The following is a 46,918-nucleotide window of genomic DNA, read 5'->3' as shown; positions in this document are numbered from 1 at the left end:
ATCGCTTTCACAGAGTGCGATGGGAGTATTACGGATGGTAGTCATCGGATAAATAGAAAGGATGATACAAAATAATAAGCAAAGTATTGGTGTAAAATAATAGGCGAAGAATAGGAGAGTGAAATTATGAATAAAAAAGGAATTAAAATATCTATAATAGGAGCAGGATTTGTTGGTGCAACTACCGCCTATGCCATAATGATGGAGGGTCTAGCCTCAGAGATTGTAATAGTAGATATAGATAAAGAAAAAGCTAAAGGGGAAGCTATGGATTTAGCTCATGGAGTTTCTTTTTTAAAGCCCGTAGATGTTATATCAGGTGACTATAAGGACACAAAAGGATCAGATATAGTAATAATTACAGCTGGAATGGGTCCTAAACCAGGAGAAACTAGATTAGATTTAATAAATAAAAACTATAAAGTATTTAAGTCAATAGTTCCTCCAGTGGTAGAATATAGTCCTAATTGCATAATAACGGTAGTATCCAATCCAGTAGATGTATTGACCTATGTAACATATAAATTATCAGGGTTTCCTCCTGAAAGAGTTATAGGATCAGGAACGGTTTTAGACACCTCCAGGTTTAAATATTTATTAAGTGATCATTTTAATGTTGATGCTAGAAATATACATTCATACATATTAGGAGAACATGGTGATTCTGAAATAGCAGCTTGGAGTCTTACTAACATAGCAGGTATAGATGTGGATGAGTATTGCAAGAAATTTTGCGGTAAATGTGAGGGAGACTTTAAGAAGAATATATATGAAGATGTTAAGAATGCTGCCTATGAGGTTTTAAATAGAAAAGGAAATACTTCTTATGCCATAGCCTTAGCTGTAAGAAGAATTGTTGAAGCTATTATAAGAGACGAAGATTCTATTCTTACTGTTTCAACTCTATTAAAAGGGGAATTTGGAATTAATAATATATACATGGGAGTACCTTGTGTAGTTGGAGAAGGTGGAGTGAAAAGAGTATTAGAAGTTAAGTTAAATAAGGAAGAATTAGATGAACTGAAAAGATCAGCAGAGGTTCTTAATGAGAGTTTAAAGGAAATTAATTATTAATATGAAATTAGGGGGAGATAGCATGAGTAAGGTTGTAGAAAGATTTTTAAAATATGTAAGGTACAATACAAAATCAGATGAAAATTCAAATACTTATCCTAGCACATCAGAACAATTGATATTAGCTAGGGAATTAGAAAAAGAGTTAAAGGAAATAGGACTTAGCAATGTAAGGATAGATGAATATGGTTATGTTTTAGGGGAATTGCCCTCTAATGTAGATAAGAAGGTACCAGCAGTAGGATTTATAGCTCACATGGACACAAGTCCAGATTTAAGTGGAGAAAATGTAAATCCTAAAATAGTAGAAAATTATGATGGTAAAGATATAGTATTGAACGTGGAAGAAAATATAGTACTTTCTCCTAAAGATTCACCTGAACTAAAAAATTATATTGGGAAGACATTAATAACCACAGATGGAACTACTCTTCTAGGAGGGGATGATAAAGCTGGTATCGCTGAGATAATGACTGCTCTTGAGTATCTTTGTAATAACTCACATATACCACACGGTAAAATATGTATAGCATTCACTCCAGACGAAGAAGTAGGAAATGGAACAAAATATTTTGATGTAGAGAAATTTGGGGCGGATTTTGCCTACACAATAGATGGGGGAGAATTAGGAGAGCTTGAATATGAAAACTTTAATGCTGCAGGAGCTAATATAGTTATCAAAGGAAGAAATGTTCATCCAGGTTCCGCTAAGAATAAAATGATTAATTCTATGAAAATTGCTTGTGAATTAATGAATGCTCTACCTAAAGATGAAGTACCAGAAAACACAGAAGGATATGAAGGTTTTTATCATTTAACATCCATACAAGGAGAGGTGGAAGAGACTAAATTAAGTTATATAATCAGAGACTTTTTTAAAGAAGGTTTTGAAAATAAGAAAAGTAATTTAGAAAAAATAGTGGGAGAGTTAAATAAGAAATATGGGGAAGACACAGCAATACTAGAATTAGAAGATCAGTATTATAATATGAAAGAAAAAATTGAAGAAGTAAAATATATAGTGGATATTGCTCATGAAGCCATGAGAGAAGTAGGGGTAGAACCTAATGTAGCTCCAATAAGAGGAGGTACAGATGGGGCGAGACTATCCTTTATGGGGTTACCAACTCCAAATATATTCACAGGAGGTCATAATTTTCATGGAAGGTTTGAATATATCCCCACCTTTGCCATGGAAAAGACCGTAGAAGTCATCTTAAAAATTGTAGAACTAACAAACAAATTATAGTAATATTTTCCTTAAGACTGCATATATTATAGTATATGCAGTCTTTTTATGTAGAATCAATGTTGAATTTTGTTGAGATGGTAAGCACATAATGTTAAAATATAGTATATATAGGTATTTATATGAAAATTTTCGGCAATAATTATAATGGTTTCATAAATTCAACAAAAAATTAATATTGTAAGGGGGAAAATATTAATGACTTATATCATTATGGTGATGTTGCTAGTTCTGGTATATTATGAACGGAGAAGAATAAAAGAACTAGAAGAAAGGGACAAATTAAAAACTGAATTTTTTGTAAATGTTGCCCATGATTTACGGACGCCTTTAAATATAATAATAAATAGTATAAAGTTAATTCAATTTAATATTGATAATGGAGATATAATCGATAATAGCTCTAACTTAAATAATAGAATGGTAGTAGTAAAACAAAATTCCTATGGACTATTAAAATTAATTAATAATTTAATTGAAATTACAAAAATTCATGGGAATTACTCTAATCTTTCATTAGATAACTATAATATAGTAAGCGTAGTTGAAGAAGTGGTTCAAACAGTTTCAACATTTATAAAAGATAAGGGTATAGATATAACTTTTGATACTGAAATAGAAGAGAGGATAATGGCTTGTGATAAAGAAAAAATAGAAAGAATAATATTAAATTTATTGTCTAATGCAGCTAAATTTACACCAAAAGGTGGGAAAATAGATATTAGTATGTGCGAAATCAATGATAAAATGATAATTTCTATTAAGGATACTGGCATAGGTATTAAAAAAGAGATGCAGAAATGTATTTTTGAAAGATATAAAAAAGTTGATGATAATATTCGTTCTGATTATCATGGAAGTGGAATAGGGCTTCCTTTAGTGAAATCTTTAGTAGAAATGCATGGAGGAGATATAAATTTATATAGCGAATATGAGAAGGGAAGTGAATTTATAATATCCTTACCTTGCAGAATTATTCACAATGAAGAAAAAAGTAATATTAAGCAAATAAATGCGGAAATAGTTGGTGTAGAATTTTCAGACTTCATGAATCAATGAAAATTAACAGAAATTTAATATAGTTAAAGGTTTTCAAAATGCAAGTGTCTTTAAAAACGCTTGCATTTTTTTAAAAAGGTGATATACTAATCTAGTGAAAAGAATAAAGAATAAATAATAAGGAGGTAAGCATATGATCGATGAAAGAATGTTTGTATTAACAGAAGAAGTTATTGAAGAATGCTTAGAAGAAAGCATAGAAAAACCAGAAACAGAAGAATAAAATTTGCGAATGATAGGAGATGAACAAAAAAAGTTGGAATCAAATTCATTCCCCCAGAGTATATAAAATCCCTAGCTATGATAAAATTATCAGCTAGGGATTTTATTATTTTATATTAATAAATATCAGAGAGATTATAGTAAACCCAAGAGAAAGCTTTTCTTTTGGCATTAATTTTTCTTTAAATATTATATAACTCAATATATTTATAAATACAATACTTCCAGCACTAAAGACGGGGTAAACAACAGAAGTAGTTAGGCTATCTAATGAAAGGATTAAGAAAAAGGATGAGAAAAAATTAGGTACACCTACTGCAATTCCTGTGAGTATATCTCTTTTAATAATTTTCTTTTCATCTCTAATAGTGAAAATTGCACTAATTATAAAAGCTGTAAAGAAAATAAAAAATAAAAAAACATTTTTATAATTCAATAAGGCATATTTTTGAAAAAATTTATTAGAAAAGTCAGCCATTCCACCTAAAAAAAATAATAGCAATAATGAGGGATTTATTTTAGTAACGCTTTTCTTATCAAAAGATATATTAACTATGGTTATAGAAAGTAAAGATAGTAGTATACCAAACCACTGCAGAACTGTAGGGGTTTCCTTCCATAAAATTATAGAAAAAGTCATAGGAATTAATATACCCATTTTTGAAAAAGCGCCAGATAGCCCTGCACCATTATCTTTAACGCTTTTTTGGTAATATATAAAAGAGGAGAAGAAAAATAATCCAAATAAAATGCCGCACATAATCGCCCAAACTAAACTAGCTGATGGGGAGAATAAACCCTGGTTATGTATAATGACTTTAGAAAATTGGCTATTAAATGCTTGGATAGAAGGCTTTTTAATGAAAGGGACTCTCTCTGTGAGTATAAGAATTAAGCTAATAGAAGATGCAGCAAAATAATTGCTTGATGTTAAAGTGTATCTATTTATATTTTTAGATTCACTATACTTAAATATCAAAGCAATAGATGAACTACACAATATAGCTAGTAATAAATAAAACATATATAACATACTCCTTTATAAAAATATAAGTTAATTTATAACTTCAAAAAGAGGAAACCCTTGATTAGGCTTCCCCTAAATAAATCTAGCATCTGCAGCAACGATTACAACTAAATAAGCAGAATAAAATTCTAAATAAGAATATTAAAAATATTAGCCAGAAAATAAAGAAGAATATAAACCCACAAAACATATAAAACACCTCCTGGTGAATAAAGGCTAATACTAGTTTAATATATTATATGTTAAGTCATACAACTTGTTACATGTATTACTTGGTGTTATAAGAGAATTCAATGTTAAGTCTTTCGGTAATATCTTTGTTTAAATTTTTATCACATAGTGTATAATCTTTAGAATTTTCTGTTTTTAATGCAGGTAATTCTATCATCATTACCGTTCCTTTTCCATATACACTTTTAGCTTTAATAGTACCTTTATGTAATTCAACAAGAGATTTAACTAGAGATAATCCTATGCCGGAACCATCAATACTTTTAGGCGAAGGTTCGGCCACTTGAGTAAATCTATTAAATATATTTTTCAAATCATCCTTTTGTATGCCACAGCCTGTATCTTTTACTATAATTAGTACAGAATCTTTTCTATCCTTTATAATCACTTTGATGACTCCACCAGGTTTAGTAAATTTAATTGAGTTAGAAATTAAGTTTAGCATAATTCGTTCTATTTTTTCCGGATCACAGGCAATTATTTTTTCTTCCACATTTGTGTCAAAAATTAAACAAATTGATTGATCTTCAATATAATTAGCTACGGAAGAAACTACATCTTCCACAATGCTTATAATGTTATAATTATGGCAATTTAAATTATAGCAACCATTTTCAATTTTTGATAAATCTAATATATCATTTATCATTTTAATCAATCTAAATGAATTTTGTTTAATACTATCACAATAATCTTTCTTTTTTAATTTAGATAAATTAATTTCATCGTTTATATCCATATTTAACAATTGAATAGCAGCTAATATTATATTAACAGGTGTTCTTAGTTCATGTACAATATTTGTAAAAAATTCTGATTTAATATTCTCAAATCTATCTAAGTTATCGTTAATTATATTATTTATAAATACAGTGCTACTATAGGAATTGTACAAAACATCTTCATTCGATTCAATTTTATCAACTATATACATACTACAACCCCCCAAAGATTGAAACATAATTACAATATTCTATGCAAAGAATAAAAATCCTTTAAATAAATGTAAAAAGTTAGAAAATATTCTTATATAATTGCATTTATTTTTTTAAAGTGATATATTTTTAATAGTTTATAAAATATATAAAACATTAGGAGTAGTGCAATAATGAATATATATTTAGTGAGACATGGAGAAACGGATAATAATTATAATAAGACTTATTATGGGAAAATAGATTGTAGTTTAAATGAAAATGGAAGGCATCAATCATCCATAATAAAGAGTAGGATTGAAAAAATAAATTTTGATAAGATTTTTACTAGTGAGATGAAAAGAGCCAAAGAAACAGCTCATATTATATTAGAGAATAGTAAATATGAGTTGATAGAGGATGGAAGGCTTAATGAAATGGATATGGGAATATTTGAAGGAAAGGATCATAAGGAGTTAGAAGAAAATTATTCAGTGGAGTGGAAGAATTGGTGTAATAATTGGAAAGAATATAAAATACCCAATGGGGAAAGTTATATAGAATTTTATGATAGAGTTAAAGACTTCTTTGAGGAAATACTAAGAGGAGAAGAGAAAGATATTCTAGTGGTTGCTCATGGAGGAGTTATGAAAAGCATTTATTCATACATACTTGGAGAGAACTTGGATATATTTTGGAAAATTAGCAGTAGAAATGGAGATATGACCTTAATAAAATATGAATATGGCAATATTTATATAGATTCTATAATACCAGTGGAAATTTAATATTTAATAGGAGAGTGGATAGCATGGGTAAAATTATTTTAGTTACTGGAGGAGCAAGGAGTGGTAAAAGTACCTTCGCAGAGGATTTATTAAAGGGTAATGATGATGTTCTTTACATCGCTACTTCCATAATCACGGATGAGGAAATGGAGGATAGAGTAAAGAAACATATAGAAAGAAGAAATCATAATTGGGAGACATATGAAGGGTATTTAGATTTACATAAAGCCTTAGAGAAAAGTAAAAAAAATTATGCATTACTTGACTGTGTAACCATAATGACCACTAATATAATGTTTAGTGAAGATAAAGATTTAGAAGAAATAAGCATGGAAGAAGTGGATGAAATTACAGCTAAAATTAAAGATGAATTTTACAAGCTCATAACTAAAGCAAAAGAAATGGATAAAACTTTAGTTATGGTTACTAATGAAGTAGGTTTGGGAGTAGTACCTCCTACAAAGTTAGGAAGAATTTTTAGAGATGTATCAGGTTTTGTAAACCAGTATATTGGGAGTTTAAGTGACGAAATTTACTTAGTATGCTGTGGCCAGCCATTAAAAATCAAATAGGAGTGACATAAATGAAAGAGTACTTTTTAGATTTATTACTTATGATACAATTTTTAACTAGATTGCCGGTAAAAAAAAGCCTTCCCTGTAATAGTAAAAATTTTAGAGATGGAAGTGCTATGTTACCTTTAGTAGGATTAATTATTGGATGTATACAATGGTTGGTTTATTATTTGTGTATAAAAGTATTTCCAGCTAATATTACGGCCATATTTGTACTAGCCGTAGGTATAATACTTATGGGATGCCTTCATCAAGATGGTTTTGGAGATATATTCGATGGTTTTTTTTCCTTTAAAGGAGATAAAGAAAAAATAATTGAAGTAATGAAAGATAGCAGAATTGGCACCTACGCCGCAGTAGCTCTAATGTTTAACATATTAACAAAATATGCTTCTTTGTCTTTTATTATTTCAAAAGGAATGGGTAATGTTATAATAGTTGCCCCTATAATTAGCAGATTTACACTAGTATTATTATTTTTAATAGGAAAGAATGCAAAACCAAAAGGAACGGGAAATTTATTTATAGGAAACACTTCAGTAGGGCACTTTATTGTAAGTCTTAACATTGCTGCAATTTCCTCCTTTTTATTAGTGGGAGTAAGATATGGTATTTATTCAATCTTGGTATCCTTAGCGGTTACATTGTTATTCTTAAGGCTATGTAATAGAAAAATTGGTGGAATAACAGGAGATTGTCTTGGAGCAAATAATGAATTTGTTGAATTGGCTATTTTCGTATTATTTACAGCTCTTTTAAATAAATAATATTAAAAATATTTTTTCGAAATTTATAAAAATATTTTTATAAAAATCCTTTAGAGTTAACTATAAATTAATTTTAAGGGATTTTTAATATAGAAAATTAATTTACTAAATATTTCGAAAAATAAATTGACAAAATATTTCGAAAGAGTTAAAATTATACTAAGTTCAATTAGTATACTAATTGAACTAAATGTAACAAATTAATAAGTAATGTTTTTCTATATAGTTTATAAAATTTGAAGCAATATATTTTATTTGGCCATGAAAAATCTAAAAAATATAGTAAGAGGTGAATAAAAATGCAAAAACAATATGACGTAATAATTATTGGATCAGGAGTAGTTGGTAGTGCAATTGCAAGGGAACTCTCAAGGTATGAACTGAAAATAGGGGTGCTAGAGAAAGAACAAGATGTAATATGTGAGACAAGCGGACGAAATAGTGGAGTGCTTCATGCTGGATTTAACAACAGACCAGGAACTCTTATGGCTAAATTTTGTGTAGAAGGCTGCTTAGGTTTTGACAAGGTTGCAGAAGAGCTTAATATACCTTTTAAAAGAACAGGTAAGCTCGTAACAGGTTTTGATGAAGATGATATAAAAGTATTGAATGAGTTAAAGGAACAAGGAGATAGAAATGGTGTTCCAGGTTTAGAAATTGTACCTTCAGAAAAAATTAAAGAATTGGCACCCTATGTGGAAGGAAAAGCAGCATTATATTCTCCAATGACAGGAATATTAGATCCCTTTATATACACAATTGCGTTAGCTGAAAATGCATGTGAAAATGGTGTGGATTTCTATTTAGGAAGAGAAGTAACTGGCATTGAAAGAAAAGAAGCATGTTATGAAATCACCACAAATAAAGAAACTTATCATAGTAAGTGGGTAATTAATAGTGCTGGATTAAATTCTGACAAAATAGCAAGAATGGTTGGTATTAAAGATTACACAATTTATCCATGTAGAGGAGAGTATTTCATTCTTGATCAAAAAGCAGGTGAATTCTTAGATATTCCAGCATATCCAGTTCCTAATAAGAAAGAGGGAGGCTTAGGAATACATTTAACTCCTTCAATTCATGGCAATGTATTTATTGGACCGAGCGCTCAATACATTGATGAAAATGATGATTACTCAGCAACTCAAGAGATTATGGACATGCTTGTAAGAGAAGGGGGAAAGATATTACCGCAAATAAAAAGAGAACATTTCATTAGAAATTTCTCAGGGATTAGACCAAAGTTAGTAGATAAGAAAAAAGGTGGATATGCGGACTTTGTAATAGAAGAAAGAAAAGAAGTACCAAATATGATTAATTTAATTGGAATTGAGTCTCCAGGATTAACTTCTGCAGTTCCAATTGCGAAATATGTAGTAGAAAAAATTAAAAACAAGGAAAACTTAAAAGAAAATAAAAATTTCAACCCTAGAAGAGAAGGAATATTGAAATTCTCAGAGCAATCTGAGGAAAAACAAGCCGAACTTATAAAACAAAACCCTGACTATGGAGAAATCATCTGTAGATGTGAGACGGTTACAAAAGGAGAAATTCTACAAGCAATAAACAATACATTAGGGGTAGATACAGTAACTGGTATTAAATATAGAACGAGAGCCATGATGGGAAGATGTCAAGGTGGATATTGCCAAACTAGAATTGCAGAACTTATTATGAAAGAAAAAAATAAAAAAATAGATGAAGTAGCTTACTCAAGAGAACAGGGAAAAATGTTTTTAGGGGGCGTAAGATAATGGAAGCGATATTAAAAGATGCAGTTATCATTGGAGGAGGTCCAGCAGGACTTGCGGCAGCCTTAAAGCTAAAAGAAAAAGGCATAGAAGACATTTTGATATTAGAAAGAGAAAAAAAGCCTGGGGGAATATTAAGACAATGTATTCATGATGGTTTTGGCCTAGTAAGATTTAAAGAAGCTCTTAGTGGACCTGAATATGCAAATCGATTTATAGAAGAGGTAGAAAAAGCTAATATTCAAATACAAACAGAAGCAACTGTAACAAATCTTACAAATAACAAGGAAGTTACAGCGGTTACAAGAGATGGGCTTAAAAAATATAAGGCTAAAGTAGTTGTGCTAACAATGGGTTGTAGAGAAAGAACAAGAGGAGCTATTAGTATACCTGGAACAAGACCAGCGGGAGTATTTACAGCAGGTGTAGCACAAAGCTATATTAATTTGAAAAATATCATGGTAGGAAAAAGAGTGGTGATATTAGGTTCAGGAGATATCGGACTTATAATGGCAAGAAGGCTTACTTTGGAGGGAGCAAAGGTACTTGCAGTAGTAGAAAAACTACCTTATCCTAGTGGATTGCCTAGAAACATACAACAGTGCCTAAATGACTATGATATTCCACTATATTTAAGTCATACCGTAACAAATATCAAAGGGAAAGAAAGGTTAAAGGCAGTAACTGTAAACGAAGTGGATGCAAACGGACAACCTATTAAAGGGACAGAAAAGGAATATGAATGTGACACATTGATACTATCCGTTGGACTTATTCCGGAAAATGAATTATCCCTTAAAGCAGGGGTAGAACTTGATGAAAGAACAAAAGGTCCAATTGTAGATGAAAATCTACAAACAAGTGTTGAAGGAATTTACGCAGCTGGAAACGTTCTTCATGTGCATGACTTGGTGGATTTTGTATCTGATGAGGGAGAAAGATTAGCAGAAGCAGCAGCGAAATATATAAAAGATGAAAAACAAGATGAAAATAAAATTACAATAACAACAGATAAGACTGTTAACAATGTAGTTCCACAAAAAATAAGCGGAGAACAAGAGGTAGAGCTATCTTTAAGGGTAAGCAGACCTTCAAGGAATGGAGCAATAGAAATTAAACAGGGTGAAAAAGTAATTAAAGTAAAGAAACTTAATAAATTAAATCCAGCAGAGATGATACACATAATATTAAAAAAAGAAGACATTATTAGTAAAGAAAATATTAAGGTGGTGGTAGCTCAATGAGTAAGGAGATAACATGTATAATTTGCCCTAACGGATGTGAATTATCTGTAGATTTAGAAGGAAAGAATATAAAAAATGTAGGTGGAGCTTTGTGCAAAAGAGGAGAAGAATATGTAACACAAGAAATACAAGATCCTAAAAGAACAATCTCATCACTAATAAAAATAAATAATGGTGAGATGCCTCTTGTTAGCGTAAGAACAACAAAAGCTATTGCTAAAGGCAAAATATTTGATATTATAGAAGAGATAAAAAAAATAGAAGTTGATGCACCTATAAAAGTTAATGAAGTAATTATTGAAAACATTCTTGGTCTAGGTTCAGACATTATTGCTACAAGTTCTGTGGACAAGAAGTAAATTTGGGAGATGAAATTATGAATGTTGAAGAGTTAAATCCCCTTAAAAACGTACAAAAGACAATTAAAGAAACTTGCAAAAGCTTAAATTTAAGTGAAAGTGTTTATAAACTAATTAAAGAACCTGGTAGAGTTATGGAGATTAGCATTCCAGTTAAAATGGATGATGGATCTATAGAAGTATTTAAAGGATATAGGAGTCAACATAATAACACCATGGGTCCTACAAAAGGTGGTATTAGATTTCATCAAGGAGTAAATTTGGATGAAGTAAAAGCATTATCAATATGGATGACCTTTAAATGTGCTATAGCTAATATTCCTTTTGGTGGAGGTAAAGGTGGGATTATAGTAGATCCTAAAATCCTATCTAAAGGTGAATTAGAAAGATTGAGCAGAGGATATGTGGAAAAACTTTATGAAGTTTTAGGTGAAGATTTAGACATTCCAGCTCCAGATGTAAACACAAATGCTGAGATAATTGCCTGGATGGCAGATGAGTATAATAAACTTTCAAGAGAAAATGCCTGGGGAACTTTTACTGGTAAGCCGGTAGTATTAAATGGTTCTAAGGGTAGAAGTGAAGCCACAGGCTTAGGTATAGCTATAGTTCTTAAAGAAGCTTTAAAGAGGCTAAATAAAGGCCTAAATAATTCTTCTATAGCAGTTCAAGGCTTTGGAAATGTAGGAAGCAATGCTGCCCTTTGTATAGAAAGTTTAGGTGGAAAAGTAGTTAGTATAGCAGAATGGGATAGAGAAAAAGGATTTTATGCTATACATGATGAAAAAGGATTAAATATTAAAAAATTAGTAAGTTATTTTAACGAAAAAGGAACTTTGATTGGATTTCCTGGAAGTTCTGAAATAAAAGAAGAGGAATTCTGGAGCCTATCTGTGGATGTACTAGTGCCTGCAGCTTTAGAAAATTCTATAAATCTTAATAATGCTAACTTAATAAAGGCAAAATTAATTTGTGAAGGAGCAAATGGTCCAATTACTCCTGCAGCAGATGAAATATTAGAGAAAAAAGGAATTGAAGTTACACCAGATATATTAACTAATGCAGGTGGAGTTATAGTATCTTATTTTGAATGGGTACAAAACTTAGATAACTACTACTGGAATGAAGAACAGGTTAAGGAAAAAGAAGAAGAATTTTTGGTAGATGCCTTTAACAATGTTTGGGCAATGAAAGAGAAGTTTAATTGTACCATGAGAAATGCTGCTTATATGTATGCTATAAACAAATTGGCGGAAACAATGAAGTATAGAGGTTGGTATTAAAATTAAAGATAAGCGGAGGCATAAGGATTTTCGAATATATTCAATTTAAAGGGGGATTTTTTATGGAACTTTTGACTGCTTTTGGCAGTATATTTAGTATTGTTATAATGATATCTATTGGATATTTTTTAACACAAAAAGAGTGGATTGATAACGGAGGAGCTAAATTATTTTCGAAAATCGTTATAAATGTATCTCTACCAGCTATGATGATTAATAATCTCATGAACGATTTTGATAGAGAAAAACTTTTAAGCTTGGGGAGAGGGCTTATAGTTCCATTTCTATCCATAGCTCTTACTTATTTATTAGGTAAGATATTTATAAAAGTTTTTAATATTACTCCCAATAGACGTGGATCTTTTTTATCTATGTTTTTCGTATCTAATACTATATTTATTGGATTACCAGTTAACCTAGCCTTATTTGGTTCAGAAAGTATTCCTTATGTTTTGCTATATTATATAGCTAATACTACCTTCTTCTGGACTATAGGTGTTTTTGAAATAAGTAAAGATGGAAAAGGCGAATCCCAAGGGCTTTTATCAATGAATACTATAAAAAGAATATTTTCCCCTCCATTAATGGGATTTATAGTAGCTATAATATTAATACTTTTAGCTATTCCTGTACCTAAGTTTGCAATGGATACTTGCAAATATTTAGGTAATTTAACTACTCCTTTATCTATGATGTTTATAGGTAATACAATATATCATATAGATTTAAAAGGAATGCATTTTAATAAAGATGTTTGGGGTATTTTATTGGGAAGATTTATAATATCACCTCTAATGGTAGTATTGCTATGTAAAGTTTTCCCTTTACCTGATGCGCTTATGACAAAAGTATTTATTATTCAAGCTGCTATGCCAGTAATGACTAATACTGCTATAGTATCTAAATCTTATGATGCAGATTATGAATATGCTGCTATTATGATCACTATAACTACTATATTAAGTTTATTTATAATCCCTGTATATAAAATACTTCTTCAATAAAATATATAGATATAAATAATAAAAAACCTTCTTTTCAACTCTTGGTGGAAAGAAGGTTTTTTATTGGAAATTTACTATTTTCCGAAGGTATTATAAAAAACACTTGGAAGCTGTCTAGTGACCCCGTAGGCATGTTCTAGATGGTCTCTCATGGCTTCTCTTGCCAATTTTTCGTCCCTGCTTATGAGTGCCTCATATATGCGTTTGTGCTTTTGTATGGTGTTTTTTCTATCGTCATTTGTTAAAGCTCTATGTATTTGTTCCAATTGATCGTAAATTAATGTATTAAGAGTATACATTAATTTAAAACATAAGTCATTTTTAGCACAGCTTAAGACACTCATATGAAAGGATTGGTCTAAGCGGGTAAAGTTTTCTATATCTCCTCTAGGAAAATCAACCATTTCATCAAAAAGACATTTTATCTTAGCAAAGTCTTCTTCTGTTCCTCTAGATGTTGCAAGGCCTACCATTTCTAATTCTATAGCCATTCTAAGTTCAAAAAGATCTGTATTACTTGTTTTTTCAAAAGCTAGAATATATGTAAGTGGTAAATAATAGCTATTATTTTTCGGATCGCTGATGACAATTCCTTTTCTAGGTGATACTACGACGATTCCTAAAAATTCCATAACCCTCAAGGCTTCTCGCAAAGTTGGTCGACTGACATTTAAAATTTCCATTAATTCTGCTTCATTATATAATCGTTCTCCGTATTCAAGCTGATTATCAATAATTAAATGAATAAATGTCTCAATTATTTGAAAATACGCTTTTTTACTCTTAACAGGTTTGATATTTATTTTATTCATGGTGCTCACCTCATCAATGTATTTGTATAGCTCTGCACATAATTCTATGGCTTTATGTGTCTATAGTATTATACTAACACTATATTATACTAACACCAATAGTAGGAACAATAGGATTTCTTATATTTTATATAAAAAAACATATATATTAGTTGAAATAAGGCTTTGAATAGTATACAGTTAGAAAATTGAAACATATTGACAAATTATAGAACGTGTAGTACACTAATTATGATAAATGAATACGTAATTTCAGGTGCCTAGTATTAGGTGAAAAGGGAATGTGGTTGAATTCCACAGCAGCCCCCGCTACTGTAATTGATGACGAACCTTTAATGTCCACTCGCAAGGGGAAGGAGAAGGAGAGGAAGAATCATGAGCCAGGAGACCTGCCTGAATTTTAGAGAATGAGCTTTCGGCGGGAAAGGATCTTAATAAATGATTCCGGCTTTTGTCGGTCTTTTTTTATGGTTTCCATCAGCAGGCGAGTAGTTCGTCTGCTATTTTTATATATTATATATTGAATGCTGTGTTCTTAGATTAATCTAGACCTCCTAGAACAAAATTCTCCTATCAAACTCTAGAACACAGCCTATTTTTACTAAAGAGGTGTTTAAATTGACAAAGATAATGATTCAGGGGACAGGTTCCTCAGTAGGAAAAAGTATTTTAGTTACTGCGTTATGCAGAATATTTAAGCAGGATGGATATTCTGTTTGTCCATATAAATCGCAAAACATGTCATTAAATTCATATATAACTAATGATGGCTTAGAAATGGGTAGAGCCCAAGTTCTTCAAGCTTATGCAGCGGGATTAGAACCAGAAGCTTATATGAATCCTATATTGTTAAAGCCCACTAGCGATAAGAAATGTCAAATAATATTCAATGGAAAAGTCTATGGAAATAGTACAGCCATGGAATATCATAATATGAAATTGGACTTTGCTCAAAAATTGAAAACTCAATTTGAAGATATAGAAAAACAGTTTGACATAATAGTTATTGAAGGAGCAGGAAGCCCAGCAGAAATAAACTTAAGAGATAGAGATATAGTAAACATGGGATTTGCTGAAATGGTAGATGCTCCAGTGCTTTTAGCTGGAGACATTGATAAAGGTGGAGTTTTCGCTTCCCTTGCAGGCACTATGTTACTGCTTACTGAAGAAGAAAGAAAAAGAGTAAAAGGTACTATAATAAATAAGTTTAGAGGGGATATAGAAATATTAAAACCAGGGGTAGAAATGTTAGAAGACATAATTAAGATACCTTGCGTAGGAGTAGTTCCTCACTTTACTTTAGATTTAGAGGATGAGGATGGAGCAGTAGATTTTAATAAGAATAAAAAAGCAGACTTAGATATTGCAGTTATAAAACTACCTCATATTTCAAATTTTACAGATTTTGATGCCTTAAAGGTTGAGGAAGATGTATCTATAAGATACATAACAGCAAAGGAAAACTTCGGTGATCCGGATTTATTGATAATTCCTGGAACTAAGAATACCATAGATGATCTATTAGTTTTAAGAGAGTGTGGATTAGAAGACTCAATTAAAAAATACTCAAAAGAGGGACTTATCATCGGAGTATGCGGCGGTTATCAAATGCTTGGTAATGTTTTAAAAGACCCACATGGAGTAGAAACAGATAATAAAGAAGTCGATGGAATGGGACTTTTGGATATTGAAACAACCTTTGAAAAGGAAAAGGTTACCACTAGGGTAAAAGCCAAAGGAAATTATGGAGAGGTATATGGTTATGAAATACATATGGGTATTTCAAACTATGGAAACACTGCAGCTCCAATGTTTACTATTTATAATGAAAATGGAAAAGATGCAAATAGAATAGATGGGGCAATAAATGATAGAGAAAATATAATGGGTACTTATATCCATGGTCTATTTGATGGAATTGAATTTAGAGAAAGAATATTAAATAAAGTGAGAGTAGCTAAGGGACTAAAAGAAAGAGAGTCTCTTCACTACGAAAATCTTAGAGAAAAAAATCTAGATGAACTAGCAGACTTAGTTAGAAAAAATATAGATATTGAAAATTTATATAGAATCATGGGAATAAATAGGTAGAGGTGATTACCATAGTTTCGTTTTTATTAAATAATTTTATTGATTTAACTTTAGCAGTAATAATAGATTGGATTATAGGAGATCCTTATTGGTTTCCGCATCCTGTTATTTACATAGGAAAGTTAATAAGTTATTTAGAGAAAAAAGGAAGAAAGTATATTGAAAATGGTAAAGGGTTAAAAGTTTTTGGCGGATTTATCGTTATGATAGTTGCCACAATATCTTTTTTAATTCCCTACAGCCTATTATATCTAACTAAGGGTAATCAATGGATATATCATGTATTAAACATAGTTATTCTATGGACAACTCTTTCAGCTAAGTGTTTAAAAAATGAAGCTATTAAGGTGTACCATGCTTTGAAAAATGAAGATATAGAAGATGCTAGATTAAAATTATCCTACATTGTAGGTAGGGATACAAAGTCTCTAATGGAGGATGAAATAATACGAGCTGATATTGAAACTGTGGCAGAAAACACAGCAGACGGAGTAATTGCTCCACTTTTATATGGATTAGTAGGAGGGGCTCCACTGGCTATGATGTATAAAGGCATAAATACCATGGATTCAATGCTTGGATATATGGATGAAAGATTTATTAATATAGGTTTTTTTCCAGCGAAGGTAGATGATGTTTTTAATTATATTCCTGCTAGATTTTCGGGGGTTTTAATAGGCTTATCTTCCCCTGTGGTTGGTGGAAATATTATAGAATCTTTTAAAGTGATGATTAGGGACAGGAAGAATCATAAAAGTCCCAATTGTGCTTATCCAGAAGGAGCAGCAGCAGGAGCCATGGGTATACAAGTAGGTGGTACTAATACTTACTTTGGAAAAGTGGTATATAAGCCAACTATAGGAGATAAAAAAGTAGATTTAAACTATAACCATATATTTGGAAGCATAAAATTAATGTTTGCATCAGAAATACTATTTTTAATAGCATTTGGTATAGTGATTTTAACTTTAAACATAAAGGGAGTGTAACAAGTGCAACATGGTGGAGATGTTTATACAGAAGGAATATTAAAGGGGAAAGAATTAATAGATTTTAGTTCTAATATAAATCCATTAGGTGTACCCAAGGGGTTTATAGATAATTTAAATGAAGGAATTTTAAATATAACAAGATATCCAGATCTTCAATATAGACAACTAAGAGCAAATCTAAAAGAGTATATAAATAATGTAGAGATATTATTTGGCCATGGAGATAGAAGTTTAGAATTAGTTCATGAAGAAGATTTTATACTGGGCAATGGAGCAGCAGAAATAATTGATTTAACTATATCCAGTTTCAAAAGCATTATGATAATTATCCCATCCTTTGGAGAGTATTATGAGAGTGCTGAGAAATGGGGAGTGGATATAGTATGTGTTTCATTAAATGAAGATATGGAATATGACTACGAAGCTATAGCTAAAAATTTAGACAGTGTAGAAGCTATAATCATAGGGAATCCCAACAATCCTAATGGTGGGATAATAGACAAAGAAAAGTTCTTGCCAATAATAGAGCGTTGTGAAAAAGAAGGCAAGAAGATAATAATAGATGAGGCTTTTGTAGAGTTTACAGGAAGGTATAAGGAAAGTTTTATTTATCAATTAAAAGATTATAAATCTCTATTTATAATAAGAGCTATAACAAAATTCTATGCCATGCCTGGAATAAGATTTGGATATGGGATTTGTGCAGATGGGGATTTCATAGATAAATTAAAAGAAAAGCAAAATCCGTGGAACATAAATGCTTTTGCAGAGCTAGCAGTTAAATATGTACTTAAAGATAGAAATTATATTGATGAATCAATAGAGTGGATTAAAGTAGAGAGAGAGTATCTAAAAGGAGAACTAAAGAAATTAGATATTATAGAAAAGGTATTTGATACCCATGGAAACTATATTTTATGTAAACTAAAAAATATTGATTGCGATAGATTATACGAGTATTCACTAGAAAGAGGAATAGTCATAAGAAAATGCAATAATTATATTGGACTTAATAAAAGCTATGTAAGATTTGCAATCAAAGATAGATTGAACAACGATAAATTATTACAGGTACTAAAAAAAATAATATATAATCTATAGGAGGGTTATAAATGAGTAAAAAGTTTACACTATTTATGATGATGGCTATGGTGTTTACAATGACGTCAAGTGCATCAGCCATGCACATAGCAGAAGGATTTTTGCCACCGATGTGGTCGGGAATTTATTTTGTAATTGCTCTGCCATTTGTAATAATGGGAATAAAGGGGATTAAAGAAAGCACTAGTAAAAATAAAGATATTAAAATGCTTCTAGGTCTTGTAGCTGCATATGCATTTATACTTTCAGCTATGAAAATACCTTCAGTTACAGGAAGCTGTTCTCATCCAACAGGAACAGGGCTTTCAGCTATAATTTTTGGACCTTTTATATCTTCAGTAGTAGGATTGATAGTTCTTGTATTCCAAGCTATATTTTTAGCCCATGGAGGAATAACAACTCTTGGCGCTAACGTGGTTTCAATGGCCGTAGTTGGACCAATAGTTTCTTACTTAATATACACTGCATTAAAAAATAAAAATAAAAAACTAGGGGTGTTTTTAGCAGCAGCAATAGGTGATTTAGCAACATATTTTGTTACTTCAGTGCAGTTAGCTTTAGCTTTCCCAGCACAGCAAGGTGGAATAATAGCTTCTTTTGGAAAATTCTTTTCAATATTTTCTATAACTCAAATTCCTTTAGCTATAGTAGAAGGATTGCTTACAGTAATAATTTTTGAATTTATTGAAAAATATTCTTCTAAAGAAATAGAAGTACTTAGCGGGGTGAAATAATTGAAAAAGAGAACAATATCATTATTAATTGCATGTTTTATAGTTATAATAGGTTCTTTAGCTATAGGTAGCATGAGAGGCGGAGAGTTCGAAGGGGCAGACGGAATGATAGAAGATGTAATAGCTGAAACAAGAGGGGATTATGAACCATGGTTTTCAGCATTATGGGAACCACCTTCAGGGGAAATAGAGAGTTTATTGTTTGCAGCTCAAGCTGCTATAGGAGCAGGATTCATGGGGTATTATATAGGAAAGAAGAAAAATGCTAAAGTTAGTAATTGCGCTGTCGAAGAGAAATAAATTAACCTATATTCATCCATTAGAAAAAATATTTATGACTATAGTTCCAATAATTATCATGGGGTTTATATATAATCCTATGGTAATTTTTGGTAATATAATGATATTTTTTTTAATGCATATTATCATAAAAAATAATATGAAAATTGTAGCTAGTTTTGCTTTTAAAATAGCAGCCTTTGCTGCTTTTTCGTCGTTAACTTTCGTTTTTGATTATGGACTTAAGTATGTATATGTCATTATATTGAAATGTTTATTTTCTGGATTAAGTCTTTCTTTTTTTACTTTAACTACTCCTATAGAACACATATTATATTATTTTTCTAAAAATAAGTGGTTAACGGATATATGCGATATTGCAAAATCTATGGAAAGATTTTTAATGATATTAGATGATGAATATAATATTATGCACAACGCAATGAAATCAAGAGGAGGATTTGATGGATTTTCCTCAAAAATAAAAAGTACGGGTAAAATAGCGGCATTACTTTTTGTGAATACTATGGAGAGATGGAAAAATATAAAGGATGGGTTAGATAGCAGATGTTATAGAGGATATACTCCTTACATTGCCATAGACTTTAATTTTTCTTATAAGAGATTTATATTTATATGTATATATAATTTTATATTAATTTTTCTTGCGATATATTTAAAATAATTGAACTTTATGGAGTGAAAGAGAATGATAGGAGTTATTGGTATCAGAAATAATATAAAGCTAGATATAAGGGAAAAGTTAAGTATAATACCAAAACGTTATGAAGATTATCTTTTGAAGCTTAATGAAATTTGTGACGAGGTATTAATACTTAGTACTTGTAATAGAACAGAAGTATACTTTTCCACCCCAAAAGACTATGGTGAAATAATTGATGAGATTTTTGAAAGATTAAACTGGAGTAAAGAATATATAAAATATACATTTTTCCATAAAGATGATGAAGCTGTAGATTATATAATGAACGTGGTATGCGGATTCTATTCTTCAATTTTAGGTGAAGATCAAATCTTAGGTCAAGTTAAAGATGCCTATGAAATAGCATTAACAAATAAAACTATAAAAAGAGAGATTCAAAAACTATTTCAAATGGCAATAACCTGTGGAAAGGAATTTAGATTTAAATCTAAGTTATACACTATACCTGTTTCCTCTGCGTCTATAGCAGTAAATGAAGGTAGACGCTTAGGTGCAAAGAATTTTATGGTTCTTGGCTATGGAGAAATTGGTAGTTTAGCCTGTAAATATATAATGTCTGGCAGTTTTAATAAATTATATATATCCCTTAGAAACCCTTCGCTTGTTGAAATAGAAGATAGCAGGGTAAAGGCAATACCTTTTAATGAAAGGCAGAATTTTTATAAAGATGTAGATTGCATAATATGTTCAACCTCTGCACCACACCCAGTGGTACATAAGAATGATCTGCCAGAAAAAGAATTGGTGATTTTCGATTTAGCAGTACCTAGAGATGTAGAAGAGGGAATAGAAAAGATTAATAACATTCAGGTATACGATATAGATAAAATTAGTTTATTAAACGATGAGAATTGTCAGAAAAGAAAATTACAGATGGAAGAAAATAAATATATTTTAGATAAGTACATCAATGATTTTAAGGATTGGCAAAAGATAAGAGAAATATCTCCTCAAATAGAGAAACTAAAAGAATTTGGAGAAGTTGTATATAGAAAGAGGTATAAGACCTTTAAGAATAAATCAAAAACTAAGGATAAAGAGATGTTGGCTGAAATGCTATTAAAAAGCACCTCTGATGCCTATGTAAATAGAGCAATAGAAGTATTAAAAGAAGAACAATTGAAAGGCAGGTATGAGGAATGCCTGAATATAATTCAAAGAATATTTTACAATACCAAATAGACTACACTAATATTTCATTAATATCCAATAAGATAAGGGTATTGATTATAGGTGGAGGAAGGGCAGGCTTTATAAAAGCTAAGACTTTTATGAAGAATGGATGTATGGTGACCATGCTTTCTAAAGAATTCACCAATAGCTTTGATGAGTTAAAGGGTAGTCATAATATTGAATTCATAAGAGATGATTATAAAGAAGATTATATATTAAATTATCATTTAGTAATAATAGCTATAGATGATAATAATACAAGGGAATTAATAAAAAAACATTGTGAAAAGTATTGTAAGCTCTACTCCGATTCTAGTGAGTTTAGAAGAGGAATGTTCTTAGTACCTTGTCAAAGAAAAACTAAATATATAAATCTTTCACTAAATACTAAGGAAGGTAGTCCTAAGACTTCTGTTTACTTGACTAATAAGTTGACAGATGTAGCTAAGGAATATGACGATTTTGTGGATTACTGTTGTAAATTAAGAAATAGTTTAAAGGATAATCCTTTGAAAAATGAAATAACAAACTTTGTAAACACAGATGACTTTTATTTCTTTTTTGAAAAAAATGTTCATAATAAAGTGTTAAAAATGTTTTATGGAGGTAATGAAATTGAAATTAATTTTAGCTACGAGAAAAAGTATCCTAGCACAGACTCAAACGGATTTAATAATAGATATGATTAAAGAAAAGAATAATGTAGAATGTGAAAAGTTACTAATTGAAACCTTAGGAGATAAAATATTAGATAAAACCTTAGATAAAATTGGAGGTAAAGGGCTATTTATTAAAGAGATAGAAATGGCTCTATTAGAGGATAAAGCTCATATTGCAGTACACAGTATGAAAGACATGCCTTATGAAATACTAGAAGAATTTCAAATAGCCGCAATACCGAAAAGAGAAGATGTAAGAGATGTATTTATATCTGCAGATGGTACTCCTTTTATGGATTTGCCAGAGGGAGCTAAGGTTGGAACTAGCAGCAGAAGAAGAGCTTCACAGTTAAAACTTTTAAGACCAGATGTAGAGATAGTACCAATAAGAGGAAATGTACAGACTAGAATAAGAAAAATAAAAGAATTAAATTTACATGGAACTGTACTCGCTTCCGCCGGATTAAATAGACTTGGAATGGAAGATGTAATAACAAATTATTTTGAGGTTACGGAGATGGTGCCAGCCATAGGACAAGGAGCGCTAGGTGTGGAAACAAAGGTAGGGTCAGAAGCTTACGAATATGTTAAGCATATAGACCATGAAGAAAGTAGAATTTGTGTGGAAGCTGAAAGAAGCTTTATGAAAGAGTTAAAAGGAGATTGTCATTCCACCATAGGAGCTAATGCAATAATTAAAGGTGATATGTTATATATGGTAGGAATCTTTGAAGTCAATGGAAAAATAGTAAAAAAAGATATAGAAGGCAAAAAAGAAGATTTTATAAACTTAGGAAAAAATTTAGCCAAGAAAATTGAAATGGCTTAGGAGGTAGACTATGAGTAAAGTATATTTAATTGGAGCAGGACCAGGAGATGAGGAGCTAATCACACTAAAGGCTATAAATAAATTAAAAAAATGTACTGCAGTTATGTATGACAGACTAGCATCTCCAGGGATATTAAAATATTTAGATGAAAAATGTGAAATATATTACTGTGGAAAAGAACCTGGATGTCACTATAAAACCCAGGATGAAATAAATGAAATGTTAGTTAATCTTGCTAAAAAAGGACATATAGTAGGAAGAATAAAAGGAGGGGACCCTTTCGTATTCGGTCGCGGAGGGGAAGAAATACTATCATTATTAGAAGAAAATATTGAATTTGAAGTAATACCGGGTATAACTTCAGCTATATCTGTTCCAAACTATGCGGGAATTCCAGTTACTCACAGAGCTATAGCTCAAGGTTTTCATGTATTTACAGGAATGACTGCAGATAAACTTAACTTAGATTGGAATGCAGTAGCAAAAGTTGGAGGAACCTTAATATTTTTAATGGGATTCAATAACTTGGATATAATAACCTCAAGGCTTTTAGAAAATGGCATGGATGAATCTACCCCTTGTGCCATAATAATGAGAGGAACTACTTCTCTTCAAAGAAAAGTAGTTGGAACTATAAAAGACATAAAAGAAAAGGCATTAGAAAAGGGAATAGGATCTCCTTGTATAATTCTTGTAGGTGATGTGGTTCAGTTTAATGATAAGTTTAACTGGTATGAAAAGAAGCCCCTTTTCGGTAAAAACATATGTGTAACTCGCTCAAAGGAACAGGCGGGAGAACTTATAGAAAAGTTGAGAGATTTAGGAGCACAAACCACAGAAATCAATGCTATAAAGATAGTAAACACAGGGGAAAACTTAAACTCATATATGGATAAATTATCACAATATGATTTTATCCTCTTCACCAGTGTAAATGCTGTAAATATATTCTTTGATTATTTAGTAGAAAAAGAATATGACATTAGAAACATAAAAGGAAAATTTGCTGTTATAGGACCTGCCACAGAAAAAGCTCTGATTAAAAGAGGAATAAAACCAGAAATTATGGCAGAAGAATTTGTAGCAGAGGATTTATTCAATAAAATTAAGCCTCATGTAAAAGAAGGAGATAAAATACTTCTCCCTCGTTCAGCTCAAGCTAGAGAATATTTAGTTGAAGCATTAATAGAGGAGAAAACTTTAGTAGATGAAGTAACTACTTATAGTATAGCTAAAGGGGATTTACCTGAAGGGGAAATATTTGATAATGTGAACATAGTCTTATTTACTAGCCCAAGCATAGTAAGAAACATGATAGATATGGTTGGAGTGGAAGCTATAAAGAGCAAGGAATGTTTAGCTATTGGCCCTATAACTTCAAAAGAGCTTCAAAAGCATGGCATAGAACATACTGTATGCGATAAATATTCAAACGAAGGAATAATTAAAAAACTTTTGGAAAATAAATAGGTTTATTTTAAAGGAGTGTAATTTATGTTTAATAGACATAGAAGATTGAGAAATAATGAAGCCATAAGGAGTATGGTTAGGGAAACAGTTTTAACCCCAAATGATTTTATATACCCACTATTTGTTGTAGAAGGGGAGAATATAAAAAAAGAAATAACTTCTCTTCCAAACAACTACCATTATTCCATAGATAGGTTACATGAAGTAGTAAAAGAAATAGAAGAGAGCGGAGTTAAGGGAATAATTCTATTTGGTATACCGGATCATAAAGATGAAATTGGTAGTGAAAGCTATAATGATAATGGAATAATACAAAAGGCAATAAGAAAAATTAGAGAGCTATCTAAAGATATTTACATAATAACTGATGTGTGCATGTGCGAGTATACAAGTCATGGTCATTGTGGAATAATTCATGGTGAAAATGTAGATAACGATGAAACCCTAGATTATTTGTGCAAAATATCTCTATCCCATGCCAAAGCAGGAGCAGACATGATTGCGCCTTCGGATATGATGGATGGAAGAATTGCATCTATAAGAGAAACTTTAGATAAGAATGGATATGTACACATTCCTATAATGTCTTATAGTGCTAAATATTGTTCAGCTTTTTATGGTCCCTTTAGAGAGGCAGCCAATTCAACACCTCAATTTGGAGATAGAAAGACTTATCAAATGGATCCAGGAAATATAAGAGAAGCCATGCTTGAAATAGAAAGTGACATCATGGAAGGAGCAGATATCATTATGGTAAAGCCTGCCCTATCCTATTTAGATGTAATAAGATGGGCTAAGGATAAAACTCATATGCCAATAGCAGCTTATAGTGTGAGCGGAGAATATTCTATGGTTAAAGCTGCTGCAAAAATGGGATTAATAGATGAGAAGAAAATAGCACTTGAAATGCTTTTATCTATGAAAAGAGCAGGAGCAGATATGATTATAACCTATTATGCTCTTGATGCGGCTAAATGGGTAAAATAGTTGAAAAAAGAAGGGGTGTTTTAAATGAGAAACTTAGAGATATTTGAAGAGTCAAAAAAGTATATGCCAGGGGGAGTTAATAGCCCTGTTAGAGCATTTACAAATGTTACCATAAATCCTCCAGTAATGAAAAAGGGTGAAGGTTCACATATATTTGATGAAGATGGAAATGAATACATAGACTTTATAGCATCTTGGGGACCGATGATATTAGGACATAATGATAAGGATGTAGTAAAAGCTATAAAAGATATGGTAGATAATGCCCTAACTTTTGGAGCACCAACGGAAGTGGAATTATTGCTTGCAAAACATATGGTAAATACATTAGATAATGTAGATATGGTGAGAATGGTGAATTCAGGTACGGAAGCTACTATGAGCGCTGTAAAGCTTGCAAGAGGATATACAAAAAAAGATAAGATAATAAAATTTGCGGGATGCTATCATGGACACTTTGATGGATTCTTAGTGGAAGCAGGATCAGGAGTGCTTACAGAAAGAATTCCAGGCTCTCCAGGGGTACCGAAGAGCAGCATAGAAAACACTTTAATTGCTAAATACAATGATATACAAAGTGTAAGAGATTTATTTATTAAATACGGTGATGATATAGCGGGAATCATAGTTGAACCAGTGGCTGGTAATATGGGAGTTATACCTGGAACTAAAGAGTTCTTAGAAGGACTAAGAGAAGTTTGTGATGAGTATGGAGCATTGTTAATTTTTGATGAAGTAATGACTGGATTTAGAGTAGCTTATAAAGGAGTACAAAGCCTTTGTGGCGTAGTTCCTGACTTAACTACCTTTGCTAAGATTATGGGAGGAGGACTTCCTTGTGGAGCATACGGTGGTAAAAGAGAGATAATGGAAAACCTATCTCCTATGGGACCTGTGTATCAGGCAGGAACTATGTCAGGTAACCCAGTGGTTATGGCAGCAGGATATGCTACATTAACTAAGCTATATAATAATTTACATTATTATGATCACATTGAAAAGTTAGCTAACACTCTTAAAATGGGTATGGAAGAAGTAGCTAAGGAAAAAGGAATATCCTTAGTGATAAATAGATGTGGATCCATGATGACGCCTTTCTTTACAGAGAAAGAGAGTGTTGTGGATTACGAAGATGCTAAAACATGTGATACAGCGCTATATGGAAGGTTCTTTCATCATATGATAAATGGTGGAATGTACATATCACCTTCACAGTTTGAAGCTATGTTCATAGGGGTTAAGCATAGTGAAGTTGAAATAGAAAAATTCTTGGAACTAATGAGAAAGTTCTAGAAAACAGGTGTTAATATGAAGAGTATTATTGTTTCATCTAACAGTAGTGGTGGGGGAAAAACCACCATTACCCTTGGATTGATTAAAGCTTTAATGAAAAAAGGACTTGATGTTCAAGGATATAAAGTAGGGCCAGATTATATAGATACAGCTTTTCAAAGCAGAATAGCTAAAAAACCTTCTAGAAACTTAGATATATTCCTTATGGGTGAGGATGGAGTAAAAGCTTCTTACTCTAGAGGAGAAGGAGATTTAGGTGTTATAGAAGGGGTTATGGGACTTTACGATGGAAAGGGAATAGACTCTAAGTATTCTACAGCTCATGTGTCAGAAGTTTTAGATTTACCAGTAGTATTAGTATTATCACCTAAGGCACAAGTGGCTACATTATGTGCTGAGATAAATGGCTTAAAAAACTTTGGTAATGTAAATATTTGTGGAGTAATACTAAATAATATCGGTGAAAAATACTATAAGCTTTTAAAGGCATCCATTGAGTATAACTGTAAGATTGAAGTCTTTGGCTATATTCCAAAGGATGAAAAGTTATCTATAAAAAGCAGACACTTAGGTTTAATTCAAAGCAGCGAAATTGAAGATTTAGAAGAAAAAATAGATTTATGCAGCGAATATATATTAAATAATGTAAATTTAGAAGAGCTATTAAAATACTTCAAAGAAACTCCTAAATATGAAGATAATTTTCATATAGAAAATATGCACCTAAAGATAGGAGTACCTATGGATAAGGCTTTTAGCTTTTATTATAGAGAAAATCTAGAGCTGTTAGCTGAGGCAGGAGAAATAGTTTATTTTAGCCCATTAGAGGATAAGGAACTTCCTGAAAATATAGACTTTTTATATATAGGTGGCGGTTATCCAGAGGTATTTTTAAAGGAATTAAGTGAAAATACAACTATGCTAAATAGTATTAGAGAAAGATTGAACAATGGGCTGCACTGCTATGCGGAATGCGGTGGACTTATGTATCTTACAGGAGCTATAGACAATGGTATAGATGAAGAAAAAACAGTAGGATTTTTTAATGGAAAGGCTGTAATGACAAAATCACTTCAAAATTTTGGCTATGCAAAGTTAGAATGTAAAGATTTGAGTATAAACTGTCATGAATTTCATAAATCTTATGTTACCTTAAATGATGATAAAGTATATAAGTTGACTAAAGAAATATATGATGGAAGTATTAAAGAGTGGAGCTGTGGATATTTAAAAAACAATACTTTAGCTGCTTATCCCCATATACACTTTTTTGGAAATATGGAGTTTTTAAAAGTTCTATTAAAAAGGAGCGATGAAAAATCATGGATTATATAAAAAAACCTATGGAAATAGAAGAAAGAAGTTTTGAAATTATAGGTGAAGAAATGGGAGAGCATAGCTTCACAGAGGAAGAATTAAAGATAGTTAAAAGAACAATACACACCACAGGAGATTTTGATTATAAAAATATTGTGTATATAAGAGAAGGGGCAATAGAGGCAGGTAAAGAATTGCTTGCAAAGGGAGTTAAAATATACACAGATACAAATATGGGTAAATCAGGTATAAATAAAGCTGCATTAAAGAAACTAAACTGCACTGTAGAATGTTATGTTTCAAATGAGGATGTAGCAAGAATTGCTAAAGAAAGAGGTATAACTCGCTCTATGGCTGGAATTGAAAAAGCAGTAGAGGATGGAGTGGAATTCTTTGTTTTTGGTAATGCACCTACAGCTTTGTACAAGCTTATGGAACTTACTAAAGAAGGAAAAGCTAATCCTAAATTCATAATTGGAGCACCAGTAGGTTTTGTAGGGGCAGCAGAATCAAAGGAAGAGGCTGAAAAACAACTTTCAATACCAATGGTAACAATTAGAGGAAGAAAAGGTGGAAGCAATGTGGCAGCTGCCATAGTTAATGCATTAATGTATATGGTTGTAGATAGAGAATAAGGCATCATTGACTAGTTATTTGATTTTAGATGCCAAGAAGCAGGTGATTAAATATGCTTGATATGTATGTAAATGTAGATGGTAAAAGATTAAGATGCGGTTATACTACAGGCTCCTGTGCAACAGCAGCGGCAAAGGCAGGAACAATTATGTTGTATTCAGGGCAAGATTTAAAGGAAATAAGCATAGACACTCCTAAAGGTATAAAATTAAATATTCCTATAGAAAAAATTAAAAGAGGAGAAAACTTTGTAGAGTGTTGTGTTATTAAAGATGGGGGAGATGACCCAGATGCTACCCATGGATTAGAAATTTGGGCTAGAGCTGAAAAAAGAGAAGATGGATATAGCCTAAAAGGTGGGATTGGCGTAGGAAAGGTCATGGGAGAAGGACTTTATGTACCTAAAGGTGAATGGGCCATAAATCCTGTGCCAAGAACTATGATAGAAAGAGAAGTAAAAGATGTACTTCCAAAGGATAGAGGAGTAGAGATTACTATTTTTGTTCCTAAGGGAGATGAAGTAGCTAAAAAGACCTTTAATCCTAGACTGAATATAATTGGAGGTATATCAATTCTTGGAACTTCAGGTATAGTTATGCCTATGTCAGAGGATGCCCTAAAGGAATCCATAAGAATTGAGATAAATCAAAAGGTAGCAAAGGGTTGCAAGGAACTAATATTAGTATTTGGTAATATAGGAGAAAGAGCAGGTACTAAAGTAGGGTTAAATCCGGACAACATGGTAGTTGTATCTAATTATATTGGATTTGCATTAAATTGTTGTATGGAAAACAAAATTAAAGATGTAACCTTAGTGGGACATATAGGAAAGCTATGCAAAATAGCAGGAGGGTGTTTTAATACCCATAGCAGAGTATGTGATGTAAGAATGGAGATTATGGCTCTTGAACTTGCTTTAATGGGGTATCCACAAGAATTAGTACAGAGTGTTTATAGCCAAAAAACCACAGAAGGGGCAATAAAGTTCTTGGGGGACGGTTATGAAGAACTTTACAAGAGAATAGCAGAAAAAATTAAAAAAAGAGTTGAAATATATACTTATGATGAAATCAGCCCTAAGATAGTTATGTTTTCTATGGAAAAGAATTTGTATGTAGATTAGTGAAAAAGAGGTGATATTAGTGGTTTATATAGTAGGAATTGGACCTGGAAATAGGGATTACATTTTGCCTAAAGCCCTAGAAATAATGCAAGGATCTGATATAATACTTGGATTTGGAAGAGCTATGGAAAGTGTGGATTTTATAGATAAGAAAAAAATTAAAGTAAATAAAATAAGTGAAGTAGTAGAGGAACTAGAAAAAAACAAGGATAAAGTCATATCTGTAGTGGCGTCGGGAGATCCTTTATACTATGGTATAACAGAATATATTAAAAATAATTATGAAGGCGAAATAAATGTTATACCAGGAATAAGTTCCTTTCAATATTTAGCAGGAAGGTTAAATAAAAGTTGGCAGGGAGCCTATTTAGGAAGTCTTCATGGAAGAGAAGAGGAATTTATAAACAAAGTTAGGGAAAATAAGTTATCTATATGGCTTACGGACAGTAAAAACTCTCCAAAGGATTTAGCACAAAGGTTTCTAGAAGAAGGATTAAATCCTAAGATGTATGTAGGAGAAAACTTGTCCTATGAAGATGAAAAAATAGAAATAGGATATCCAGAAGAAATAAAAAATAAAGAATTTTCTTCATTGTGTGTACTGTTGCTAGAGAATGAAGAGGCTTCACTAGAAGGAGAAAAGTTAGATTTTATATCTGATGAAGATTTCATTAGAGGAAACTGTCCAATGACTAAGGAAGAAATAAGAATTTTAAGCATTGCTAAAATGAATCTATATAAAAGTTCTAGAGTGTTAGATGTGGGAGCAGGAACAGGTTCTATAAGTATTCAAGCAGCTAAAATATGTAGTCAAGGTGAAGTGGTTGCCCTAGAGAAAGATAGTGACGCACTAGAAGTTATATATAAAAACAAGGAAAAATTTAAGACAGATAACTTAACAGTAATTGAAGGAGAAGCCTTAACTGCCAAGATAGAAGGAAAGTTTAATAGCATATTTATAGGCGGTAGCGGAGGAAATTTAAGTGATTTAATCAAAAGATACTGTGAAATGCTAATGGACGGTGGAAAAATAGTATTAAACTTTATAACAATAAATAACCTCTACATAGCTATGAATACGTTAATGGAGTTGGGCTATAAAGTAAAGTGTACCCAAGTTTCTGTAAGTAAGACAAAGGGGAAGACCTATATGCTAATGGCGAATAATCCAATATTTATAATAGAAGGAGAAAAGAACAATGGCTAAATTATATGGAATAGGCGTAGGACCAGGAAGTGAAGAATTATTAACATTAAAAGCTATAAGATTATTAGAGAAGGCAGAAGTTGTTGTAGCACCATCTCCAATGAAAGATGGGGGAAACAGTATAGCCTTAGACACATCTATAAATTTTATAAATAAAGATGCTGAGGTAATTGTAAAACATTTTCCTATGGGAACACCAGATAAAGAAGAAAAGGTATTTGATGCCTTTAAAACCATAGAAGAAAAGCTTCATGAAGGAAAGGATGTAATATTTTTAACTATAGGAGATCCTTTTGTTTACAGCACATACATATATCTATTGAAATATATAAACGAAAAAGGGTATGAGGTAGAAACTGTACCAGGAATTACTTCATTTTGTGCATCAGCAAGTCTTGCAGGAGAAATACTAGTCATTGGGGATGAGCCATTACTAATATTGCCTTCCACTAGATTAGATGCAGTAAAGGATGAAAAATTCTTAGTTATAATGAAACTCTATAATAACGAAGAAAAAGTTGTAAACTTCTTAGATGAAAAAGGATATGATTACGTTTGTGTAAGAAGAGCTTATAGAGAAGGACAGCAGATATTAAGAGATAGAAAAGAAATTATAGAAAATAAGGATTATATGTCCCTAATAATAGCAAATAGAAAATAAAATTCGTTAAGAAGAGGAGAAAATACATGGTATATTTTATTGGAGCAGGTCCAGGAGATGTGGATTTAATAACTGTAAAAGGAAGAAAAATAATATCAGAAGCAGATGTGGTTATATATGCAGGTTCATTAGTTGCAAAAGAACATTTAGATTTTTGCAAAGAAGGAGCAGTGGCTCATAACTCAGCTTCTATGACATTAGATCAAGTAATAGAAGTGATGAAGGAAGAAGTAAGTAAAGGTAAAACTGTTGTAAGATTACATACAGGAGATCCATCTATGTATGGGGCAATTAAAGAACAGATGGATGAATTAGACAAACATAATATAAAGTATGAAATAATTCCTGGGGTAAGTTCATGTTTTGCAGCAGCAGCGGCAATACAAAGGGAATTTACTTTACCAAATGTAACACAAACTTTAATTCTTACTAGGGTAGAAGGAAGAACACCAGTACCTGCAACAGAAGATTTAGAGAAATTAGCAAGTGTTGGAGCTTCTATGGCTATATTCCTATCTATAAGCATGATAGAAAAAGTAGTAGAAAAATTAAGAAAAGGATACGGCAAAAATGTACCTATAGCGGTAGTAGAAAGAGCAACTTGGGAAGACCAAAGAATTATACTAGGTACGTTAGATGATATAGCAGAGAAGGTTAAAGAAGCTAATATTACAAAGTGTGCTCAAATCCTTGTAGGAGAATTTATAGACTGTGAATACTCAAAAAGTTTGCTATATGATAAGAGCTTTACCCACATGTTTAGAAAGGCAGAAGAGTAATGAATATAGCAGCTATAACTATAACTAAGAATGGAGATTTAATCTGTGAAAAGATTAAAAAATATATTTCTATAGATATTTTTTCAAAGGAAAAGGATGATAATTTTAATTTTAAGGAAGTAGTAAAAAAAGCAATGGAAAATTATGAGGGGGTAATTTTTATCACCTCAACAGGCATAGCAGTTAGGGCAATAGCACCATATATAAAAAAGAAGGACGAAGACCCGGCAGTGCTAACTATCGATAATTCTGGGAAATTCGTCATAAGCCTCTTAAGTGGTCATCTAGGTGGTGCAAATGAATTAGCTATAACAATTTCAAACATACTAAAATCTATTCCTGTAATTACCACTGCTACAGACTCCTTAGGGATTGAAGCTCCTGATATGGTGGCGAAAAAAAACGACTTAGTGATAGAAGATTTAAAAGATGCTAAAGATATAGCTGCTCTTTTAGTTCGTGGAGAAAAAGTTTATTTTAAAGATGAAGATAATATTATACCAATACCTAAAGGCTATAGTTCAGATTTAGAAGGGGCCGCAGGTATTGTATATGTAACAAATAAGAATAGATCCTGTTGGATTGAGAAGGAAAAAATAAAAAATCCTCAAGCTAAAATACTGAAGTTGATAAGAAGAAATGTAGTTTTAGGGATAGGATGTAGAAAAGACTTTCATTCTGAAGATATGAGAAAAAGGGTTGTAGAAGTTTTAATGGATAATAATTTAGACTTACAAGGAGTAAAGTCTATTGGAACTGTAGAAGTAAAAAAAGATGAAAAAGCTATGAAAGATTTAAGTATCTTTTTAAAATGTGATCTCAACATTTTTAATATAGAGGATATAAAAAATATAGATCATAAATTTAAAGGGAGCGACTTTGTAGAACAAACCATAGGAGTAAGAACTGTATGTGAACCCTGTGTTGAACTTCAAAATGGAACTTTTATAACTGGAAAATTGAAATTAAACGGAATGACACTTTGCATTGGAATTATTTAGAATGAAGAATTAAGAGAGAAGAGTGAAAAGGAAAGGTGGATTATTTTGGGAAAATTATATGTAGTAGGAATTGGTCCAGGCGGATTGGGACATATGACAGCTAGAGCTAAAGAGGTAATAGAAGAAAGTGAAGTAATTGTAGGATATACAAAATATATAGATTTTATTGAACCATTGATTAAGGATAAAGAGATAGTTTCAACTGGCATGAAAGGGGAAGTGGAAAGGTGTGAAAGAGCTTTAGAAATTGCAAGAGAAAAAGTAGTTTCTATTGTTAGCACGGGAGATGCAGGAATATATGGAATGGCAGGACTTATTTTAGAGATGAAAAAAGACGAAGAAGTAGAAATAATTCCAGGAATAACAGCGTCATCTTCAGCAGCTTCAGTACTAGGTTCCCCATTAATGCATGATAATTGTAATATAAGTTTAAGTGATTTAATGACCCCATATGAACTTATAAAAAAGAGAGTGGAACTTGCAGCAGAAGGGGATTTTGTTATATCTCTTTACAATCCTAGAAGCCATGGGAGACCACATTATTTAAGAGAGTGTATTGATATTATAAAGAAACATAGAAAAGGGAATACTCCAGTAGGAGTGGTTAAAAATGCACTTAGAGATGGAGAAGAAATCAACCTATTCACACTAGATAGCTTTGATGACAGCATAGTAGATATGTTCTCCATAGTAATAATAGGAAATAGTGGAAGCTACATTAAAGATGGCAAGTTTGTAACGCCAAGAGGATACTCTTTATAATTTTTAGTGAAAAGTGAAGAATTAAGAATGAAGAATAAAGGATGAAATTCCTTTGGAATTTCTATAGATATATAGTTTGAAAAATTTCGGGGGAATTTTCACCATAACTCTTCACTTTTAACTTTGCATTCTTCACTCCAAAGGGTTGGTGATAAAATGATTGGATTAATAAGCGGTACTTCGGAAGGTAAAGAAATATTAGGGTTATTAAATGAATATACTGATGACATTTTTGTATCTACAGCCACAGAATATGGTGGGGAGCTTTTGAAGGACTATAAATATAAGATATTAAATAATAAACCCTTAACAAAAGAAGAAATGATTGAGACTTTTTCTAGAAACAAAATCAACATATTAATTGATGCTACTCATCCATATGCAATAGATGTAAGCAAAAATCTTATGGAGGTATGTGAAGAACTATCCATTGAATACATAAGATTTGAAAGGGAAAGTGTAGTAGATAAATTTGCAAAATACGAAAAAGTAATTTTAGTAGAAGATTATTCAGAACTTTATAAAAATTTAAAAGATATAGATGGAAATATTTTAAATACTACAGGAAGCAGAAATTTAGATAAAATATTAAATTTAGGTGTAGAAAATAGAATGATTCATAGAGTATTACCTTCATTAAAGGTTATGGAAGAATGTTATTCTTTAGGTATTAAATTAGATGATTTAGTGGCTATTAAAGGACCTGTTAGTTATGAGTTAAATAGAGCTTTTATAAAAAACTACAATGCTAAAGCTATTATAATGAAAGATAGCGGAATAGAGGGTGGCACTGAAGAAAAAATAAAATCTGCCTTAGATGAAGGAATATGGGTTATTATAATAGATAGAAAAAAAATAGATTATAAAAATTTATATAGAAATAAAGAAGAGTTAATAAAACACTTATTCAATTAACTTAATGTCTATGTGAAAGGTTTGATAGAAAATGTGTGGCGATGGTTTATAGATATGACGCTTAAACTTTAAGCAATAGTCGTAGTTTACATTTAGGAGGATTTAATATGAGAACAAAAAAAATAGTATTAACAGCGTTATTTATCGCCTTATCTTTTGTGGGGTCAAATTTAAAAGTCATGGGGACGATTGCCTTTGATTCCATGCCGGGGTTTTTAGGAGCATTGATGCTAGGACCACTCTATGGAGCTATTATTGGAGGAGTAGGTCACTTTCTAACAGCTTTAACTAGCGGATTTCCACTTTCCTTACCAGTTCACTTAATTACTATGATAGGAATGGCTGTTACAATGGCTGCATTTGCTTTTGTATATAAGTTTATAGGTAGAAAAAATGAATTAATAGGTATGATTTTATCTACTATTGTAGGGGTAATTATCAATGGACCATTAACATTATTAGTGCTAACTCCTCTATTATTACCTGTAATGGGTAAGGCGGGAATATTGGGTTTTGTACCTGTATTATCTTTAGTAGCTGCTATAAATGCTATTGTAGCATTAGTAGTGTATAAATTATTACCAAGGAGCATGAAGGAATATGAAAATAAATAAAATTAGAGATCTAACCCTAGTTAGTATAGATAGTAATAAAACTATGGTAATCGCTTGTGATAGCTGTGGAAGCATAGGAATGAAGGAAGGAGATGCATTAAAAGTTCCTTCGATTTTTGTAGGAAAACTCACTTTAAGAGTAGCAATGCTTGAAGTTTTAGCATCTGGAGCTAATATTGTTGCAGTTACTAATGCAGTTTGTAATGAAATGGAGCCTACAGGAAAAGAAATAATTAAGGGCGTAGAAGAAGAATTGGCTCATGCAGGAATAGATAAAATAGCGCTAAATGGAAGTACTGAAGAAAACTTTAAAACTACTTCCACCGCACTAGGTATAACTGTAGTTGGTATTGCTGATAATGATAACTTAAAATTAAATAATATAAAAGAAGATTGTTTACTTATATCCATAGGCATGCCAAAGGTTGGTGGAGAAATAAATTTATTAAGTAAAGATGAAGATATAGCAGACTATGATGACCTTTATAAAATGTTAGGAACTCAAGGTGTTTTTGAAATAGTGCCTGTAGGATCTAAAGGAATACTATACGAAGGTGAATTGTTGGCTAGAAATAACAATATGAATCTAAGTTTAGAAGATAATATATCTATAGATTTACATAAAACTTGTGGGCCAGCTACCGTACTCATAGCTGCAGTAAGTCATGAGGCCTATGAAAATTTAAAGACTATGAAAAGAGTAAGATTAATAGGTAAATTAAATAAAAATTAAAAAATTTATATAAATAATGAAAGAAGGGGATGGTATTAATGAGCAAAAAAGGAATATTAGTAGTAAGTTTTGGTACAAGTTATGAAGACACAAGAAAGGTTACAATCGAAGTAATTGAAAATAGAATAAAAGAAACTTATTCTGATTATGAAGTTAGAAGAGCTTTCACATCAGGCATGATAATTAACAAACTAAAAAAAAGAGACAACTTATATATAGATAACACCGAAGAAGCTTTAGAGAGAATGGCAAAGGAAGGTTTTGAGGAAATATATGTTCAAACTTTACATATAATGCCTGGGGAAGAGTATGATGATATAAGAATTGCAGTTCATAAAGCTAGAAAGAACTTTAAAAAGTTAGTTTTAGGTAGACCGCTACTTTATAGAACTTCTGATTACAACAAGGCAGTTGAGGCTTTAAAAGGTCAGATTCCAGAAAGACAAGAGGATCATGCTGTGGTATTCATGGGTCATGGAAGTGCCCATCCAGCTAATTCATCCTATTCACAGTTACAATGCATAATGGATGTGGAAGGATTTAAAAATGTGTTCATAGCTAATGTAGAAGGCTTTCCTGAGTTAGATGTGTTATTACCAATGTTAAGAGAAAATAATATTAAAGAAGTTACTTTAATGCCATTTATGTTAGTTGCAGGAGACCACGCAACTAATGATATGGCTAGTGATGAAGAGGATTCTTGGAAGACTATTTTAGAGAGTGAAGGTTATAAGGTAAACATATATCTACACGGGCTAGGAGAAAATAAGGAAATTCAAAATATATTTATACAGCATCTTCAAGATTGTATAGATGGAAACCCATTAATGAAAGAAGAATAATAAGTATTAAAAATTTAGTAAAAGCAAAACATGATAAGAATTAAATTTATTAATAAAGAAAATAATTTAACTGTAAATGTTAAAGATAAATAAACAGAAATTATAATTAATTTAAAATATTTAATAAAAGAAGCATTTTACCATATATTTCATAGAAAATACAGTTGAATTATGATATAATCGTTTACGAGTAGGAGGTTTAAATTTACTCCTATATGGACTTAATTAAACTTATAAAGGACTGCTTTTTTCTATACAATACTTATTAAAGTGAGTATTGTAAAAGTTAGTCGACGGACAAAAACTTTTGAAAGAAGGGATTTATTATGGAAAATAAGGGGTATATACAAGTATACACTGGAAATGGTAAGGGGAAAACTACTGCATCATTAGGGCTTTCACTTAGAGCAGTTTGTGCAGGAAAGAAAGTTTTTTTTGGTCAATTTACAAAAGGTATGAAATATAGTGAGCTTGAAGCTGTTAAAATCTTACCTAATTTTGAAATGGAACAGTTTGGCAGAAATGCTTTTATATTTGGAAAACCAACAAAAGCTGATATTGAAGAAGCTAAAAAAGGTTTAAAAAGAGCAGAAGAAATTTTAACTTGTGGAGACTATGACGTAGTAGTACTTGATGAAATAAATATAGCTTTATTTTATGAATTATTTACAGTACAGGAAGTTTTAGAACTTATTGAAAAGAAAGCTGAAAAAACTGAATTAATTTTAACAGGAAGATATGCTCCACAAGAAATAATAGATAGAGCAGATTTAGTTACAGAAATGAGAGAAATTAAACACTACTATACTCAAGGAGTTCCTTGTAGAGTAGGTATTGAAAACTAGTTTTATAGTTAAAAGTTGAGGATTAAGAGTTGAACGTAAAAAAGGGATTTTTGCAAGACAAAAATCCCTTTTTTAATATAAGGGAGAAGGGGATTACTATGGAAAATAAGGGATATATTCAAGTTTATACAGGAAACGGCAAGGGAAAGACTACAGCTGCATTAGGATTAACCCTAAGAGCTGTTTGCGCAGGAAAAAAAGTATTTTTTGGACAATTTATTAAGGGAATGAAGTATAGTGAAGTGGAAGGAGTAAATTATCTTAAAGGTTTTGCAATAGAACAATTTGGAATGAACTGTTTTATTTATGATGATCCTACAGAAGAAGATAAAAAGAGAGCTTTAATTGGATTGAAAAGATGTGAAGAGATACTGAATTCTAAAGAATATGATATTGTAGTTTTAGATGAAATTAGCATAGCATTATATTACAAGTTATTAAATGTTGAGGATGTATTAGATCTATTAAATAAAAAGCCGGAAAATACTGAAATTATAATAACGGGTAGATATGTGCCACAAGAGATAATAGATAGAGCAGATCTGGTAACAGAAATGAAAGAGATTAAACACTATTACTATAAAGGAGTAGAGGCTAGGAAAGGAGTGGAAAATTAACTAAAATTTATAAAGATTAGAAAAATACATTGAATAAGTAGTAGTTATATAATATAATAAAATAAGTATTAAAATTGTATATTTATGTTATTAGGTGCTACCTTAAACCGGTAGTTAAAAGGGAAAGTGGTTAAAATCCACTACAGCCCACCGTTACTGTGATGCAGATGAAACCTTGAATTAGGTCACTGGATAAAAAATTATCTGGGAAGGCAAGGGAGTAAAATGAAGCTAAGTCAGGAAACCTGCCTAGTAAATGTTGATTCTTTCGGAGGGAAAGATACATACACAGCTAATGGGAATATTTTAGTCGTATTTATGGTAAAATATTGCATTGCGTTATTTTAAGAACCCTTCTGGGTTCTTTTTTTATGTGTTCATATGTGTTTTGTCCCTTTGAACTGCGTGAAAGGGGGTGAAAGAATGAAGATATTCAAAAAAATCATACCAATTACAATGCTTTTCTTAATATGCTTTTTTACTATAGGATGTGAAGGTAAAAAAGCGTCAAATTCTACATTAAGTAATTCCAGTATGGCAGTATCTCAAGATATAAATTATAAAGATCAGGTAGCTGAAGATGATAAGGTAATTGAAGCTAATAATAAAGCTGATGCTAAAAACCCCAAAGATGAATTAAAGGATAGTAATGCATCAAGCGAAATGGAAAAAAATAGTGATGATGTAAAAACTGCAGAAAATAATTCAAGTAACAACGCTAATAAAAAAGATATTAAACCTAATAAAAATCCAGAAAATAAATTAAATACTGAAGAAAGTAAACCTAATAGTGAAAAGGCAAAGCTAGATAAAGTACCACCAAAGGAAGATAAAAAGAAAAAAGATTCATTTACCCTAATAATAGCTAAAGAGTCAGAAGGATATACTGGCAAAGAGTCTGAAATACTTGTAAAAAAAGATGTGGAGATATCAGAAGATAAAAGTGCTATGACATATCTTAGAGAAAATTCAGATGTTAGAGATAAGGGCGGATTTATTTATGAAATAAATGAAATATGTAATATTTATCCCATTCCAGCATCTAAGAAAACTGATGAGCAAAAGAAATTAGGGGTACTAGGGGTAGATTGGTTTATATATTTAAATGGTAAAAAAACATCAGTAGGTGCTAATGATCTATACCTTGAACCAGGAGATGAATTGCTATTTGATTATCATGAATGGGATAAGAGAGAATTCTCATCAGAGGAATACTAAATTTTAAAAAGTTTATTGAAGCAAATGATTACAAAAAGGAGGACAATATGAACAAAAAGTTATTAAGTAAAATAGCCATAACTATGTTCACTATGACGTCAGTATTATTTACAAATTCGTCGGTGACTTATGCTCAAAATACAAAAAATAGAATTTATGGAAAAGACAGAATAGAAACTTCTATTGAAATAAGTAAAGAGGGATGGAAAACAGGCTCACAAACTGCCATAGTAGCTCAGGGTTATAATTATGCAGATGCATTATGTGCAGCGCCCCTAGCTAAAAAATATAATGCCCCAATAATGCTCACATCACAATCCGCATTAAGTGAGGATACAATAAAAGAACTTAAGAGATTAAATGTTAAAAATGTTTATATAATAGGAGGACCTAAGGTAGTTTCAGAAAAGGTTGATAAGCAGTTAAAAAGTATAAACATAACTAATATAACACGTTTATATGGAGATACAAGATATGAAACTTCTCTTAAAATTGCGGATCAATTAGGTAGTGTTAATGAAGTTTTCGTAACATCAGCAAATGGATACGCAGATAGTCTTTCAGTTGCAGCTATTGCAGCTAAAAAAGGAGCACCAATAGTATTTGCGGATAAAAATGAATTAAAGCAATCTGTAAAACAATATATTAATAAAGTTAGTCCCAAAAAAGTCTTTGTTATAGGTGGAGAAGGTGTCATTTCAAATAATGCTATAAAAGGAATAGAAAATGTAGAAAGAATAAGTGGACAAGATAGATTTGAGACAAATAAAAATGTATTACAAAGTTTTAAAAATGACGTTATTTTTGAAAATGTTTATGTGGTACAGGGAGCAGGTCCAAAAGGAAATGAATTTGCAGATGCACTTTCATGTTCAGCATTAGCAGCACAAAAGGTAGCACCAATAATATTAACAAATAAAGACATAACACCAGATTTAAAGAACTTTTTAAATAATAACATAACTTCTTTAAGCAATATGATTGCTGTAGGTGGAGAAAGTATAGTTCCATCAAGCATATTGAATAAGCTAGAAATTAACGTAGAAATAACAGAAATTAATGAAGATAATTCAATTTTTGGAGAAGAAAAAACTGAAAAACTTATAAATGGAGATTTAATAGTAAGAGCTGATAAGGTAACACTGCAGAATTTACAGGTTAAGGGAGTACTGACAATAGATCCAGGTGAAAAAGGCTCAATAGATATTAAGAATGTAACTGCTAATACTATAGTAGTAAAGTCAGGTGCGCAAAATGGTATTCAGTTATTAAATTCTAAAGCTCAAAATTTAATAGTTGATAGTAAAAACAATGTAAGAGTTGAGTTAAAGGAAAATAGCAATATAAATAATACTAGCGTTAAGAGTAATGCAATACTAGATAATATTAAAAGTAATTTTGGCAATATATTAATTCAAAACAAATCAGATGCAACTGAAAATAAAGTTGTACTTAAAGGAAAGTTTGATAAAACAGTTGATATTATTGGCAAAGCGAATATAGATTTTCAAGGTGATTTTTTTGAAGTAAAAGTAGCTACCGAATCAAAACTCAATATAGAAAAAGGATCTAAAGTAGAAAAAATATCTGCTAACAGCAAATGCAGTATAAAAGTTAAAAATGGGGCAACTGTAAATAAGGTAGAAAAAGGAGTCAAAGACGTAGAAATAGATGGTGATGTAAAAGACGTAACAAGCACTGATAAGGGAAATGGTACAACCTCTGGGAGCGGGGAAGAAGCTATAAATGGTAATTCATTCACATTAATAATATCAAAAGGTAATGGAGGCACAGAATTAAAAAAAGAAATCTTAAAAATCAAGGATAATAATGCAATGGATTATTTAAAGAGCGTTGCATCTGTCACAGAGAAGGAAGGATTGATAACTGGAATAGATGGACTTTCAAATAAAACTTTAAAGGAACTTTCAGAAGATCAAAGGAAAAGAGGAATAATTGGAGAGGATTGGTTTATATATTTAAATGGCTCAAAGACATCTGAAGGGGCTCGCGGAGTTTATCCAAAAGGTGGAGATACATTGAAATTTGATTACCACGAATGGAATTGGCAGGATCTTGCACCAGATGAAAGTGTGATGCCAATAAAAATTTCAAGAGTACCTAATAGTATAAAGCTAGGGGAGTCTTTTGAAGTAAAAGCTACTTGTGTATATAAACCAGTATATGATGCAGTAGTTAAAGTTGATGGAAAAGAGGTAGCAAGAACAGATATGGACGGATGTGCAACTATAATAATTGATTCCACTGGGAAGCATATAGTATCTGTTGAAAAAGAAGGTGGAAAAGATGAAAAAACAATTGAAGTAATATCTAATGGTAGTCCAGGTGGCGATAATGGCGGTGATAATGGTGGGGAAATAGATCCAGAAAAACCTTCAGATAATGCATTTAAAGTTACTAACAATAGTGGTAAAGTTCAGATGAAGATTACCAATGAAGAAAATGGAGAAATTACAATAACATTATATGATTCAAATAATTCATTAGTATATATTGGACAAGATACTCTAAACAATGGAACAGTAGAATTTAATACAGTATTGGATAATGGAAAGTATTGTGGATTTTATAAATTTAAAAACAAAGAAAAAGTTAAAGTAGAATTTGAAATTAAGTAATGCATAGGAAGTGATTTATATGTTCACATATAAAAACAGAAATACATTTTTACAAAAGTTACATCCTTTAACAGGAATACTGTTTCTTACAGTGTATATCATATTGTTTTTACAAATAAATAATCCAATATACTTATTGATAATACTAATAAGTCTTTTAGCTCTTGTGTATTTAGATGGTTCTTTAAAAAACTTACTTTTATATGGAAGACTTATATTACCCTTTACCTTATTGATTGTTATATTAAATCCTATTATGGTTCATGATGGAAACACTGTAATATATGAGGGTCATATAAATTACCCTGTATTAGGACCTATGAGAATTACTTTAGAAGCTATAGTTTATGGAATATTTAATGGTATCAGGGTTATGTGCGTAACGCTTACTTTTGGTTTGGGAAATTTAATAATTCACCCTGATAGAGCTTTTGGATTTTTCTCTAAGTTTTTAAAGAAGTCTTCATTACTTATGAGTATGACTATAAGACTTTTTCCAACTATGATGACCTCCTATGAAAACATAGTTAATGTTGAAAAACTTAGAGGAAATAAGATGTTTCATAAAGATATGAAAAAAAGTATTAAATGCAGTGGAAATATAGTAAAGATATTATTTTTATCAAGTTTAGAGGATTCGGCAGATATGGCAGAATCAATGTATTCAAGGGGATATGGAGCTTTAAATAAAAGAAGCTCCTATTTCCAAGAAAAATTTACATATAGTGATATATTCTTGATTTTAGTATGCATTTGCACTTTTGCATATTATGAATATTTTAATTTTAAGGGTTTTAATGTTTTAAATTTCTATCCTAAAGTAGATAGTCCAGTAAAGGCTTTATCAATTGAAGGATATATACTTTGTATAATTATGTTTATCCCATCATTAATATATCGGGGGTGGAAAACTTGGAAATAATAAATATAGATAAAGTTACATTTAATTATCCAGAAAGTGAGAATACCTCTTTAAAAGATATAAACTTGTCTGTAGAAGAAGGCGAACTTGTATTAATTGTGGGACCATCAGGATGTGGAAAATCTACCCTTATAAGACTTTTAAATAGAATAATTCCTGATTATTATGGAGGAACATTAAAAGGGGAAGTATATGTAAAAGGTAAAAATATTGAAAGCCTTAGTAATCATGACATAGTTAAAACTGTAGGGATGGTATATCAGCATCCTGAAAAGCAAATTGTACTTCAAGATGTGGAAAGGGAAATTGCTTTTGGACTTGAAAACCTTAATACGGATATAAATATTATGAAAAGGAATGTAGCGGAAGTTATATCATTGCTTGGACTAAGTGATATAAAGGACAAGCAAACTACAGAAATATCTGGAGGGCAGAAACAAAGGGTAGCAATAGCTTCGGTAGTGGCCATGGATCCAGATGTTATATTATTTGATGAGCCTATATCTCAGCTCGATCCTATAGCAGGAGAAGAAGTTTTAAATTCTATAAAAAAGTTGAATAGAGATATGGGAAAAACCATAATTCTTGTGGAACAAAGGTTAGATAAATGTTTTCATTTAGCAGATAGAATTATATTTATGGAAGAAGGAAGGATTATTGGAGAAGGAACTCCACATGATGTTCCTAAAAACATACATAAAAAATATCATTTACCTAACATTGCATACATATTTAAAAAAGCAGGAAAAGATACAATGCCTATAAATGTTAAGGAAGGCAGAGAAGTTTTAAAAGGTATAAACTTTAAAGAAGTAAAAATAGAAAAGGAAAATAGAAACTTTTCACAGTGCATTATGGAAGTTAGCAAATTAAACTTTGAATATGAAAAAGGGAGTAAAACTTTAAACAACATAAATTTTAAACTGCATCAAGGAGAAGTACTGGCGGTTATGGGGGAAAATGGTGCGGGGAAAAGTACTCTTTTTAAAATAATATGTGGGCTTATAGATAGTTATACTGGAAAGGTTTTAATAGAAGATGAAAATATAAAAAAAGTTAGTCTAGACAAAAGAATTAAAAAAATAGGATACCTTTCACAAAATCCAAATGACTATTTTGGAAGAAAAACTGTTTTTGATGAAGTAGGATATACTCTAGAAAACATTGATGAATATGATGAGAAAAGGATTATTAATGTATTAGAGCTGTTAGATTTAACTCATTTAAAAGACAGAAATCCAAGGGATTTAAGTGGGGGAGAAAAGCAAAGAACAGCCATTGCTTGCACATTGATTACAGATCCAGACATTCTTATTTTAGATGAGCCTACACGAGGAATGGATTCTATAGCAAAAGAAAAGCTTGGAGGTATTATAAAAGAACTATCTTCACGAGGAAAATCTATTGTACTTATAACCCATGATGCTGATTTTGCTGGAGATTATATTAATTCTGTAATGCTTATGTTTAATGGTGAAATTGTAGCAAAAGGGGTCGCGAACACTATATTATATGATTCTATATATTATTCACCACAGATTGCTAAGGTATTTAAGAAAAAATGTAGAGTTATAAAATCTGAAGATGCTATTGAAATTTTGAAGGTGATGTAAATGAAAAAAAAGATTAAGTTAGGTCCTGTAATAATTGTTTTGTATATAATAATGCTGATTTCAATGACCTACTTTGAGTCTGCATTAGAAAGAGCAGTAGAAATATCTGCATTATTTATTATAGGTACCGCTGTAGTACTATTTGAAAGTAAAGAAATCAGCGGAAGAACTATGGCGGCTTTAGCAACAATGTCAGCACTAGGAGGAGTATTAAGAGTACCCTTTGCAGCTATACCAGGCTTTCAACCTGTTACATTTATATGTGCAGTAACGGGTTATACATTAGGACCTGTAAATGGCTTTATGGTGGGCTCTATGTGCGCATTTATTTCCAATTTTTTCTTGGGTCATGGTCCATGGACACCCTGGCAGATGTTGGGGTGGGGCTTATGTGGTGTTTTCTTCGGAGTTTTTAAGAATAAAATTAGTAAGTGGGGAATAAATGGATTCGTAATAATGTGTGGAATTTGGGGATATATCTATGGAACTATATTAAATCAATGGTATGTCTTAGAGTTTATGAGGCCAATTACATTAAAAACTATATTGGCAGGAAATATATTAAGCTTTTCTCATGATACATTACACGCAGTAGGTAATGTAATTTTTGCAAAATTGTTTGGAGAAAGTTTCATAGAGGCTTTAGAAAGATATAACAAGAGAAATAAAGTTATAAGAATCAAAGGTGAAACTGTGGAAAATAAAAGCTTAAGTAATTTTAAAATATGAATTAAGTGGAATGTTAAAACTTCCAAAATATATTAGCTATTAATTAAATTAAAGGAGGGTTGTCTGTGCTGAGGAATAAAAAAATTTATATTAATTTGTCATTAACTGCAGGAATACTTTTGTCATTATGTAGCTATGTTAGAGCGACAGAGGTGGACAAAGATATAGAGGATATATATAAAACTTGGAATATAAAGTTTAATCAGGAAGTGAAGCTTGATGATGAAACTAAAAGGGAGATTACTATAAAAGACAGCAATGGAAATATATTAGAAGCTGAAATAAATTTAAAAGATGGAAAAACTATAACTGTATCTTCACCTAAGGAAGGTTATAAGATTGGAGGGACTTATACTTTAAATATTGGGGGTAAAGTTTGCTCAAAAGATTTAAAGCCTATAAAGGCTCCAAAAAGTTATACCTTTAAGATAAAAGAAAAAACTGCAGATTATAAACATAAAGAAGAAGTTAATACCACAATAAATACTACTATTAATGTTTTAAAAAAAGGTGTAGAGACAGATTGGGAAGCAGTAGCCCTTGTAAAGGCAGGCAAAACAATACCGGATACATATGTTGAAAAAATTGAAGCGGATTTGAAAAAATCAAATGGACTGATGGAGCAGCCTACAGATTATGAAAGAATGGTTTTAGGACTACTTGCAGCTAACGCAGATCCAACAAATATTGGCGGATATAATTTAATAGAAAAGATTTATAATAATGAAGATATAGAAGGTCAAGGAATTAACGCATATATATTTGGACTTATTTCACTAGATTCAAAAGAGTATCACGTACCTGATTCTGCTATATGGACAAGGGAAAAACTAGTTAATGCCATATTAAATGAACGTACAAAGGATAAGGGATGGGATTTCGCTGGTATAAAGGCAGATCCAGATATGACAGGAATGGCACTTGTAGCATTGGCTCCGCATAAAGATATACCGGAGGTTAAAAAGGCCATAGATGAAGGAGTGGAAAAGTTAATATCTCTTCAAAAAGAAAGTGGTGGCTTTGTGTCCTATAATGTGGAAAATGCAGAAAGTA

46 protein-coding genes, 1 pseudogene and 2 riboswitches (1 of these 49 cut by a window edge) are annotated in these 46,918 nt (G+C 31.2%); of the genes and pseudogenes, 44 read left to right on the top strand and 3 right to left on the bottom strand.

The window, feature by feature from the left end; all coding sequences use genetic code 11:
• The first annotated feature begins 126 nt into the window (after nt 1-126).
• From RYO54_RS04615 to RYO54_RS04605, 3 genes are all read left to right on the top strand, one after another.
• Nucleotides 127-1,074: an L-lactate dehydrogenase gene (locus RYO54_RS04615; protein ID WP_315116196.1), complete on the top strand. Its 948-nt coding sequence runs from the start codon at nt 127-129 to the stop codon at nt 1,072-1,074.
• Between the two features lie 22 nt (nt 1,075-1,096).
• Nucleotides 1,097-2,323 (top strand): peptidase T, encoded by a 1,227-nt coding sequence (gene pepT, locus RYO54_RS04610; protein ID WP_315116195.1) that lies wholly within the window; start codon nt 1,097-1,099, stop codon nt 2,321-2,323.
• Between the two features lie 198 nt (nt 2,324-2,521).
• Nucleotides 2,522-3,382, top strand: a complete 861-nt coding sequence (locus RYO54_RS04605; protein ID WP_315116194.1) for a HAMP domain-containing sensor histidine kinase — start codon at nt 2,522-2,524, stop codon at nt 3,380-3,382.
• A 328-nt stretch (nt 3,383-3,710) separates the two neighbouring features.
• Here RYO54_RS04605 and RYO54_RS04600 read toward each other — a convergent pair whose 3' ends face one another.
• On the bottom strand, nt 3,711-4,628 hold the full coding sequence (locus RYO54_RS04600; protein WP_315116192.1) for an EamA family transporter: 918 nt from the start codon (nt 4,626-4,628) through the stop codon (nt 3,711-3,713).
• A 271-nt stretch (nt 4,629-4,899) separates the two neighbouring features.
• On the bottom strand, nt 4,900-5,796 hold the full coding sequence (locus RYO54_RS04595) for a HAMP domain-containing sensor histidine kinase (protein ID WP_315116191.1): 897 nt from the start codon (nt 5,794-5,796) through the stop codon (nt 4,900-4,902).
• A gap of 174 nt (nt 5,797-5,970) precedes the next feature.
• Here RYO54_RS04595 and cobC point away from each other — a divergent pair, with 174 nt between their 5' ends.
• The 8 genes from cobC (at nt 5,971) to RYO54_RS04555 (ending at nt 13,547) form a co-directional block, all read left to right on the top strand.
• Entirely contained in the window at nt 5,971-6,564 is a 594-nt protein-coding gene (gene cobC / locus RYO54_RS04590) for an alpha-ribazole phosphatase (RefSeq protein ID WP_315116190.1), read from the top strand.
• A 14-nt stretch (nt 6,565-6,578) separates the two neighbouring features.
• A complete protein-coding gene (gene cobU, locus RYO54_RS04585) occupies nt 6,579-7,136 on the top strand; it encodes a bifunctional adenosylcobinamide kinase/adenosylcobinamide-phosphate guanylyltransferase (RefSeq protein WP_399549045.1) in 558 nt (185 codons plus the stop codon).
• 11 nt (nt 7,137-7,147) lie between these two features.
• Nucleotides 7,148-7,906, top strand: coding sequence for an adenosylcobinamide-GDP ribazoletransferase (gene cobS / locus RYO54_RS04580; RefSeq protein ID WP_315116187.1), 759 nt, complete (start codon nt 7,148-7,150; stop codon nt 7,904-7,906).
• 299 nt (nt 7,907-8,205) lie between these two features.
• Nucleotides 8,206-9,660, top strand: coding sequence for an NAD(P)/FAD-dependent oxidoreductase (locus tag RYO54_RS04575; RefSeq protein ID WP_315116184.1), 1,455 nt, complete (start codon nt 8,206-8,208; stop codon nt 9,658-9,660).
• The gene (locus RYO54_RS04570) at nt 9,660-10,901 is read left to right on the top strand and encodes an FAD-dependent oxidoreductase (protein WP_315116182.1); all 1,242 of its coding nucleotides are present in this window, start codon (nt 9,660-9,662) and stop codon (nt 10,899-10,901) included. The genes RYO54_RS04575 and RYO54_RS04570 overlap by 1 nt, the downstream gene beginning before the upstream one ends.
• Nucleotides 10,898-11,260 (top strand): DUF1667 domain-containing protein, encoded by a 363-nt coding sequence (locus RYO54_RS04565; protein WP_315116181.1) that lies wholly within the window; start codon nt 10,898-10,900, stop codon nt 11,258-11,260. Before RYO54_RS04570 ends, RYO54_RS04565 begins: the two co-directional genes overlap by 4 nt.
• A gap of 17 nt (nt 11,261-11,277) precedes the next feature.
• On the top strand, nt 11,278-12,543 hold the full coding sequence (locus RYO54_RS04560) for a Glu/Leu/Phe/Val dehydrogenase (protein ID WP_315116179.1): 1,266 nt from the start codon (nt 11,278-11,280) through the stop codon (nt 12,541-12,543).
• A 62-nt stretch (nt 12,544-12,605) separates the two neighbouring features.
• The gene (locus RYO54_RS04555) at nt 12,606-13,547 is read left to right on the top strand and encodes an AEC family transporter (protein ID WP_315116177.1); all 942 of its coding nucleotides are present in this window, start codon (nt 12,606-12,608) and stop codon (nt 13,545-13,547) included.
• 74 nt (nt 13,548-13,621) lie between these two features.
• Here RYO54_RS04555 and RYO54_RS04550 read toward each other — a convergent pair whose 3' ends face one another.
• On the bottom strand, nt 13,622-14,359 hold the full coding sequence (locus RYO54_RS04550; protein WP_315116175.1) for a FadR/GntR family transcriptional regulator: 738 nt from the start codon (nt 14,357-14,359) through the stop codon (nt 13,622-13,624).
• Nucleotides 14,360-14,596: 237 nt separating this feature from the next.
• A riboswitch (cobalamin riboswitch) is annotated at nt 14,597-14,771 on the top strand.
• 206 nt (nt 14,772-14,977) lie between these two features.
• On the opposite strand from RYO54_RS04550, the gene RYO54_RS04545 reads away from it, so the two are divergent.
• The 33 genes and pseudogenes from RYO54_RS04545 to RYO54_RS04385 all read left to right on the top strand — a co-directional run.
• Complete coding sequence (locus RYO54_RS04545) at nt 14,978-16,450, top strand: cobyric acid synthase (protein WP_315116173.1); 1,473 nt, start codon at nt 14,978-14,980, stop codon at nt 16,448-16,450.
• An 11-nt stretch (nt 16,451-16,461) separates the two neighbouring features.
• Nucleotides 16,462-17,439 carry an adenosylcobinamide-phosphate synthase CbiB gene (gene cbiB, locus RYO54_RS04540; RefSeq protein WP_315116212.1) on the top strand — a complete coding sequence of 326 codons (978 nt, stop codon included), beginning with the start codon at nt 16,462-16,464 and terminating at the stop codon, nt 17,437-17,439.
• Between the two features lie 3 nt (nt 17,440-17,442).
• Complete coding sequence (locus tag RYO54_RS04535) at nt 17,443-18,543, top strand: histidinol-phosphate transaminase (RefSeq protein ID WP_315116172.1); 1,101 nt, start codon at nt 17,443-17,445, stop codon at nt 18,541-18,543.
• A gap of 11 nt (nt 18,544-18,554) precedes the next feature.
• Nucleotides 18,555-19,277 (top strand): energy-coupling factor ABC transporter permease, encoded by a 723-nt coding sequence (locus RYO54_RS04530; protein ID WP_216440119.1) that lies wholly within the window; start codon nt 18,555-18,557, stop codon nt 19,275-19,277.
• On the top strand, nt 19,278-19,577 hold the full coding sequence (locus tag RYO54_RS04525; RefSeq protein WP_315116169.1) for an energy-coupling factor ABC transporter substrate-binding protein: 300 nt from the start codon (nt 19,278-19,280) through the stop codon (nt 19,575-19,577).
• A complete protein-coding gene (locus tag RYO54_RS04520; RefSeq protein WP_315116168.1) occupies nt 19,540-20,241 on the top strand; it encodes a CbiQ family ECF transporter T component in 702 nt (233 codons plus the stop codon). The genes RYO54_RS04525 and RYO54_RS04520 overlap by 38 nt, the downstream gene beginning before the upstream one ends.
• A 24-nt stretch (nt 20,242-20,265) precedes the next feature.
• Nucleotides 20,266-21,462, top strand: coding sequence for a glutamyl-tRNA reductase (gene hemA / locus RYO54_RS04515; protein WP_315116166.1), 1,197 nt, complete (start codon nt 20,266-20,268; stop codon nt 21,460-21,462).
• Nucleotides 21,420-22,142, top strand: a complete 723-nt coding sequence (locus tag RYO54_RS04510; RefSeq protein ID WP_315116164.1) for an NAD(P)-dependent oxidoreductase — start codon at nt 21,420-21,422, stop codon at nt 22,140-22,142. Before hemA ends, RYO54_RS04510 begins: the two co-directional genes overlap by 43 nt.
• Nucleotides 22,069-22,941 (top strand): hydroxymethylbilane synthase, encoded by an 873-nt coding sequence (hemC, locus tag RYO54_RS04505; protein WP_315116163.1) that lies wholly within the window; start codon nt 22,069-22,071, stop codon nt 22,939-22,941. The genes RYO54_RS04510 and hemC overlap by 74 nt, the downstream gene beginning before the upstream one ends.
• Before the next feature lie 10 nt (nt 22,942-22,951).
• Nucleotides 22,952-24,412, top strand: a complete 1,461-nt coding sequence (gene cobA, locus RYO54_RS04500) for a uroporphyrinogen-III C-methyltransferase (protein WP_315116162.1) — start codon at nt 22,952-22,954, stop codon at nt 24,410-24,412.
• A 24-nt stretch (nt 24,413-24,436) separates the two neighbouring features.
• Nucleotides 24,437-25,399 (top strand): porphobilinogen synthase, encoded by a 963-nt coding sequence (gene hemB, locus RYO54_RS04495; RefSeq protein WP_315116160.1) that lies wholly within the window; start codon nt 24,437-24,439, stop codon nt 25,397-25,399.
• A gap of 24 nt (nt 25,400-25,423) precedes the next feature.
• A complete protein-coding gene (gene hemL, locus RYO54_RS04490) occupies nt 25,424-26,692 on the top strand; it encodes a glutamate-1-semialdehyde 2,1-aminomutase (RefSeq protein ID WP_315116159.1) in 1,269 nt (422 codons plus the stop codon).
• 15 nt (nt 26,693-26,707) lie between these two features.
• The gene (locus RYO54_RS04485; protein ID WP_315116157.1) at nt 26,708-28,027 is read left to right on the top strand and encodes a cobyrinate a,c-diamide synthase; all 1,320 of its coding nucleotides are present in this window, start codon (nt 26,708-26,710) and stop codon (nt 28,025-28,027) included.
• Nucleotides 28,012-28,644 carry a precorrin-8X methylmutase gene (locus tag RYO54_RS04480; RefSeq protein WP_315116210.1) on the top strand — a complete coding sequence of 211 codons (633 nt, stop codon included), beginning with the start codon at nt 28,012-28,014 and terminating at the stop codon, nt 28,642-28,644. The genes RYO54_RS04485 and RYO54_RS04480 overlap by 16 nt, the downstream gene beginning before the upstream one ends.
• Before the next feature lie 53 nt (nt 28,645-28,697).
• Nucleotides 28,698-29,768, top strand: coding sequence for a cobalt-precorrin-5B (C(1))-methyltransferase CbiD (gene cbiD / locus RYO54_RS04475; RefSeq protein ID WP_315116155.1), 1,071 nt, complete (start codon nt 28,698-28,700; stop codon nt 29,766-29,768).
• Between the two features lie 10 nt (nt 29,769-29,778).
• Nucleotides 29,779-30,354: pseudogene (gene cbiE / locus RYO54_RS04470) on the top strand (precorrin-6y C5,15-methyltransferase (decarboxylating) subunit CbiE); the annotation flags it as partial.
• A gap of 102 nt (nt 30,355-30,456) precedes the next feature.
• Nucleotides 30,457-30,975 carry a precorrin-6Y C5,15-methyltransferase (decarboxylating) subunit CbiT gene (gene cbiT, locus RYO54_RS04465; protein WP_315116208.1) on the top strand — a complete coding sequence of 173 codons (519 nt, stop codon included), beginning with the start codon at nt 30,457-30,459 and terminating at the stop codon, nt 30,973-30,975.
• A complete protein-coding gene (locus tag RYO54_RS04460; protein WP_315116153.1) occupies nt 30,968-31,636 on the top strand; it encodes a cobalt-factor II C(20)-methyltransferase in 669 nt (222 codons plus the stop codon). The genes cbiT and RYO54_RS04460 overlap by 8 nt, the downstream gene beginning before the upstream one ends.
• 26 nt (nt 31,637-31,662) lie before the next feature.
• Entirely contained in the window at nt 31,663-32,415 is a 753-nt protein-coding gene (cobM, locus tag RYO54_RS04455; protein WP_315116151.1) for a precorrin-4 C(11)-methyltransferase, read from the top strand.
• Complete coding sequence (gene cbiG / locus RYO54_RS04450) at nt 32,415-33,416, top strand: cobalt-precorrin 5A hydrolase (protein ID WP_315116150.1); 1,002 nt, start codon at nt 32,415-32,417, stop codon at nt 33,414-33,416. The genes cobM and cbiG overlap by 1 nt, the downstream gene beginning before the upstream one ends.
• 45 nt (nt 33,417-33,461) lie before the next feature.
• Entirely contained in the window at nt 33,462-34,178 is a 717-nt protein-coding gene (cobJ, locus tag RYO54_RS04445; protein WP_315116148.1) for a precorrin-3B C(17)-methyltransferase, read from the top strand.
• Between the two features lie 156 nt (nt 34,179-34,334).
• Nucleotides 34,335-35,093, top strand: a complete 759-nt coding sequence (locus tag RYO54_RS04440; protein WP_315116146.1) for a cobalt-precorrin-6A reductase — start codon at nt 34,335-34,337, stop codon at nt 35,091-35,093.
• A gap of 107 nt (nt 35,094-35,200) precedes the next feature.
• On the top strand, nt 35,201-35,707 hold the full coding sequence (locus tag RYO54_RS04435; RefSeq protein ID WP_315116144.1) for an ECF transporter S component: 507 nt from the start codon (nt 35,201-35,203) through the stop codon (nt 35,705-35,707).
• On the top strand, nt 35,694-36,440 hold the full coding sequence (locus RYO54_RS04430; RefSeq protein ID WP_315116142.1) for an AIR synthase related protein: 747 nt from the start codon (nt 35,694-35,696) through the stop codon (nt 36,438-36,440). Before RYO54_RS04435 ends, RYO54_RS04430 begins: the two co-directional genes overlap by 14 nt.
• Nucleotides 36,441-36,478: 38 nt before the next feature.
• Nucleotides 36,479-37,282: a sirohydrochlorin cobaltochelatase gene (locus tag RYO54_RS04425; protein WP_315116140.1), complete on the top strand. Its 804-nt coding sequence runs from the start codon at nt 36,479-36,481 to the stop codon at nt 37,280-37,282.
• Nucleotides 37,283-37,605: 323 nt separating this feature from the next.
• Nucleotides 37,606-38,127 (top strand): cob(I)yrinic acid a,c-diamide adenosyltransferase, encoded by a 522-nt coding sequence (cobO, locus tag RYO54_RS04420; RefSeq protein ID WP_315116206.1) that lies wholly within the window; start codon nt 37,606-37,608, stop codon nt 38,125-38,127.
• A 98-nt stretch (nt 38,128-38,225) separates the two neighbouring features.
• Nucleotides 38,226-38,744, top strand: coding sequence for a cob(I)yrinic acid a,c-diamide adenosyltransferase (gene cobO / locus RYO54_RS04415; protein WP_315116138.1), 519 nt, complete (start codon nt 38,226-38,228; stop codon nt 38,742-38,744).
• A gap of 75 nt (nt 38,745-38,819) precedes the next feature.
• A riboswitch (cobalamin riboswitch) is annotated at nt 38,820-39,012 on the top strand.
• A gap of 155 nt (nt 39,013-39,167) precedes the next feature.
• The gene (locus RYO54_RS04410) at nt 39,168-39,962 is read left to right on the top strand and encodes a DUF4430 domain-containing protein (protein ID WP_315116136.1); all 795 of its coding nucleotides are present in this window, start codon (nt 39,168-39,170) and stop codon (nt 39,960-39,962) included.
• Nucleotides 39,963-40,009: 47 nt separating this feature from the next.
• Nucleotides 40,010-42,601: a cell wall-binding repeat-containing protein gene (locus RYO54_RS04405; RefSeq protein WP_315116134.1), complete on the top strand. Its 2,592-nt coding sequence runs from the start codon at nt 40,010-40,012 to the stop codon at nt 42,599-42,601.
• Nucleotides 42,602-42,620: 19 nt separating this feature from the next.
• Entirely contained in the window at nt 42,621-43,523 is a 903-nt protein-coding gene (locus RYO54_RS04400; protein ID WP_315116133.1) for an energy-coupling factor transporter transmembrane component T, read from the top strand.
• Nucleotides 43,514-45,136 carry an energy-coupling factor transporter ATPase gene (locus RYO54_RS04395; protein ID WP_315116132.1) on the top strand — a complete coding sequence of 541 codons (1,623 nt, stop codon included), beginning with the start codon at nt 43,514-43,516 and terminating at the stop codon, nt 45,134-45,136. The genes RYO54_RS04400 and RYO54_RS04395 overlap by 10 nt, the downstream gene beginning before the upstream one ends.
• On the top strand, nt 45,137-45,865 hold the full coding sequence (locus RYO54_RS04390) for an ECF transporter S component (RefSeq protein WP_315116130.1): 729 nt from the start codon (nt 45,137-45,139) through the stop codon (nt 45,863-45,865).
• A gap of 65 nt (nt 45,866-45,930) precedes the next feature.
• On the top strand, nt 45,931-46,918 hold the 5' portion of the coding sequence (locus RYO54_RS04385) for a hypothetical protein (RefSeq protein ID WP_315116129.1). 230 nt of this gene lie beyond the right edge of the window; 988 of the gene's 1,218 nt are visible here — the first part of the coding sequence; it begins with the start codon at nt 45,931-45,933; its stop codon lies off the right edge, out of view.

This window comes from uncultured Clostridium sp., assembly GCF_963515715.1.
In the GTDB taxonomy this organism is placed as follows: Bacteria; Bacillota; Clostridia; order Clostridiales; family Clostridiaceae; genus Clostridium_AW.
Note: the sequence above shows the minus strand (reverse complement) of the source record. Positions and strands in the feature narration are given on the sequence as shown.

Coding starts and splice junctions, on each gene's coding strand:
- RYO54_RS04615 (WP_315116196.1), top strand. CDS start 127: ATGAATAAAAAAGGAATTAAAATATCTATAATAGGAGCAGGATTTGTT.
- pepT (WP_315116195.1), top strand. CDS start 1,097: ATGAGTAAGGTTGTAGAAAGATTTTTAAAATATGTAAGGTACAATACA.
- RYO54_RS04605 (WP_315116194.1), top strand. CDS start 2,522: ATGACTTATATCATTATGGTGATGTTGCTAGTTCTGGTATATTATGAA.
- RYO54_RS04600 (WP_315116192.1), bottom strand. CDS start 4,628: ATGTTTTATTTATTACTAGCTATATTGTGTAGTTCATCTATTGCTTTG.
- RYO54_RS04595 (WP_315116191.1), bottom strand. CDS start 5,796: ATGTATATAGTTGATAAAATTGAATCGAATGAAGATGTTTTGTACAAT.
- cobC (WP_315116190.1), top strand. CDS start 5,971: ATGAATATATATTTAGTGAGACATGGAGAAACGGATAATAATTATAAT.
- cobS (WP_315116187.1), top strand. CDS start 7,148: ATGAAAGAGTACTTTTTAGATTTATTACTTATGATACAATTTTTAACT.
- RYO54_RS04575 (WP_315116184.1), top strand. CDS start 8,206: ATGCAAAAACAATATGACGTAATAATTATTGGATCAGGAGTAGTTGGT.
- RYO54_RS04570 (WP_315116182.1), top strand. CDS start 9,660: ATGGAAGCGATATTAAAAGATGCAGTTATCATTGGAGGAGGTCCAGCA.
- RYO54_RS04565 (WP_315116181.1), top strand. CDS start 10,898: ATGAGTAAGGAGATAACATGTATAATTTGCCCTAACGGATGTGAATTA.
- RYO54_RS04560 (WP_315116179.1), top strand. CDS start 11,278: ATGAATGTTGAAGAGTTAAATCCCCTTAAAAACGTACAAAAGACAATT.
- RYO54_RS04555 (WP_315116177.1), top strand. CDS start 12,606: ATGGAACTTTTGACTGCTTTTGGCAGTATATTTAGTATTGTTATAATG.
- RYO54_RS04550 (WP_315116175.1), bottom strand. CDS start 14,359: ATGAATAAAATAAATATCAAACCTGTTAAGAGTAAAAAAGCGTATTTT.
- RYO54_RS04530 (WP_216440119.1), top strand. CDS start 18,555: ATGAGTAAAAAGTTTACACTATTTATGATGATGGCTATGGTGTTTACA.
- RYO54_RS04520 (WP_315116168.1), top strand. CDS start 19,540: ATGCTAAAGTTAGTAATTGCGCTGTCGAAGAGAAATAAATTAACCTAT.
- hemA (WP_315116166.1), top strand. CDS start 20,266: ATGATAGGAGTTATTGGTATCAGAAATAATATAAAGCTAGATATAAGG.
- RYO54_RS04510 (WP_315116164.1), top strand. CDS start 21,420: ATGCCTGAATATAATTCAAAGAATATTTTACAATACCAAATAGACTAC.
- cobA (WP_315116162.1), top strand. CDS start 22,952: ATGAGTAAAGTATATTTAATTGGAGCAGGACCAGGAGATGAGGAGCTA.
- hemB (WP_315116160.1), top strand. CDS start 24,437: ATGTTTAATAGACATAGAAGATTGAGAAATAATGAAGCCATAAGGAGT.
- hemL (WP_315116159.1), top strand. CDS start 25,424: ATGAGAAACTTAGAGATATTTGAAGAGTCAAAAAAGTATATGCCAGGG.
- RYO54_RS04485 (WP_315116157.1), top strand. CDS start 26,708: ATGAAGAGTATTATTGTTTCATCTAACAGTAGTGGTGGGGGAAAAACC.
- cbiD (WP_315116155.1), top strand. CDS start 28,698: ATGCTTGATATGTATGTAAATGTAGATGGTAAAAGATTAAGATGCGGT.
- cbiT (WP_315116208.1), top strand. CDS start 30,457: ATGACTAAGGAAGAAATAAGAATTTTAAGCATTGCTAAAATGAATCTA.
- RYO54_RS04460 (WP_315116153.1), top strand. CDS start 30,968: ATGGCTAAATTATATGGAATAGGCGTAGGACCAGGAAGTGAAGAATTA.
- cobM (WP_315116151.1), top strand. CDS start 31,663: ATGGTATATTTTATTGGAGCAGGTCCAGGAGATGTGGATTTAATAACT.
- cbiG (WP_315116150.1), top strand. CDS start 32,415: ATGAATATAGCAGCTATAACTATAACTAAGAATGGAGATTTAATCTGT.
- RYO54_RS04440 (WP_315116146.1), top strand. CDS start 34,335: ATGATTGGATTAATAAGCGGTACTTCGGAAGGTAAAGAAATATTAGGG.
- RYO54_RS04435 (WP_315116144.1), top strand. CDS start 35,201: ATGAGAACAAAAAAAATAGTATTAACAGCGTTATTTATCGCCTTATCT.
- RYO54_RS04430 (WP_315116142.1), top strand. CDS start 35,694: ATGAAAATAAATAAAATTAGAGATCTAACCCTAGTTAGTATAGATAGT.
- RYO54_RS04425 (WP_315116140.1), top strand. CDS start 36,479: ATGAGCAAAAAAGGAATATTAGTAGTAAGTTTTGGTACAAGTTATGAA.
- cobO (WP_315116138.1), top strand. CDS start 38,226: ATGGAAAATAAGGGATATATTCAAGTTTATACAGGAAACGGCAAGGGA.
- RYO54_RS04410 (WP_315116136.1), top strand. CDS start 39,168: ATGAAGATATTCAAAAAAATCATACCAATTACAATGCTTTTCTTAATA.
- RYO54_RS04405 (WP_315116134.1), top strand. CDS start 40,010: ATGAACAAAAAGTTATTAAGTAAAATAGCCATAACTATGTTCACTATG.
- RYO54_RS04400 (WP_315116133.1), top strand. CDS start 42,621: ATGTTCACATATAAAAACAGAAATACATTTTTACAAAAGTTACATCCT.
- RYO54_RS04390 (WP_315116130.1), top strand. CDS start 45,137: ATGAAAAAAAAGATTAAGTTAGGTCCTGTAATAATTGTTTTGTATATA.